53 protein-coding genes and 1 tRNA gene (2 of these 54 only partly in view) are annotated in these 57,671 nt (G+C 49.5%); 46 read left to right on the top strand and 8 right to left on the bottom strand.

All coding sequences use genetic code 11. The annotated features are described in order from the left end of the window. Both H9Q79_RS12445 and H9Q79_RS12440 read left to right on the top strand, forming a co-directional pair. A protein-coding gene (locus H9Q79_RS12445; protein ID WP_249328413.1) for an MFS transporter crosses the window boundary here: on the top strand, positions 1–185 show its end. 1,177 nt of this gene lie to the left of the window's left edge; 185 of the gene's 1,362 nt are visible here — the last part of the coding sequence; the start codon falls outside the window, past its left edge; its stop codon occupies positions 183–185. Between the two features lie 6 nt (positions 186–191). After that, the gene (locus H9Q79_RS12440; RefSeq protein WP_118643534.1) at positions 192–1,124 is read left to right on the top strand and encodes a LysR family transcriptional regulator; all 933 of its coding nucleotides are present in this window, start codon (positions 192–194) and stop codon (positions 1,122–1,124) included. On the opposite strand, the gene H9Q79_RS12435 is transcribed toward H9Q79_RS12440, so the two are convergent. After that, positions 1,121–2,656 carry a PucR family transcriptional regulator gene (locus H9Q79_RS12435; protein ID WP_118643536.1) on the bottom strand — a complete coding sequence of 512 codons (1,536 nt, stop codon included), beginning with the start codon at positions 2,654–2,656 and terminating at the stop codon, positions 1,121–1,123. The genes H9Q79_RS12440 and H9Q79_RS12435 overlap by 4 nt on opposite strands. A gap of 281 nt (positions 2,657–2,937) precedes the next feature. Here H9Q79_RS12435 and H9Q79_RS12430 point away from each other — a divergent pair, with 281 nt between their 5' ends. From H9Q79_RS12430 to spoVT, 4 genes are all read left to right on the top strand, one after another. Next, on the top strand, positions 2,938–4,482 hold the full coding sequence (locus tag H9Q79_RS12430; protein WP_334298980.1) for a Na+/H+ antiporter NhaC family protein: 1,545 nt from the start codon (positions 2,938–2,940) through the stop codon (positions 4,480–4,482). A gap of 24 nt (positions 4,483–4,506) precedes the next feature. Further along, a complete protein-coding gene (locus tag H9Q79_RS12425) occupies positions 4,507–6,555 on the top strand; it encodes a hydantoinase/oxoprolinase family protein (protein WP_249328411.1) in 2,049 nt (682 codons plus the stop codon). Between the two features lie 30 nt (positions 6,556–6,585). Continuing rightward, the gene (locus H9Q79_RS12420; RefSeq protein ID WP_249328410.1) at positions 6,586–8,127 is read left to right on the top strand and encodes an ASKHA domain-containing protein; all 1,542 of its coding nucleotides are present in this window, start codon (positions 6,586–6,588) and stop codon (positions 8,125–8,127) included. A gap of 175 nt (positions 8,128–8,302) precedes the next feature. Then, positions 8,303–8,851: a stage V sporulation protein T gene (gene spoVT, locus H9Q79_RS12415; RefSeq protein ID WP_118643548.1), complete on the top strand. Its 549-nt coding sequence runs from the start codon at positions 8,303–8,305 to the stop codon at positions 8,849–8,851. A gap of 111 nt (positions 8,852–8,962) precedes the next feature. Here spoVT and H9Q79_RS18660 read toward each other — a convergent pair whose 3' ends face one another. From H9Q79_RS18660 to H9Q79_RS12400, 4 genes are read right to left on the bottom strand one after another with little or no spacing between them, the layout of a single operon-like run. Next, positions 8,963–9,061, bottom strand: coding sequence for a hypothetical protein (locus tag H9Q79_RS18660; protein ID WP_408646478.1), 99 nt, complete (start codon positions 9,059–9,061; stop codon positions 8,963–8,965). Beyond that, complete coding sequence (locus tag H9Q79_RS12410) at positions 9,030–10,007, bottom strand: IS3 family transposase (protein ID WP_330597003.1); 978 nt, start codon at positions 10,005–10,007, stop codon at positions 9,030–9,032. Before H9Q79_RS12410 ends, H9Q79_RS18660 begins: the two co-directional genes overlap by 32 nt. Next, positions 9,898–10,182 carry a helix-turn-helix domain-containing protein gene (locus H9Q79_RS12405; protein ID WP_249328408.1) on the bottom strand — a complete coding sequence of 95 codons (285 nt, stop codon included), beginning with the start codon at positions 10,180–10,182 and terminating at the stop codon, positions 9,898–9,900. Before H9Q79_RS12405 ends, H9Q79_RS12410 begins: the two co-directional genes overlap by 110 nt. Positions 10,183–10,230: 48 nt before the next feature. Beyond that, positions 10,231–10,539, bottom strand: a complete 309-nt coding sequence (locus H9Q79_RS12400; RefSeq protein ID WP_249328407.1) for a transposase — start codon at positions 10,537–10,539, stop codon at positions 10,231–10,233. Between the two features lie 295 nt (positions 10,540–10,834). Here H9Q79_RS12400 and H9Q79_RS12395 point away from each other — a divergent pair, with 295 nt between their 5' ends. The 13 genes from H9Q79_RS12395 (at position 10,835) to H9Q79_RS12335 (ending at position 23,050) form a co-directional block, all read left to right on the top strand. Further along, complete coding sequence (locus tag H9Q79_RS12395) at positions 10,835–12,010, top strand: sugar ABC transporter substrate-binding protein (RefSeq protein ID WP_249328406.1); 1,176 nt, start codon at positions 10,835–10,837, stop codon at positions 12,008–12,010. 80 nt (positions 12,011–12,090) lie between these two features. Continuing rightward, entirely contained in the window at positions 12,091–13,680 is a 1,590-nt protein-coding gene (locus H9Q79_RS12390) for a sugar ABC transporter ATP-binding protein (protein ID WP_249328405.1), read from the top strand. After that, a complete protein-coding gene (locus tag H9Q79_RS12385) occupies positions 13,667–14,620 on the top strand; it encodes an ABC transporter permease (RefSeq protein WP_249328404.1) in 954 nt (317 codons plus the stop codon). Before H9Q79_RS12390 ends, H9Q79_RS12385 begins: the two co-directional genes overlap by 14 nt. A gap of 13 nt (positions 14,621–14,633) precedes the next feature. Next, entirely contained in the window at positions 14,634–15,614 is a 981-nt protein-coding gene (locus tag H9Q79_RS12380) for an ABC transporter permease (protein ID WP_249328403.1), read from the top strand. A gap of 19 nt (positions 15,615–15,633) precedes the next feature. Continuing rightward, on the top strand, positions 15,634–16,653 hold the full coding sequence (locus tag H9Q79_RS12375; protein WP_249328402.1) for a uroporphyrinogen decarboxylase family protein: 1,020 nt from the start codon (positions 15,634–15,636) through the stop codon (positions 16,651–16,653). A 40-nt stretch (positions 16,654–16,693) separates the two neighbouring features. After that, on the top strand, positions 16,694–17,497 hold the full coding sequence (locus tag H9Q79_RS12370) for an N-acyl homoserine lactonase family protein (protein WP_118648130.1): 804 nt from the start codon (positions 16,694–16,696) through the stop codon (positions 17,495–17,497). Continuing rightward, the gene (locus tag H9Q79_RS12365; protein WP_249328401.1) at positions 17,494–18,744 is read left to right on the top strand and encodes a Tm-1-like ATP-binding domain-containing protein; all 1,251 of its coding nucleotides are present in this window, start codon (positions 17,494–17,496) and stop codon (positions 18,742–18,744) included. Before H9Q79_RS12370 ends, H9Q79_RS12365 begins: the two co-directional genes overlap by 4 nt. Further along, positions 18,741–19,199, top strand: coding sequence for a ribose 5-phosphate isomerase B (rpiB, locus tag H9Q79_RS12360; RefSeq protein WP_118648126.1), 459 nt, complete (start codon positions 18,741–18,743; stop codon positions 19,197–19,199). The genes H9Q79_RS12365 and rpiB overlap by 4 nt, the downstream gene beginning before the upstream one ends. After that, positions 19,196–19,978, top strand: coding sequence for a triose-phosphate isomerase (locus tag H9Q79_RS12355; RefSeq protein ID WP_249328400.1), 783 nt, complete (start codon positions 19,196–19,198; stop codon positions 19,976–19,978). The genes rpiB and H9Q79_RS12355 overlap by 4 nt, the downstream gene beginning before the upstream one ends. Before the next feature lie 4 nt (positions 19,979–19,982). Continuing rightward, entirely contained in the window at positions 19,983–20,609 is a 627-nt protein-coding gene (locus H9Q79_RS12350; protein WP_249328399.1) for a class II aldolase/adducin family protein, read from the top strand. 38 nt (positions 20,610–20,647) lie between these two features. Beyond that, a complete protein-coding gene (locus tag H9Q79_RS12345) occupies positions 20,648–21,358 on the top strand; it encodes a GntR family transcriptional regulator (protein ID WP_249328398.1) in 711 nt (236 codons plus the stop codon). A 175-nt stretch (positions 21,359–21,533) separates the two neighbouring features. Beyond that, positions 21,534–22,808 (top strand): RuBisCO large subunit C-terminal-like domain-containing protein, encoded by a 1,275-nt coding sequence (locus H9Q79_RS12340; protein ID WP_249328397.1) that lies wholly within the window; start codon positions 21,534–21,536, stop codon positions 22,806–22,808. A 23-nt stretch (positions 22,809–22,831) separates the two neighbouring features. Beyond that, positions 22,832–23,050 carry an HPr family phosphocarrier protein gene (locus tag H9Q79_RS12335; protein WP_118648118.1) on the top strand — a complete coding sequence of 73 codons (219 nt, stop codon included), beginning with the start codon at positions 22,832–22,834 and terminating at the stop codon, positions 23,048–23,050. Here the strand turns inward: H9Q79_RS12335 and H9Q79_RS12330 are convergent, their stop codons facing one another. Together H9Q79_RS12330 and H9Q79_RS12325 are read right to left on the bottom strand one after the other, a co-directional pair. Next, complete coding sequence (locus tag H9Q79_RS12330; RefSeq protein ID WP_118648116.1) at positions 23,051–23,614, bottom strand: M15 family metallopeptidase; 564 nt, start codon at positions 23,612–23,614, stop codon at positions 23,051–23,053. 138 nt (positions 23,615–23,752) lie between these two features. After that, on the bottom strand, positions 23,753–25,222 hold the full coding sequence (locus H9Q79_RS12325; RefSeq protein ID WP_249328396.1) for a nicotinate phosphoribosyltransferase: 1,470 nt from the start codon (positions 25,220–25,222) through the stop codon (positions 23,753–23,755). A gap of 180 nt (positions 25,223–25,402) precedes the next feature. Here H9Q79_RS12325 and H9Q79_RS12320 point away from each other — a divergent pair, with 180 nt between their 5' ends. The 21 genes from H9Q79_RS12320 (at position 25,403) to H9Q79_RS12220 (ending at position 49,394) form a co-directional block, all read left to right on the top strand. Further along, positions 25,403–26,584 (top strand): cation diffusion facilitator family transporter, encoded by a 1,182-nt coding sequence (locus H9Q79_RS12320; protein WP_249328395.1) that lies wholly within the window; start codon positions 25,403–25,405, stop codon positions 26,582–26,584. 121 nt (positions 26,585–26,705) lie between these two features. Continuing rightward, positions 26,706–26,777: transfer RNA gene (locus H9Q79_RS12315), tRNA-Gln, on the top strand. An 83-nt stretch (positions 26,778–26,860) separates the two neighbouring features. Further along, positions 26,861–27,574, top strand: coding sequence for an acyl-[acyl-carrier-protein] thioesterase (locus H9Q79_RS12310; RefSeq protein ID WP_118648114.1), 714 nt, complete (start codon positions 26,861–26,863; stop codon positions 27,572–27,574). A gap of 13 nt (positions 27,575–27,587) precedes the next feature. Next, a complete protein-coding gene (locus H9Q79_RS12305) occupies positions 27,588–28,430 on the top strand; it encodes a CvfB family protein (protein ID WP_118648112.1) in 843 nt (280 codons plus the stop codon). A 169-nt stretch (positions 28,431–28,599) separates the two neighbouring features. Continuing rightward, the gene (locus H9Q79_RS12300; RefSeq protein ID WP_118648110.1) at positions 28,600–29,190 is read left to right on the top strand and encodes a class I SAM-dependent methyltransferase; all 591 of its coding nucleotides are present in this window, start codon (positions 28,600–28,602) and stop codon (positions 29,188–29,190) included. Further along, on the top strand, positions 29,187–32,669 hold the full coding sequence (locus H9Q79_RS12295; RefSeq protein WP_249328394.1) for a DNA polymerase III subunit alpha: 3,483 nt from the start codon (positions 29,187–29,189) through the stop codon (positions 32,667–32,669). Before H9Q79_RS12300 ends, H9Q79_RS12295 begins: the two co-directional genes overlap by 4 nt. Before the next feature lie 88 nt (positions 32,670–32,757). Then, a complete protein-coding gene (gene pfkA / locus H9Q79_RS12290; protein ID WP_249328393.1) occupies positions 32,758–33,750 on the top strand; it encodes a 6-phosphofructokinase in 993 nt (330 codons plus the stop codon). Between the two features lie 135 nt (positions 33,751–33,885). Continuing rightward, the gene (locus H9Q79_RS12285; protein WP_118648108.1) at positions 33,886–34,656 is read left to right on the top strand and encodes a TrmH family RNA methyltransferase; all 771 of its coding nucleotides are present in this window, start codon (positions 33,886–33,888) and stop codon (positions 34,654–34,656) included. 120 nt (positions 34,657–34,776) lie between these two features. Continuing rightward, complete coding sequence (locus H9Q79_RS12280; RefSeq protein ID WP_249328392.1) at positions 34,777–36,288, top strand: polysaccharide deacetylase; 1,512 nt, start codon at positions 34,777–34,779, stop codon at positions 36,286–36,288. A 233-nt stretch (positions 36,289–36,521) separates the two neighbouring features. Next, complete coding sequence (locus H9Q79_RS12275) at positions 36,522–37,541, top strand: SH3 domain-containing protein (RefSeq protein WP_249328391.1); 1,020 nt, start codon at positions 36,522–36,524, stop codon at positions 37,539–37,541. A gap of 187 nt (positions 37,542–37,728) precedes the next feature. Next, the gene (locus H9Q79_RS12270) at positions 37,729–38,163 is read left to right on the top strand and encodes an NfeD family protein (protein WP_118648221.1); all 435 of its coding nucleotides are present in this window, start codon (positions 37,729–37,731) and stop codon (positions 38,161–38,163) included. A 6-nt stretch (positions 38,164–38,169) separates the two neighbouring features. Continuing rightward, the gene (locus tag H9Q79_RS12265; RefSeq protein ID WP_249328390.1) at positions 38,170–39,126 is read left to right on the top strand and encodes an SPFH domain-containing protein; all 957 of its coding nucleotides are present in this window, start codon (positions 38,170–38,172) and stop codon (positions 39,124–39,126) included. 83 nt (positions 39,127–39,209) lie between these two features. Then, positions 39,210–40,202, top strand: coding sequence for an ornithine carbamoyltransferase (gene argF / locus H9Q79_RS12260; RefSeq protein WP_249328389.1), 993 nt, complete (start codon positions 39,210–39,212; stop codon positions 40,200–40,202). After that, a complete protein-coding gene (locus H9Q79_RS12255) occupies positions 40,199–41,002 on the top strand; it encodes a biotin--[acetyl-CoA-carboxylase] ligase (RefSeq protein ID WP_118648223.1) in 804 nt (267 codons plus the stop codon). Before argF ends, H9Q79_RS12255 begins: the two co-directional genes overlap by 4 nt. Positions 41,003–41,016: 14 nt before the next feature. Then, the gene (locus H9Q79_RS12250; RefSeq protein WP_118648225.1) at positions 41,017–41,349 is read left to right on the top strand and encodes a DUF6145 family protein; all 333 of its coding nucleotides are present in this window, start codon (positions 41,017–41,019) and stop codon (positions 41,347–41,349) included. A gap of 18 nt (positions 41,350–41,367) precedes the next feature. After that, complete coding sequence (gene dusB, locus H9Q79_RS12245) at positions 41,368–42,348, top strand: tRNA dihydrouridine synthase DusB (RefSeq protein ID WP_249328388.1); 981 nt, start codon at positions 41,368–41,370, stop codon at positions 42,346–42,348. A 145-nt stretch (positions 42,349–42,493) separates the two neighbouring features. After that, positions 42,494–42,976, top strand: a complete 483-nt coding sequence (gene greA, locus H9Q79_RS12240; RefSeq protein ID WP_118648227.1) for a transcription elongation factor GreA — start codon at positions 42,494–42,496, stop codon at positions 42,974–42,976. Between the two features lie 19 nt (positions 42,977–42,995). Beyond that, positions 42,996–44,945 (top strand): lysine--tRNA ligase, encoded by a 1,950-nt coding sequence (gene lysS, locus H9Q79_RS12235; RefSeq protein WP_118648229.1) that lies wholly within the window; start codon positions 42,996–42,998, stop codon positions 44,943–44,945. Between the two features lie 1,447 nt (positions 44,946–46,392). Then, positions 46,393–46,602, top strand: a complete 210-nt coding sequence (gene tnpB, locus H9Q79_RS18655; RefSeq protein ID WP_408646430.1) for an IS66 family insertion sequence element accessory protein TnpB — start codon at positions 46,393–46,395, stop codon at positions 46,600–46,602. A gap of 1,052 nt (positions 46,603–47,654) precedes the next feature. Next, positions 47,655–47,876: an IS66 family transposase gene (locus H9Q79_RS12230; protein ID WP_249328387.1), complete on the top strand. Its 222-nt coding sequence runs from the start codon at positions 47,655–47,657 to the stop codon at positions 47,874–47,876. Between the two features lie 1,344 nt (positions 47,877–49,220). Further along, positions 49,221–49,394 (top strand): hypothetical protein, encoded by a 174-nt coding sequence (locus H9Q79_RS12220; RefSeq protein ID WP_249328385.1) that lies wholly within the window; start codon positions 49,221–49,223, stop codon positions 49,392–49,394. 301 nt (positions 49,395–49,695) lie between these two features. Here the strand turns inward: H9Q79_RS12220 and H9Q79_RS12215 are convergent, their stop codons facing one another. Continuing rightward, positions 49,696–50,712 (bottom strand): LacI family DNA-binding transcriptional regulator, encoded by a 1,017-nt coding sequence (locus H9Q79_RS12215; RefSeq protein WP_249328384.1) that lies wholly within the window; start codon positions 50,710–50,712, stop codon positions 49,696–49,698. Between the two features lie 487 nt (positions 50,713–51,199). Here H9Q79_RS12215 and H9Q79_RS12210 point away from each other — a divergent pair, with 487 nt between their 5' ends. The 6 genes in view from H9Q79_RS12210 to H9Q79_RS12185 are tightly spaced (at most 22 nt apart) and all read left to right on the top strand, a layout consistent with a single transcriptional unit that may run on beyond the window. Then, the gene (locus H9Q79_RS12210) at positions 51,200–52,600 is read left to right on the top strand and encodes an L-fucose/L-arabinose isomerase family protein (RefSeq protein WP_249328383.1); all 1,401 of its coding nucleotides are present in this window, start codon (positions 51,200–51,202) and stop codon (positions 52,598–52,600) included. A gap of 6 nt (positions 52,601–52,606) precedes the next feature. Continuing rightward, on the top strand, positions 52,607–53,440 hold the full coding sequence (locus H9Q79_RS12205) for a transketolase (protein ID WP_118645022.1): 834 nt from the start codon (positions 52,607–52,609) through the stop codon (positions 53,438–53,440). Beyond that, the gene (locus H9Q79_RS12200; protein ID WP_118645025.1) at positions 53,433–54,371 is read left to right on the top strand and encodes a transketolase family protein; all 939 of its coding nucleotides are present in this window, start codon (positions 53,433–53,435) and stop codon (positions 54,369–54,371) included. Before H9Q79_RS12205 ends, H9Q79_RS12200 begins: the two co-directional genes overlap by 8 nt. Further along, on the top strand, positions 54,364–55,851 hold the full coding sequence (locus H9Q79_RS12195; RefSeq protein ID WP_249328382.1) for an FGGY-family carbohydrate kinase: 1,488 nt from the start codon (positions 54,364–54,366) through the stop codon (positions 55,849–55,851). Before H9Q79_RS12200 ends, H9Q79_RS12195 begins: the two co-directional genes overlap by 8 nt. Positions 55,852–55,873: 22 nt before the next feature. Continuing rightward, on the top strand, positions 55,874–57,373 hold the full coding sequence (locus H9Q79_RS12190; RefSeq protein ID WP_249329722.1) for a sugar ABC transporter ATP-binding protein: 1,500 nt from the start codon (positions 55,874–55,876) through the stop codon (positions 57,371–57,373). 17 nt (positions 57,374–57,390) lie between these two features. Continuing rightward, a protein-coding gene (locus H9Q79_RS12185; protein WP_249328381.1) for an ABC transporter permease crosses the window boundary here: on the top strand, positions 57,391–57,671 show its 5' end (the start). 670 nt of this gene lie beyond the right edge of the window; only the first 281 of its 951 coding nucleotides appear in the window; the start codon lies at positions 57,391–57,393; the stop codon falls past the right edge of the window.

Raw genomic sequence — 57,671 nt, 5'->3', positions numbered from 1 at the left:
CCCTGGATGCTTTCGGTTATGTGCCGAATGCTGTCCAGACTCCTGGAGTGCTGAATCTGATGAACATTCTGATGACCTTCGGACCTGCACTGATGACGCTTACGGCGGGGCTGTTCCTGATCCGGTATAAGCTGAATGACAAGCTTCATAAGGAAATTATGGGGGAATTGGGGAAGGCAGTGTGACAGCCTATGAGGCATGTAGACTTCTATGATTTTAATTTTTCACAGATACAAATGTTCCTGACGCTGGCGGATACGCTGAGTTACACCAAGACGGCTGAAATCTTTGGCGTAACTCAGCCCACCATCAGCCGGAATATCTATAAGCTTGAGGTTTCCCTGGGGCTGCAGCTGTTCATCCGAGATACGTCAAAGGTGATCCTGACGCCTGCGGGGAAGAGCCTCTATGAAGACATGGTAAAGCTCGTTCACGGGATCACAGCCGCCTTTCAGAAAGCAGGCACGATCCAGACCGGCAAAAAGGACGTGGTGATCGTGGCTGCGTCCAGCTTCTGGGACCCGACCGCATGGCTGTATCCCAGCATTGATTATTTCCATGAAAAACATCCGAATATCGACGTGGAGCTGATCTGTCCCAAGGCAAAGGAAGGCCAGTCTAAGCTGATGAACTATGAATGTGATGTGGTCCTGAACACAGAATACGAAGAAAAATTCTACGCGGACAAACCGGAAATGGTCAACCAGGTCATCATCCGGGCTCCCTTCGCCGTAACAATGCTGAAAAGCAACCCTCTGAGCAGCAGAAAAAGCGTCAGCCTGGAAGATATCAAGTCCCTGAAGCTCCTGATGCCTGGAGAGAACGTGGCGCCCTCTTTTGTGGACGCGGTGCTGTCCATGTACCGGAAGGCGGGGATCAAGCCCCTGGTGGATTCCTATGTCAACAGCGCCGATGAACTCTATTACCGGCTGAGGACCAACGAGGAGGTATATATCGCGGACAAATACAGCCGTGACCGCCTGGACAGCCGGATGGTGCTGGTGGACCTGGAGAATTCCAGGAACGATATTCTTCTCAAATATCGCAGAGACGACATGCCGGATGCGGGAAGCCTGCTGTTCGTAAACGCGATCAGGGAGTGGCTGGAAAAAAATCTTAATTAGCCGTTGAGCAGCATCTGGTCCAGAAGCAGCATGGATACTTGCAGGAACAGCCTGTTGTATGCTGTGGAGATATCGATGTGGAACAGCTGGTTGATCTTATTCAGGCGGTACATCAGGGTAGTCCGGTGGACGAAGAGACGGGAAGCGGTTACTACCGGCTGCATGTTGTTTTCCAGGTAGGTTTTAAGGGTCAGGTAGTATTCGGTGTTGTTCTCCTGGTCATACTGATACATCTTCAGAATCTCCGGGGAGCAGATCATCTCTGTGGGAAGTTCGCTGACCAGAAGCTCCAGCTGGTAGCGGTTGGAAATATCATTAAAATGATGAATCCAGCGTTCCGGGAAGTAGCGCTGGCCCAGGCTCAGAGCGATGCTGGCCTGCTTCTCCAGGAGCTGAAAGCTCAGGTGAAAGCCCTCATAAGATTTGCTGATACCTGCCTTTAGGTTGCTGTCACGGACCAGTTCTGTGTAAGAGTGGACCACGTCCCGAAGAGTATTCCGGTTCAGATCCAGATTGACGAACATGACGATCTGGTTGCTGTGCTCCACCACGCAGGACGCCGGCACCTGGTTTTCCAGACGGCGGCAGATGGAGGCGATCGTATGGTTCTGGACATCTATGGGATCGGCCAGAAATACAGAACAGAAATAGTGGTGATTGTTCTGCCAGCCGAAGGCGGCCATTGACTGTCGGATATATGAATCCTCTGTGACGTCGCCCTTCAGGATGCGCCCGATCAGCTGATTCAGGCTGTAGGTTTCCCCCTCCAGCCGACCGTACTGTTCATGGGACAGAATCGTCTGGATGTAAGGGGTCAGGTGCTGTAAAATCTGCAGGTCACGCCTGTGGAAGTCTTCCAGAGCTCCCATGATGACGATGCGTCCAATAAATTTCCCATGGTTAAACAGGTTCTGGTACAGGGATTTGGTACCGCTGACTGTTTCCGGAAAAAAGGCCGGTTTGGTCTGGGAAAAGGTGGACTTAAACTCCCTGTCCAGCTGAAAGGCATTGTAAGTCTCTTTGTTGCGGTCGCGGTCGATCAGATAGCCGATGTCCGGATTAGAATCTATAATGCTGGAATAGGAAATGATCTCAAAGGCAGGGTTATGCACCATAATAGGATTGGGTGTCACCTTCTGAGTGCAGTCCAGCAGCTCTGTGATCTGCCCGTTCCTGTTTAATATGGAAGAGAGCTCCTTGTCCCATTCATCATACAGTGTAAAAATCTGATGAAGGGCATTGGCCATACGGCTGAAGGAGGTCCCTTTTTTAAATGTCAGAACCAGGTCGCAGGCTCCGGCCCAGCCGCGCAGGGAGTCTCCGATGGTGACCAGGATACAGTGGGTCTGTACGGCCGAAGCCGGTTCCGGGATACACTGTTCTACCAGGTAAACAGACCCGTCTGAGGGGACGGTGGATTCCTCCCAGAAAACGGGCCGTGTGTAGGTCAGGGCTTTGGTGATCTTGCCAGCCGCCGAAAAGGTAAAATCATCTTTTAAATATTCTACAATTATTTCGCTGCTTAACTTCATGGATATTCCCGTGCTTTCCGTTAGATTTTGTGTCTTATTTTAATATACCGTATCGGCAGGCAGGCTGTCAAATATTCCTATTTTTTCCCTTTTTAAAATGTATTTTCCTGTTCATTATTGACAATAATGGTCGAATATTGTACGATTTAACATAAAGCGGCTGGCGGACGGCCATGCTGTGATTTTGAGGGAGGTTCTTATCCATGAAGAATAAGAAAAAAGGAATTGCCATAGCCATAGCTATGGCCTGCGTGGGCGTTTTTCTGATTGTTGCGGCCAACATGACGACTGCTGAAAGCGTCCAGTCATCTTTTTGGGCGCTTGTGCCGCCGATTATCGCCATTGCCCTGGCGCTGATCACGAAAGAGGTGTACAGTTCTCTGTTCATCGGCATATTGGTAGGTGCGCTTCTGTATTCCGGGTTTAACTTTGAGGGAACAATTACTCATGTATTCCAGGATGGAATCATCAGCGTACTGTCAGATAGCTGGAATGTGGGCATCCTGATCTTCCTGGTCATCCTGGGAACGATGGTGTCACTGATGAATAAGGCGGGAGGTTCGGCAGCCTTCGGGCGGTGGGCGTCCACGAAGATCAAGAGCAGAGTCGGCGCGCAGCTTGCCACAATTGCGCTGGGTGTCCTGATCTTTATTGATGATTATTTCAACTGTCTGACTGTGGGAAGCGTCATGCGCCCTGTTACGGACAAGCACCAGGTGTCGAGGGCGAAGCTGGCTTACCTGATTGATGCGACTGCCGCGCCGGTCTGCATCATCGCCCCCATTTCTTCCTGGGCGGCGGCAGTGTCAGGCTTTGTGGAGGGAGAGGACGGGCTTTCTCTGTTCATCAATGCCATCCCGTTTAATTTCTATGCGTTGCTGACAATCGTCATGATGGTAGGGTTGGTCCTCATGAAAGCTGATTTTGGCCCTATGGGCGTCCATGAGAGGAACGCCATGAAGGGAGATCTGTATACGACTCCAGACCGTCCCTATGAGGGAACAGGCTCAGAGCAGATAAGCAGCAAGGGAAAAGTTATAGATCTGTTGCTGCCGATCATAACATTAATTATCTGCTGTGTAATTGGCATGCTGTATACCGGCGGCTTTTTCTCAGGCGCAGGCTTTGTGGAAGCCTTTGCAGGAAGCGATGCCTCTGTGGGGCTGGTTCTTGGTTCGTTCTTCGCGCTGGTGATCACTCTGGTGTTCTACATGGTGCGCCGGGTTATGAGCTTTAATGACTGCATGGGATGTATACCTGAAGGCTTCAAGGCTATGGTTCCGGCCATTCTGATTCTGACCTTTGCGTGGAGCCTGAAAGCGATGACCGACAGCCTGGGCGCCGCGGAATATGTGGCTGGCGTTGTGAGAGCTTCGGCGGGCGGATTTATGAACTTCCTTCCGGCGATCATTTTCCTGATTGCCTGCGGGCTGGCATTTGCCACCGGAACGTCCTGGGGGACTTTCGGGATACTGATCCCCATCGTTGTTGCGGCATTCCAGCAGAGCAGCTATCAGATGATGATTATCTCCATCTCCGCCTGCATGGCAGGGGCTGTATGCGGCGACCATTGCTCACCTATTTCGGATACGACCATTATGGCGTCGGCAGGCGCGCAGTGCAACCATGTAAACCATGTGTCAACACAGCTGCCCTATGCAGTTCTGGTGGCGCTGATCTCTTTCGTCACATATATTGTTGCAGGGTTTACCAAGAGTGCCTTGATCTCTCTGCCGTTTGGGATTATACTGACGTTAGCAGTCCTGTTCCTGTTCCGGCTGCTGGCGAAGCATAAAATAAACCGGCCGGCGGAAGCGGGGAAATAAAATCTTATGAAATGAGACTTTAAAATGATTGGTATTGGAATTGATACAGGCGGTACTTATACGGATGCAGTCGTGTACGATATGGACAGGAAGAAGATCCTTTGCTCGGGAAAAGCCCTGACGACCAAATCTGAGCTTGAGAAAGGCATAACTGAAGCGCTGGATATGCTGGAGCCCGATTATGTGAAGAAAGCGGAGCTGCTGGCGCTGTCTACCACACTGGCTACTAATGCCTGTCTGGAGGACAAGGGGAGCCGGGCGAAGCTTTTAATGATCGGGATGAATCCCGAAGCGATGGGGAATCTGGAAGCTGTCTATGCCTCTTATGGATTTCATGATCTGAGCCAGCTCGTTTTCATTGACGGCAAGCCGGAGCACATCTTCCAGGAGCCTGAGGAGCCGGACTGGGAAGCTCTGAAACGCCGGATTCCGAAAGAATTCCGCAACTGTGCGGCTGCAGGCGTAGTTCAGATTTACCCCCAGGCGGACGGCGGGAAGCTGGAGAAGAAGGCAAAGGCCATATTAGAAGACCAGATAAAGATACCGGTGACCACGGCTTATGATATGTTTGATGAGCTGGACGTTCTGAAAAGAGGGGCGGGGACGCTTCTGAACGCCCGTCTGATACCGCTGATCGCGGAATTCCTGGCGGCTGTAAAGCATGTCATGAAAGACCGCGGCCTGGATATTCCAATTGCCATCATGCGAAGTGACGGTAGCCTGATGTCGGAAGGCATGGCTAAGGATTATCCGGTGGAAACTTTGTTGTCCGGACCGGCCGCCAGCGTGGTCGGCGGCAGCGTTATGGCGAAGACGTCAGACGCGGTAATTGTGGATATGGGAGGCACCACGACGGATGTTGCCCTGATACGCGGCCGTCAGCCTGTGACGGCGGAAAAAGGAATCTCTATTGGTAAGTGGAGAACGACAGTACATGGCCTGTATGTGGATACGTTCCTCCTGGGAGGGGACAGCGCCGTAAGGTTCAATGACAAGGGGATGTTTCTGGATCTGAGGAGGGTGATTCCGATCTCACTTCTGGCCCAAAGGCATCCGGAAGTGACAGTTAAGCTTCGGGGGCTGGCCGAACAGCACAGGAGCCATACGAGAATGCTCAGTGAATTTTATGTGCTTCAGAAGGATATTGGCCGCGGCGAAGGATATACCAGAGAAGAGCGCAGGATCTGTTCGGCTCTCAAAAAAGCCCCGCTGATGGCGGAAGAGCTGGCGGAGAGGCTGGGAACAGATATTTATGGCCTGCGCACAGAACGTCTGGAAGCGGAAGGCGTGCTGATGAGGAGCGGCCTGACTCCCACTGATATGATGGTGGTTAAGGGCGATTTCCCTGTCTATTCACCGGACGCGGCGCTGGCCGCCATAGAATTTCTGGCAGAGAATGTTCCTGAAGAAGCAGAAGAAATTCCGGAAAAGATATACCGTCTGGTTGAGAAAAAGCTTTACTGCAATATAGTGCGCATCTTATTAAAGCAGAAATATCCTGGGAAAGAGAAGGTAATCAATAAAAAGAGCGTTCAGGAATTGATTGAATGGTCTTATGAGGATGCTGTAAACGGCAAAAAAGGCGATTGGATTTCACTGCCTGTCAGATCGGAACTTCCGATCGTAGGGGTTGGAGCGCCTATCCATATTTTTCTGCCGAGAGTCGCAAGGCTGCTGGGCACGGAAGCGATTATCAATGAAAATGCGTCTGTCGCCAATGCCGTTGGCGCGATTGCCAGCCAGATCGTGACGAAGGTCCAGCTTCATGTAAAAGCGGAATATGACGGGGCGGAGCTGAAGGGCTACTCGGTTTATGAGGGAAGCGAGCAGCGGATGTTCGCAGAATATCCGGAAGCCGAGAAGCTGGCATTGAAACTGGCTGAGCAGCAGGTACTGGATAAATCCAGAAGACAGGGAGCATCCGGCAGCCCGCAGGTGAAGATATCAGTGAAGAAACTCAGGCTCACTGAGGATGAAAGTTCAGTATTTTTTGAAAGTATAGTGGAAGCAGTTGCAACAGATCAGTTTCAGATTTCTGCGGGCGGGAGCCGTTCTGCGGACGGGTGCTCATAAGGATTGATGAAAGGCAGAAAAGGTACGGGTATGAGATTCTGTGAGAAAATTTATCTTACTTTATTACCCCCGACAGAAGAAGATCCTAAGAGTGACCGTTTACGGCTCTTGGACGCGTTGGCGGCTCTTAAGTATTCGCCCGTGGAGATTCCGCTTCAGGTCCTTCAGCGACTCCATACATCATGTTTGGAGGGACATTACCAGATTACTGTGACTCTGGTATATCGTGAAAAGGATTGGGTGGCCACAGACGTTGAGCCTGGCGATACCCGGAGTTCCCATTATGGAATTGCTGTAGATTACGGGTCCACCACCATCGTGATGCAGCTGGTCGATCTGAATACAGGCAATGTGGTAGCACAGGACAGTGAAAAGAACGGACAGATTCAATACGGAACAGATATTTTGACGCGCATTACTTATGCGATGGAAGACTCTTCACATACAGAGGATCTGCACCGCGCAACAATAGAAACTTTCCGATTGCTGCTCCGGCGGATGGCACAGGAAACCGGGATTCCGGCAGAGAGCTGCCCGTTGATGATTATTTCCGGCAATACGACTATGATCCATTTTCTGTTACAGTTGGATGCCAGGACGGTATTTTTTGCCCCATATGCTCCGGTTACACTGGCTCCCGGATGGTTTTTCGGCAGCGAGCTGGAGCTTGGCTTTTCAGGGGTAGCCTATATCATTCCGGCGGCGTCTAATTATATCGGCGGCGATATAGTCAGCGGCCTTTTGAACCTGGATTTTTGCCGGGACGACGAAGTAAAATTATTCTTTGATATAGGTACAAACGGGGAACTGGTGATTGGCAGCCGCGAATGGCTGCTGGCCGGCGCCGGCGCCGCCGGGCCCGCTCTGGAGGGATATATCAGCCGTTATGGCGTCCGCGCCCAAAACGGCGCCATAGATACTGTGCATATCCAGGACGGAAAGCTTTCTTTCACAACGATTGGCAATCAGAAGCCTGTGGGGATCTGTGGTTCAGGCATTATTGATCTGCTGGCGCAGATGAGAATCCAGGGATGGATCAATATCGCCGGAACATTTAATCCAGATGCTTCTTCACGGATCACTTATCTGCCGGAAGAAGATCAGTATGCCGTTATCTATGCCGATGCCGGGGAATCGGCGCTGGGAGAACCGCTGTATTTTTCTCAGATGGATATCAGCCAGTATCTTGACACGAAAGCGGCCGCCCATACTATGATTGACTGCATTCTGGAATATGCAGGGTGCAGCGGATCAGAGATCGCCCGCTGTTATCTGTCGGGGGCTTTTGCGGCACATTCAAACCTGGAGTCTGCCATAACTATCGGGGTATTCCCCGATCTGCCCCGTGAGAGATACGTCTGCATTGCCAACGCTTCGTTGGATGGCGCCCGCGCCCTGCTGCTGGACCGCAGCCGTCTGAAAGACATCCGTTATTTTACAGAAACGCTGTATTGTGTACAGTTTGCTTCCATACCGGATTTTATAATCCGCATGCAGGCGGCAAAATTTATTCCGCATACGGATATGAAGAGGTATCCGTCCGTTATGAAAAGGCTTGGCAAAAATGAATAGATATATTTCGGAATAGATCAGATATCCTGTCCTGATTTGAACTGGAGGAACAGACAGAGATTCATTGTCATCTGTTTTCAGAAGGAAAATTTTTTCAATTAACAGAATAAGTCCCCTCTATTTTACAAATACTATAGGCATGAATGATAGGTTAGTTAAAATGGAGGGACTTTTTATGAAGGCAACAGGGATTGTACGTAGAATAGATGACCTGGGAAGGGTGGTGATTCCTAAGGAGATCCGGCGAACCATGCGGATACGGGAAGGTGAGCCCATGGAGATATTTACCGGGAGAGAGGGCGAAATCATATTGAAAAAATATTCGCCTATCGGGGAGCTGGGGGTATTCGCAAGGGAATATGCCCAGTCTCTGTCTCAAGTCAGCGGCCATCTGGTGTGTATTTCCGATCATGACCAGATCATAGCGGCCTGCGGGCCGGACCAGAAAGAATATCAGGGTAAAAATATCAGCACAGAGCTGGAACAAGCTATCACAGACCGGGAAAGCATCAGCGCGGGGAGGAATGAAAGAGGATTTATCCCGGTGGCAGAAGGTGACAAGCTGGAAAGTTCATCCCAGGTAGTCGTGCCCATCATCAGCGCAGGAGACGCCATTGGATCGGTGGTGCTGCTGGGGAAAACAACCGGGAATAAAATGGGAGAAGCGGAGCAAAAGCTGGCCATGGCGGCTTCACTGTTTCTCGGGAAGCAGATGGAGCAATAGAATATGGAATTATCATAAAAGGGCAGAGCCGCAAAGTGGTGTGCTACCCGTCAAGTAGACCATGAAAAAAATATAAATTTTTGTGTTGCCCGGTTTGTGCCGGGCAATATTTTACGCAGCTAATAACCGTTCATGAAATTCAAATGGTGTTAATACATCAAGGCACCTTTGCGGGCGGTCATTTATGTAATAGTCTATATATGCTGTTATCGCTTGTACAAGTTCCTTTCTGGTATGGATACTTCCTCCCATAATACATTTCACGTTTTAGAATCCCCCAGAATCCTTCCATAGGTCCATTATCCGTACAGTGCGCCACTCGGGACATGCTCTGTATCATTCCCGCGTCTATCAGCTTTTGGTAAAATACACGGGAGGTATATTGGAATCCCCGATCACTATGAATGATTGGATGAGCTCCCGGATTGTTCTTTACTGCCTGGTCGAATGTATCAAATACCAGTTGATTGTTATTGTGAGCACTTAACACATATGCAACTGGACGATGATCACATAAGTCCAGAATCACACTCAGGTATAGCTTATGGATATGGTCAAAGGAAGTGCCATACTTAAACTCTGTTACATCAGTTATCCATTTCTTGTTCAGACTATCTGCATGAAAGTCTCTGTTTAAAATATTTTCTGCTATAAAAGCTGGATTTTTCGATGGTCTGGTACAGCCGTCATAACGATATTTCAAGTTTGACCTTATCTGCTGCTTCCTGCATATACGTAGAATCCTCTTATCATTTACTTTGATGCCATGATCGTGACGGAGTTTGTCATTCAATCTCCGATATCCCATGTCAGGATGTTCTTGATGAATTGCTTCCAACCGGTCGGAAATCTGTTTGTTCAGCCGGTCATTTGCTGTTTCTATATGGTTCAGCCATTTGTAGTAAGCCGCTCTTGTAATGCCGACAAGTTTACATAAGGAGCGGCTCGGGTAATGGTGTTCTCCATGTTCCTCTTTAATCACCTGATAAATGTGTTTCTTCCTTTGCCGGCTCAGCCCCGCCTCCTTTCGATTTCTGCAAGTTTTTTTAGGAAGTCCGCCTCCATTGTGCGTGTTCTTTTTCTGCCCGCAAAATCCGGTTTTCTGCCCGCAGCTTTTCGAGTTCTGACATTTCCGCTTCTGGTTTTCGTTTTCCACGTCTGTCACGAAGAGCCTCCACTCCCTGCTTCTCGTATTTTATAGTATAATTACGTACCTGTTGGTAAGAAATCTCAAACTGTTCTGATGTCTTGGCATAATTATGGTTATGGGCGATGCAGTATTGCACGATTTCGACTCGTTCATCGAAGGTGGTTTTTCTTCCTTTGGTCATGATAGCATTCCCTCCTGTTCCGGAAGCTTTCAGCGTTTCATGTCCATTTTACTTCAAAACCCACTGTCTGATCGTATTTTCGGAAGGGATGTTATAGGTGACCGCCAGTTCCCTGTAAGATCCTTCTCCGTTTAGATATGTTTCAACAACATATTTTTTAAAGGAGGCTGGATAGGCTTGATTGTGCCCGGTTCTTATGAAAGCGGATTCACCGAATGTTTTGTACTTGTTAACCCATCTTCTAAAAACGGTTTTACCCACTCCAAGTTCGCTGGCGTGTGACAGATAGGATCCGCTTCCTGAAATGTAATCTTTTACAGCCCGCAGCTTCACTTCTGGTAATATTCCTCTGGGCATAATAAAACTCCCCTCCAGATAAACAGTTTTATTAATTCATCTGTCTGCCTAAAGGGGAGCATAGCAGAGGCGCTGCCCTTTTATTGATTGTTTTTACAAATGATTCTGTAATTATTAATTCTGCACAAAAATACCATGAAAAAATGTCAGCTATTGACAAAATGACAAAAAATGGATGAAAAACAATTGACAAATCAAAGCAATTAGATTATCGTATAAATATGATATTTGATATTGTATACAATATCAAATCGTGACACAGTAAACGCTACTATTTATCCAAGGAGGAGAAGGAATGAAGAAAAAAGTGGCATGTCTATTGGCAATTATGTTGTCAGCGTCAACATTGTTTGGCTGTGCATCGGAAAATGGGGGTTCTGATGCGAAATCTACGGGAACGTCTGCTGCATCAGGCGTATCATCCGCGTCATCATCATCCGGTGCATCGTCCGGGTCTGACAGTACAGAAGGTACATCTGCCAGTTCAAAGTCTGACAGCGCCGCGGCGGGACAGACTGGTACAGGCACTGAAGTTGAGCTTCCCACCACAGGAATCGGAACTCAGATCACGACGGAGCTGAAGGCCAAAGAAGGATACAAGATCGCCTGTATTGTGAAGAATTCCACGAATCCGTATATGGTTGGCTGCATTAACGGTGTAAAAAAGGCGGCTGAAGACATGGGGTTTGAAGCTATCACTATGGCGCCTTCCACAAATGATTCCGTGGAAGAGCAGGTAAAAATCATGGAAGACCTGATTGAAACGGGAGTGGACGGGTTCGTTCTGGTCCCCGTGGACAGCAATGGCATCATGCCGGGTGTGCGGAAGGCAGAAGAAGCCGGAATACCGGTGGTCTGCATTGGAACTCCCGCAGCCGAGGAAACATTTCTGAGAACAGGAGTTGACTATACGGAGACAGGACGGGTTATTGCCAAAAGAGTTGCGGAGCAATTAGAAGGCAAAGGTAAAGTCATCATTCTTGAGGGGCCTCCCGGAGCGCAGAATGCCATCGAACGTCTGAACGGTATCAATGAAGTGCTGGACCAGTATCCGGATATCGAAGTGGTTGCTTCCCAGACTGCCAACTTCAAGAGAACGGAAGGCATGAACGTAACTGAAAACCTGATCCAGAAATATAAGGATATCAGCGCGGTCATCGCCTGCAACGATGAGTCTGCGCTGGGAGCATACCAGGCGATTAAGGCAGCGGGTATGGAAAATGTCCTGATTGCAGGTTTTGACGGTAATCAGGATGGCAGCGCGGCGATTCAGAGCGGTGAATTATTTGCCTCTTACAATACAGACCCGTTTGGCTCCTGTTACGTTGCGAGCGCATATCTGGTCCGCTATTTGAACGATGGTACAGAGCCGGAGCAGTATTTCATTCCTTTCCCGTCTGAGCGCGACGACCCGGTTATTACCAGTGAAAACGTGGACAATTATATTGAAAATATTGCATGGTGGAAATGAGCTGAAGCTGTGCCGGGGCTGCCGCATGGAGTAAACAGCACATCCATGCGGCGGCGCCCTCCAAAAGGGCGGAGGATTTTATGGGAATTGTATTGGAAGCAAAAGGAATATCAAAATATTTTCCTGCCATGAAAGCGCTGGATCATATTGACTTTGACCTGCGGGCGGGAGAGGTGCACATCCTGCTGGGGGAGAACGGGGCCGGCAAGAGCACCCTGGCGAAGTGCCTTCTGGGAGCCTATGTCCCGGAAGAGGGGGAAATTTTCCTGAAGGGGGAAAAGCTTCATCTGAACTCGGCGAAGGACGCGCTGGAAAAGGGGATTGCGGCCGTCTATCAGGAGTTCACCCTGGTGCCCTATCTCACGGTTGCTCAGAACATCTTCCTGAACAGGGAGTTCAAGAATAAACTGGGTCTGATTGATCACAGGGCGATGGAACATAAAGCGAAGGAATATTTGCATACCCTGAACTGCGATTACATCAATGTGAAGTCTGTAGTTAAAAAACTGTCTGTGGCTGAGCAGCAGATGGTTGAGATCGCGAAAGCATTATCGTTTAATCCGAAAATAATTGTTTTTGATGAACCGACAGCAACACTCTCAGAGAGGGAGATTGATTCACTGTTCGTTCAAATACATAAATTAAAAGCAGAGGGGATCGGGATTATCTATGTGTCTCACCGGATGCAGGAATTCAGCCAGATCGGAGACAGGATCACCGTGCTTAGGGACGGCAGGAAGATTTCCACAGTGGATGTGGGTGAGAAAACAGATGAGGATCTGGTCAAAATGATGGTAGGCCGGGACGTGACCTCTGTGTATGTGCGCAACCAGAATCAGCCGGCAGAGGAAGTGCTGGAGACAGAAGACCTGTGCGACAGGTCCGGAAGGGTAAAGGGCGTCACGATCAGCGTTAGAAAGGGAGAGATTGTAGGCCTGGCCGGGCTGGTAGGTGCCGGAAGAACAGAGACGGCCCGACTGATCTTCGGCATTGACCCTGTTAAATCAGGGCGGTTAAAGGTAAAGGGACAGGAAATTAACGGCAGGAATACGCCGCTGCGCATGGTAAGGATGGGGATGGGCATGGTCTGCGAGGACAGGAAGCAGCAGGGACTGGCCCTGAAAGATTCCGTGGCATGGAACATCATGGCTGTCAGCCTGAAGCGCTATTTCCCAAAGGGGATCATCAACAACAAAAAAATGATAGAAATATGCAAAGATTACCGGAAAAGCCTGAGGATCGCCACTCCGAATGTCTACAAACAATGTAAATACTTAAGCGGCGGCAATCAGCAGAAGGTGGTGCTGGCAAAATGGCTGAGCAATCAGCCGGAGATCCTGATCTTTGACGAGCCTACCAGAGGGATTGATATCGGCGCGAAGATGGAGATTTACACGCTGATGGACAGACTGGCAGGAGAAGGAAAGGCCATCCTGCTGATTTCCTCCGAGCTTCCGGAAATCATCGGGATGAGCGACAGAATCTATGTGATGGCGGAAGGAAGCATCACGGCTGAATGCGTCCGCGGTGAAGAGAACTTTAACCAGGAATCCATCGGGGCCATGATGCTGGGAATATCCGCAGGCCGTCCTGCGGCCTGCGTTTCTGCGGACGGAGAGGATGCCGGCGCTGCCTTTCAGGAGTCAGGAGGCGTGAATGGAGAAAAATAATAAGAAATGGAAAGGGTTTCTGGGCAGTGTTCCGCCGATTGTCTGGATGATGATTATTATGCTGGTTCTGTTTTCAGCGGCGGCGGATAATTACCTGTCCGCGCAGAACCTGATGAATATTCTGCGGCAGTCGGTCCCGCTTCTGATTTTGGCTATCGGGCAGACGATGATTGTACTGACCGGTGGGACAGATCTTTCTTTGGGCGCCCAGGTGAGCTTTGTGACAGTCATGTGGATCCTGTTGGCCCAGGCGGGCATGAATATCTATCTGGCGGCGCCCGTAGCCGTGTGTTTTGCGTTGCTGATCGGAGTGGCCAACGGGCTTCTGGTGTCCAAGGGAAAGGTGCCGGCGTTCATCGCCACCTTCGGTATGCAGAATATCGTCAACAGCATCGCGCTGGTGCTGACGCTGGGATCGTCTATTTATTTTTCGCACCATGTGTTCCGGAACGTCTATGAAAGTGAGTTTCTCATGATTCCCACGCCGATCTGGATCGCTGTGGCGGTTTTCGCAGGCTCCTGGATTCTGCTGTACCGGACTCAGTTCGGAACCAACATCTTCGGCCTGGGCGGAAATGCGGAGGCCCTGAGCCTGGCAGGGGTAAATACTACGAAATACTATGTGAAAACCTATGCGTTTGCTGGCCTACTGGCCGGAATAGCAGGCCTGATCACCGCCTGCCGGGTAGAGTCAGGACAGCCTACCGTAGGTTCCGGCTGGGAGTTTGAGGCTGTGGCTGCGACGATCCTGGGCGGTACGTCACTGAACGAGGGCAGAGGCGGAATCGGCGGGACGGTACTGGGCGTGCTGTTCCTGAATATGCTGCGGAACGGGCTGAACATATCAGGCGTCTCTGCCATGTACCAGAACGCCATCATCGGAATCATCGTACTGGGCGCCATTGTCATGGATGCTCTGATGCGAAAAGGCCGCAGCTGAAGGAGGAATGAGCATGAAGGAACAATGGAACCGAATGAAAAGCAGCAAATCATTTTTCTGCCTTCTCAGCATTCTTTTTCTGGTGCTGGTTGCGTCCGTCATGAGTCCGAGCTTCCGGACGCTGGATAATTTTGCGACGATCATCCGTCAGTCCAGCACGCTGATTGTCCTGAGCACCGGCTTGACGGCGGTGCTGCTGACAGGCGGCATTGACCTGTCGGTGGGTTCTACCGCGGCTTTCGCCGGCTGCCTGTGCGCCCAGCTTCTGAAGATGGGGGTGCCGGCGGGTCTGATTTTCCCGGTAGGTCTGGGGGTTGGGCTTGTCATAGGGCTTCTGAACGGATTTCTCGTGGCGGTCATCAAGCTGCCTCCGTTTATCGCTACCTATGCCACAAACTGGGTGCTGAAAGGTTTATCCATCATTGTGATGAGCGGAGCGGTTATCTATGACCTTCCGGCCGGGTTCACGGTATTCGGCACGGGTTATGTGGGGAAAATTCCGATCATCGTAATCTTTGCTCTGGTAATTGTGGCAGCTGTGTATTTTTTCCTGCAGAAAACCACTCTGGGCAGGGATATCTATGCCTATGGCTCCAACAGAGAGGCGGCCAGATATTCCGCGGTCAATACCGGCAGGAGCGTGTATATGGCTTTTGGACTCTGCTCCATGACGGCGGCTGTAGGAGGGCTGCTAATGACAGCCAGGCTTAACGCAGCCGAGGCGGCCATGGGAGATGCATATGGGCTTCAGACTGTGGCGGCTGTGGTAATTGGCGGAACCTCCATGCTGGGAGGAGAAGGGGGTGTGCTGGGCACTCTTTTCGGAGGAATCTTGCTGACAATTATCGTAAATATCATGAATCTGCTGGGAACTTCGTCTCTGGCACAGCCCATGGTTGTGGGAGCCGTGATATTGCTGATGGTGCTGATGGATACCTTCAAGCAGTCGAGAGACGAAAAGTTCAAGAAAAAAGCAGTCGCGAAAACCCAGTAATACTGAGATGGAGGATAGTATGAATTCCAGAGAACGAATAATGGCGGTTCTGGCGGGAGAAAAGCCGGACATGACGCCGATCTTTCCCAAAATCGCTTTTGCAAATGTGCTGGCCTGTGAGGGGATGACGGTGAGAGAATACATGACAGATCCGAAGTGCATGGCTGCAGCCTGCGTCAGCGCCTATAGGAAATTCGGATGGGACGGCGTCGCCCTTCACACAGATATTTCCAGTGAGGGAAAAGCGTTGGGGACCATCTATGAACAGCCGGAAAACACACCGGGAATCCTGAAGGAATATCTTCTGAAGGATTTGAGCGAAACCGACAAGGTGAAGGTTCCAGACCCGTATACGACAGAATCCATGAGAACAGTCGTGGAGGCGGTGAGTCTGGTGAAAAAAGAAATAGGGGATGAGGCTTATATCCTGGGCTGGACCAACGGACCGCTGAACGTGGCGGGACAGGTCTATAACCTGGATGAGCTTCTGGTATCCCTGCTGGAGGAACCGGAGGAGGTTCACCGTCTGTTGGAAAAATGCACAGAAGTATCCTGTGCCTACGCGGCTGCGATGATCGAGGCGGGAGCAGATATGATCGCTTACGGTCATGCCACCGCTTCCCAGAATGTGATATCCAGAGACTGTTATCTGGAATTCGCCCTGCCTTATGAAAAACGGCTGGTGCAGTCAATCCATGAGCATGGGGCGAAGGCTCTGACCCATATCTGCGGAAATATAGAAAATATCGTGGATGCCATCGCTCAGAACGGTTCGGACGTGGTGGATTTCGACCATGTCTGCGATATAGACAGGCTGAGAGAAAGAATGCCGGATAAGATTTACAGGGGAAACATTGATCCCGCGCTGTTTGCCATGGGAACTGAAGGAGAAATACGGGAAGCTGTGAAGCGGCTGCTGGCTCAGAAGGGTGCGGAGGAAAAATTTTTCCTGGGTTCAGGATGTGAAATCAACCTGAATACCCCGGTGGGGAATCTGAAGGCTTTTACAGAAGCCGGAAGGAAATACGGTAAGAAATAAAATTTTATCAATATATGACCATACAGAAGGAGGAACTAATATGTCAATTACGGTCAGACCAATGAACACGGGCTTTGTGCCCACCAATCCTTTTCAGTACCATTATCATTTTTCATGTGCTCCCTATCTGAAGGATGTACCGAATGAGAAGATCCCGCTTCCTGTTTTCACGTTTTTGATTGAAGGGGCAGAGAAGCTTGTGCTTGTAGACACGGGAATGGCATGGACGGAGCGGGCTGATAAATATCACCATCCCGGTTCCTGGCAGGAAGAGGGACAGGACATAGAATCCCAGCTCAAGGCGGCAGGCTATACCCCCGCGGATGTGGATATCGTGCTGTTTACCCATCTGCACTGGGATCACATGTTCTACCTTGACAAATTTATCAACGCCCGTTTCATCTGCCACAAAAGGGAATGGGAATTTGCCAATCATCCTATTCCGCTGTACTACAAATCCTATGAACATCCGGCTCTCGGGGTGGAGGCGCCATTTGCCGGGAAAGATTTTGAGACTGTGGAGGGAGAAACGGAGATCCTGCCGGGCATCCGTGTATTTGAATCCTTCGGCCATTCGCCGGGCCATATGTCCGTAGAAGCGGACACTGAGGAAGGGTCCTATATCTGCGCGGGAGATTCCATTTTCGTCATGGGCAACCTGAATCCGATTCCGGAACTGCATTATAATATCTCTCCTCCGGGCAGATTCTACAATATTGTCGAATCCTGGAAAAGTATTGAATACCAGAAGGCCAGGGCGAAAGATTCTTCGTTCCTGCTGCTGAGCCATGACAAAGCGCTGCTGGACAGAATCAGGGAGACACCGGTACTGGGTAAAAAATGAAGAAAACAATTGTAATTGTATGCAGCTGTGACACAAAATACAGGGAGGCAGCCTTCATACGGGAACGGGTGGAGGCTGAAGGGCTGCAGGCACTGGTGGTGGATGTAGCCACCGGGCCAGGCCCTTCCTATGGATATGATATTCCCAGAGAAGAAGTTGCGGAGGCCGCCGGCACGCGGTGGGAAGAGTTGGAGGGTAAGACCAAGGGGGAAAAGATTGCTTTTATGAGAGGCGCGGTTACCCTGCTGGTTTCACGGCTCTACCGAGAGGGGCAACTGGATGGAATATTAGCTGTGGGAGGCCTGCAGAATACTGAGATGGCCACGGAAGCCATGCGGTCGCTGCCCATAGGGGTTCCTAAGGTCATGGCAACTACTGTCGCCTGTGGAAGGAAGAAATTTGAGGATGTGGTGGGAGAAAAGGATCTTGTGGTGATTCCTTCCATCTGTGATTTTACAGGGCTGAATATGGTGACGGAGCGGATAATCGCGAATGCCTGTTCCTGCTGTGCCGGGATGGTAAAGGCCGGAGCTTGCGCGCTGGAAAAAGGAGAAAAACCGGTAGTAGCCGTGACGCTCATGGGGATTACCAACACCGGAGCCTGTGCGGCTATAGATTATCTGGAAGAACATGGGGTACAGGCGATCGGCTTTCATTCCACGGGAGCGGGAGGGCCAATCATGGAGGATCTGGCCGGAGCAGGGTTTATAGACGGCATTCTGGATATGAGTCTGCATGAGATCACATCCGGGTACTTTGGAGGGGGCTTTTCTTACGGTCCCAGGTCGGAAATACGGCTGACCCAGGCTGTCAGGAACAGGGTTCCGCTGGTAGTCACTCCCGGGGGGCTGGATTTCGTAGACTTTGCACTGGGAGAATTCCCTGACCGTATGGATGAGAGAGTCTATATGATGCACAATCATAAGATGGCTCATATTAAAATCCTGCCGGACGAGGCGCGGAGCATAGCCAGAGAGGTAAAAGACCGGCTGGCGGCTGTGGATTATCCCGTGAGGCTCCTGCTTCCCACAGAGGGAATGAGAGGTAATACGGGGCCGGGAGAAGAATTGTATCAGCCGGAGGTGGACGCGGCCCTGCTGGGGGAATTAAAAATGTTAAAAAATCCCTGGGTGCAAATAAAAGAGATATCCGGAAACCTCAATACAGAAAGCTGGGGAAGGGAAGCGGCCCGGGAAATGCTTGAAGAACTGAAGGAGGCGAAAGCCCGAACGGAGGTGAACAGGTGAGAAAGATAGTGATCGGCTGCGACAATGCGGCCGTAGAGCTGAAGGATACACTGGTGGAATACATGCGGGAAAAAGGAATCAGCGTGGAGGATGTGGGCTGTGAAAGCAGTGAAGATCCTACTTATTATCCCTACATAGCCCGGAAGGTCTGCCAGAAAATCATAGACAGCGGTTATCAGAAACAGGGAGTTCTGATCTGCGGTACGGGGATCGGGATGGCGATGACCGCCAACAAATTCCGGGGAATCCGCGCGGCAGTCTGCCATGACATATTTTCAGCCGAACGGGCAAAGCTGAGCAATAACTCCAATGTAATATGCATGGGAGAGAGGGTTCTTGGAAAGGAACTGGCCAAACGGCTTCTGGATAAGTGGCTGGAGCTGGATTTCAAGGACGGAAGCTCCACTCCGAAGGTAGAGGCTATCATGGAAATAGAAGCGGAGAATCTGAGATGACAAAACGGGGCAAGATCTATCTGGGTACGAACACAAAGATGTATAAAACAATCGCAGAGACAGAGAAATATTTGAAGGAGCTGGAAGAACTGACCAGGGACATTCCGGAGGAAACGGCGGAGCTTTTTGTGATACCTTCCTATACCAGCCTGCCTGCGGCGCGGGAGCTGCTGAAGGGTTCGCATATCAGGCTGGGGGCGCAGAATATGTGCTGGGAGGAGCAGGGACAGTTTACCGGGGAAATTTCTCCTCTGATGCTGAAGGAGCTGGCGATAGATATTGTGGAGATCGGTCATTCTGAACGGCGTCATGTATTCCGGGAGACGGACGAAGAAGAGGGGAAAAAAGTCAGCGCCGCCCTGGAACATGGGTTTACCGCGCTCCTCTGCGTGGGAGAGACGCTGGAGCAAAGGAAGGCAGGGATCAGCGACGAGGTGCTGAGCATACAGCTTAAGATGGGGCTGCAGGGAGTTACGGAACACCGGCGGCTGTGGGTGGCGTACGAGCCTGTCTGGGCCATTGGGGTTAACGGGATACCCGCCGCTGAAGAATACGTCAATGAGAGACACCGGAGGATGAAGCGGGTGCTGGAGGAGCTTTTCGGCAGGGAAAAGGCATCCGTGATACCTGTTCTGTACGGCGGAAGCGTAAATCCAGGCAACGTGGTTCCGCTGATTTCCCAGCCCTGGGTGGATGGATTATTTATTGGCAGGAGTGCCTGGAAGGCAGAAAGCTTTAACAGATTGATACGTATGGTTTTGCAAAGCAGAACAGAGTAAATGGATGGAAAGTTGGAAAAAATACATGGTAAATTATGACAGAGAAATCGCAAAAGAACTTGCGGTAGCTGCTGGAAGGGCATATACTAGGGGTATACAGGCAGGCAGCGGCGGAAACGTGAGCGCCCGTATCCCGGGCGGGGATCTGATGCTGGTGAAGGCCAGCGGGGGAAGCCTCGGAGATTGTACGGCGGATGATTTCCTAATCACAGATTTTGAAGGCAATCTCGTAGAGGGAAAGGGAAAGCCCACAAGAGAAGCTTTGCTGCACGGATACATTTACCGGATCTGTCCCCGGGTGAATGCGGTGGTGCATGTACATGCGCCGTATTCTATCGGATGGAGCCAGACGGGGCGCGATCTGCCAAGTACCACATGGCACGCGAAGCTCAAGCTGTGTGCGGATATCCCGGTGCTGAATGTGCCGGCGGCGATGGTGAGGGAACAAGATCTGCCTATGGTGGACAGGCTTTTCCGGGAGAATTCGGAGCTACCGGCATTTATACTGGCCGATCACGGAATCGTGGCGGTTGGGAAGGATGCCTGCGGGGCGGAACATACGGCAGAATTAATTGAAGAGACTGCACGGGTCGCTTTGTTAAAAGCGGCAGTTTTGAAGCTTGGCCTGTAAATATGTAAAGAGTGGACATATCAAATATGCGTATTACAATGAGTAAAAATAATTCCAACGGACAGGTGGTGCAGCGCAATTTGCTCTCTAATTTGGTATTGGATCAGCTGATGGACTGGATTATGGACGGGAAGCTCCATATGGGGGAGAAGCTGAATCCTGACGAGCTGGCCGCCAAGCTGGGTGTGAGTAAGATGCCCATCAGAGAAGCGCTGAATACCCTGGAGAAAATGGGGCTTGCCGAAGCAATCCCGTATGTGGGGACGAGGCTGGTGAAGCTGACTCAGGAGGATGTGAGCGAGATTTATTTAATCAGGAAGGCTCTGGAACCTCTTGCGGCCAAACAGGCCTGCGCAGTGATTGAAGAAGAGACAGTTTCCAGGCTGGAGGAGATCCATGAGGAATATAAACAGGTAGTGAGGCAGGAAAAGGTCATGGCCAAACAGGTCTACCAGCTGAACCGGGAGTTTCATTTTACCATTTACGGCGCATGTGGGATGGAAAAGCTTTGCTCAATGATAGAATCTCTGTGGGATGTGCTGTCCTTTTTTAAGCTGATCTACGGACAGAAATTTATCAATGACGAGGATTCCAGAGAGAGGATGATACTGGAGCACGAAAGTTACCTGGAAGCCCTGAGGCGGAGAGAAGGAGAAACGCTGTTCCGGCTGTTGTCAGAGAACCTGGACAAACGGTCCAGAGACATCCCCTATGATTCGGAAGCATATTTTGATTCAGGCGATCACTAGTATCTGACAGGATACCGTGAGAACAGGATAAAAGCTGCTGCATGATATACAACATCTGATGTTGTTGCGTGCGGCGGCTTTTTTATCTCCTAGGAACCGGAAAGCGGTACAGCAGAATGAAAAGAGTCCCGGTCACTTATGGACGGAGGCTGGGGAGCTGAAGAAGGAGGAAACAGTGACGGATAAAAATATAAATGTATATGGGGAAGAGATCAGAAACAGAGAATTTATAACGGCGGTCTATCATCTGGAGCTGCCGGAGGGGCAGGATATAGTGAAAAAGGCCGCCCGGCTGGCAGTCGGACAGACGGTAGGCACATGGGTACCTATCCCGGGAATCACAGAGGATATCAGGGAAAAGTATATGGGAAAAGTTGTGCGCATCTTTGACGTTCCGTCACTGGACCTTTTCACTCAGGCTGTGGAAGGCAGACGGCAGTATCTGGTGGAGATCGCTTATCCCTCGGCCAATATTCCTGAGGATTTCCCCATGCTTCTCACGGCGCTGCTGGGAAATGACGCTTCTACGTCGGCTCAGGTAAAGCTCCTGGACATCGAATTTCCGGAAAGCTTCATCCGGAAATTTTCTGGTCCCGGGTATGGGACAGAAGGAATAAGAAAGCTCATGGAGGTGAAACGAAGGCCACTGCTGCTGAATATGATTAAACCCTGCACCGGCCTTAGCCCGGAGGAGGGCGCGAAGGTTTTCTATCAGGTGGCCCTCGGAGGTGTGGATTTTATAAAAGATGATGAGCTGCTGGGTAATGTGGCCTACAGCAGGCCCTGGGACAGGGTTGCCCGGTACCGGAAGGCGGCGGCGGCAGCATATGAAAAAACAGGTAAAAAAGTGGTTTACATCGTGAATGTGACAGATGGGGCCGCCACGATTGAAGATACTGTGCAGAGAGTTCTGGAAGAAGGAGCGGAGATGATCATGATGAATTATCCCTCGGTAGGCTACAGTCTGTTTCGGAAAATTGCCTCAGAGGTGCCAGTGCCGGTGCTGGCGCACAATGCCGGAGCCGGTATGTTTTACGAAGGAAGTTCCAGCGGCATGAGTTCTCCGCTGGCGGCCGGCAAGCTGATACGGATGGCCGGCGCCGACATGGTCATGGTTAACACGCCCTATGGCGGTTATCCTCTGGAGCATTCCAAATATTTGCAGATCCTTCAGAAGCTGCAGCTTCCTTATTATGGACTGAAAAGCTCCCTTCCCGTCATCGGAGGAGGAGTACATCCGGGGATGGTGAAAAAATATGTGGAGGAGGCAGGGTTTGATCTGATCTTAGCAGCCGGAGGATCCATCATCGGCCATCCCATGGGTCCAAAAGCCGGAGGGCGGGCTATGGGCGCGGCTATCGCCGCAGCGGTAATGAAGATACCTCTTCGAGAGGCCGCAAAGGAGTCAAAAGAATTGAAAGCTGCCCTGGAGCTTTGGGGTGAAGGCTGAGAGCCTGAGAAAGGAGAAAGTGAATGATACGGTATATTAAACTGAACACATCTAATGATCTGAGGGATTTCATGCACCTGGCCTGTGCTTCCCCGATGGATATCGGAGTACACACCATGGATAACCAGATTGCTGACGGTAAATCCGTGCTGGGCCTGATGGCAATTGACTATTCTAATCCGGTGAAGGTAGTTTCAGAGGATGAAGAATTTATGAAACAGCTGGACCGTTTTGCTGTATAGTCAGATTTTATGATAATCCTCCAGCGTCAGGCCGGTGAGCGCCAGGTACAGGGCCAGGGATTTGCTGACATAGCGGATATGCCAGGGCTCCCAGGCATATCCCGTCACGGCTTCCTTTCCCTTCGGATAACGGATGATAAAGCCGAACATAGGGGCATAGGCCTTTAGCCATCTGCCCTCGTCGGTGTCAGCGAAGCTCTCTTCCAGTTCCATATGTACGGCCGGGCAGGAGAGGTCCAGGGCCAGGCCGCTCTGATGCTCGCTGGTGCCGGGCAGGGCCAGATAACGGGCGGCGTGTTCCGCCCCGGCTTCCCGCACGCGGGCCTCATAAAGTTCTTTTTGACGGGCGTAGGAGCGGTAACCGGAGATCCCAACCAGGTGGCAGCCGAAAGACTTTCCATATTCCACAAGCCTTTTGGCGGAAGCCGCGGCTCTGGCATTGAGAAGCCGTTTCTCTTCGTCTCCGGAAGCCAGGAACGGGAAATCACAGGGAACCAGATCTTCAGGCACGAAATCCTGTGGCAGCGGATAATCTCTGTTCACCAGCCGGCTGAAATATTCCATAAAAAATCCCCCTCTCCTGATCCTGTAAGTCTTAGCGCCCGCCTGCAGCTATCTGCGCCCGGAAAATGTTACGTCCACATACAGTATATGAGAGGGGAATCCCCGATATGCTTCATTTACAATTGATTTTTATTCCTTTCATTCATGTCTCATAGCCTTCCGGCTCATGTCCTCCAGAAGCTTCGTCTTCATCTGGTAAAGCCTGTCTGAGAGATCTACATAGACCTCCTGGGGATTCACGAGACGTCTGGATTCGTCCCAGAGTGTGGCTTTTTCCTTCGTACAGATTTCACGGATCTCCATAACAGAGGGTGAATTGTAGACACAGCCGCCCCGGAGGAAGACAGGAACCAGAAGCTCACGCAGGGTATAGGTGCCGCCCTTCAGCTTCGTTTTCTTCCAGGTGGATATGGGATCGAAGAGGATCATATCCTTTGATTCGTCAAATACCTCATCGGCCAGGCAGATCAGATCTGCCCGTATCTTACCGCTTTTCCTGTCGTAGATCCGGTAGATCGTCTTATTGCCCGGATTTGTCACCTTCTCTGTGTTCTCAGACAGCTTAATCTTGGGTATAAATTCACTGTCGCCCTTATTGCGTATGGCTGCCATCTTGTAGACGCCGCCAAAGGCAGGCCAGTCGCCGGAGGTGATCAGGTTCGTACCGACACCCCAGGAATTGATTTTGGCTCCCTGGACCTTAAGGCTGTCAATCAGATATTCGTCCAGATCACTGGAGGCAGATATGATGGCATCTCCAAAACCGGCTGCCTCCAGCATCTCATATGCCTTTTTGGATAGATAAGCCAGGTCTCCGGAGTCAATGCGGATTCCGTATCCTGTCAAATTCATGCCGGCGTCACGCATCTCTTTGAATACCCGGATCGCATTGGGTATACCTGACTTCAGCACGTCATAGGTATCAACCAGCAGGATGCAGGCGTTGGGATAGAGGTGGGCATACGTCTTGAAAGCTGTATATTCATCGGGAAAACTCATGATCCAGCTGTGAGCATGGGTTCCGCTTACCGGCACGTTAAACATCTGGCCGGTCAGTACGTTGGATGTACCGATACAGCCGCCGATCATGGCCGCGCGGGCGCCGTAAATACCGGCGTCCGGTCCCTGGGCTCTTCTGAGGCCGAATTCCATGATTCCGTCCCCGCGGGCGGCGTATACAACTCTGGAAGCCTTCGTGGCGATCAGAGACTGGTGGTTAATCATATTCAGAATTGCCGTCTCCAGGAGCTGGGCTTCCATGACGGGGGCAATGACCTTGATGATCGGCTCCCGGGGAAAGACAACCGTGCCCTCGGGAATAGCATAAATATCGCCGGTGAAATGAAATCCTCTCAGATATTCCAGAAAATCATCCTCAAACAGATGAAGGCTCCTGAGATAATCAATATCGTCAGGGGAAAAATGCAGATCCCGCACGTATTCTATGACCTGCTCCAGCCCCACTGAGATGGCGTAGGCGCCTCCGCAGGGATTCTTCCGGTAAAAAGCGTCAAAGACAACGATCTGATCCGTTGGATTCTTAAAATAGCCCTGCATCATGGTCAGTTCATAAAGATCCGTCAGCAGGGTCAGGTTCTGTGCTCTCATAATCTCCTCCGTGTGCAGCCCTTGCAGTGTTGCCGGCTGTACTGTATTTTTAGTGACAGTATATCACCATTTTAAGGAAAATACAATTAAGAGGAACGGAAAGAAAACAGTTGACGTTCAACGGAAAACTGTTAGAATAGAAATAATCCCAGGCGGGTCTGCCTGACAGAAGGTGTAAGAATGATTAATTTTTTAGTGAAAAGGTTTGTGAAAAATTATGAGAATACAGAAGATACAGAGGTGCGTACTTCCTATGGGGTGTTGTCAAGCCTGGTAGGGATTGTTTGCAATGTGCTGCTGTTCGCGGGGAAATTCCTGATCGGGCTGCTCATGAAATCAATGGCCGTCACCGCGGATGCTTTTAATAATCTCTCTGACGCAGCTTCCTCTGTCATCAGCTTTGTGGGCGTCAAGATGGCCAGTAAGCCGGCGGACAGGGACCATCCCTTCGGGCACGGGAGGATGGAGTATATATCAGCCCTGATCGTATCGTTTCTGGTCATTGAAGTGGGCATCACATTCTTTAAAAGCTCCGTTGAGAAGATCCGGAATCCGGAGGATATTGCATTTAGCTGGGTGCCGTTTCTGATCCTGGTTTTATCGGTTGGAGTGAAGCTGTGGATGTCTGTCTTTAACCGGAAGCTGGGCAAGAGGATCGATTCCAAGGTTATGCTGGCGGCAGCTGCGGACTCTATGGGGGATGTGATCACTACCAGCGCGACGATCGTTTCTATTATTATCTCAGGATTTACGGGGATTAATATAGATGGCGCCGCCGGGATTGCCGTGTCGCTGATTGTTGTCTGGTCAGGCATCAGCATTGCCAGGGATACTCTGGAGCCTCTGATCGGGCAGGGTACAGACCCGAAGCTTTACGAGAATATCAAGACTCTGGTGGAATCCTATGACGGGATTGTGGGCACTCATGACCTGATCGTTCACAATTATGGGCCCAACCGCAGTATGGCTTCGATCCATGCAGAGGTGCCAAGGGATGTGGATATTGAGGTCTCCCATGAGATTATCGACCGCGTAGAACGGGAGGTCACGAAAAAGCTGGGAATTTTTCTGGTGATCCATATGGATCCGGTGGAGCTTCATGATGCCAGGGTACTGGCAATTAAAAGCAAAGTATCGAATATCCTGCATGCTCTGGATGGCCAGCTAAGCTTTCACGATTTCCGGGTGGTGTTCGGACAGGAGCAGATCAACCTGATTTTTGACCTGGTGGTGCCTTATTCCTATACGGAGCAGGAGGAGGACAGACTGGTGCAGCAGGTGACAGCCCTGATGCAGGAAGTGGATTCCCGTTACCAGTGTGTCATTACAGTGGACAGAAGCTATCTGGCGGAGGAGAAATGACCCATATCATGGCTATCCGGAGATGGTGCAGTACAGGGGACTGTAAAAACCGTAAAAAAATGCAAAAAAGGTCTTGAAATTTCAAAAGACTTCAGGTATAATACATCGTGTTGTACGAGATTGGGCTATCGCCAAATGGTAAGGCAACGGACTCTGACTCCGTCATTTCCTGGTTCGAATCCAGGTAGCCCAGTAGCAAAAAAAGGCTGTTGCAGACAATGCAATGGCTTTTTTAATTTATACCGCAGGGTATTCCGAAATATTTAGGAGGGCAGAATGAAGTATTCTTTTTCGGGCAGAATCCGTTATAGTGAGATTGATGAGTATGGCAGGCTGACACTTTACAGTCTGATTAATTATTTTCAGGATTGCAGCAATTTCCATGCTGAGGATGTAAACGTGGGTCTGAAATGGATGGAGGAACACCGTCTGGCATGGATCCTGGCAGCCTGGCAGATTCATATTGATGCTTATCCGGCAATGGGTGCTCCGGTGGAGACAAGCACCTGGGCGTATGGCTTCAGGAGCTGCATGGGATACAGAAATTATTCCATGGAGACACCTGGCGGCGGGATGGTTGCAAGAGCAAACTCTGAATGGGTGCTCATGGATATGGATAAGGGCGGTCCGGCACGGGTTCCGGAAGAGCTGGCAGATGCCTATGGACTCGAACCCGGCCTGAAGCTGAAGGATGATTTTGGTTCCAGAAAGATCAGGCTCCCGGAAGGAGGGAAGGAACTGCCATCCTTCCAGATCCAGGAATACCAACTGGATACGAACCATCATGTGAACAACGGGCAGTATGTACGTATGGCACTTTCCTGCCTTCCGCGAAGCTTCCGCACGAGACGGCTGAGGGCTGAATATAAGATGCAGGCTCATCTGGGGGACTGGATGTTTCCAAAGCTGTCCGAATGTGACGGCGGTTATCTGGTCACGTTAAATGATAAAAACAGCAACCCCTATTTTATTGGGGAATTAAGAGAATAAGGACGGAGAAGACATGTTAGAATTGGGAAAAAGGCAGTTACTGAGGGTAGTGAAAAAGGTGGAATTTGGCGTATATCTGGCTGAATCGGCAGAGGAATCAGAAAAGGAGCGCGTACTTCTGCCAGGCAGGCAGGTTCCGGAGGGAGCAGAGGAAGGCACGGAAATTGAAGTATTTCTGTATAAAGATTCCAAAGACCGCCTGATCGCCACGGTCCGCGAACCGAAACTGCATCTGGGAGAAGTGGCTCTGCTGCAGGTGTTGGAAGTGGGTAAAATCGGAGCGTTCCTGGACTGGGGACTGGAAAAGGATCTGCTGCTGCCCTTCCGCGAGCAGACTGGAAAGGTGAAACCAGGTGACAGTGTGCTGGCTGCCCTTTATATTGACAAGAGCCAGAGGCTTTGCGCCACCATGAAGGTGTATCATTATTTGAAGACCCAATCCCCATATGTGATCGGTGATTCAGTAGAAGGAAGGATCTATGAGATCAGCGGTAATTTCGGCGTATTTGTTGCGGTGGATGACCGGTATTCAGCGTTGATTCCCAAAAAGGACGCCCAGGGGAGCTACGAAGTGGGACAGAAGCTGAAGCTCCGTGTTGCGGCGGTTCGGGAGGACGGCAAACTGACCGTTACCGCAAAGCAAAAAGCCTATTTGCAGATAGATGAAGATGCGGAGAAAATCCTGGAAGCGGCGGCGGCCGGCGGCGGAGAGCTTCCATTTGATGATAAAGCCTCGCCGCAGGTCATCGATCAGGAGTTAGGCTTGTCAAAGGCGGCATTTAAGAGAGCGGTTGGCCATCTTTTAAAAGAACGTAAAATTATCCAGGAAGGCGGCAGAATTAAAAGGCTGCTGTAGAAGCTTCTTCCTGTAGGATAGCAGGCTGATATGTTTAAATGAAGAAATAGCGGTAACCGTCTTGATTTCACCGGAATGGTTATGATATACTTAATCCAATATTGCCGGTTGCGTATCTGCATACCAGGCAATGAATGAAAGCCGAGGAGGACGAGGAGGAACCCAATCAGTGGATTCGCTTGACTATTATGAACGGTATGCCATACCGTATTACGAGCAAACCATAGACCTGGATATGACCGGGGTTATGCAGCCGTTTATTGAACTGATGCCGGAGGGTGCGGAGGTTTTGGATCTGGGCTGCGGGTCCGGAAGGGATACTGTCACTCTGCAGGAGCAGGGGTATCTGGTAACGCCTATGGACGGGGCGAAGAGGATGTGCGAGCTGGCGGAGATTTATACCGACGGAGACGTACTGCATCTGACCTTTGAAGAGATGGATTTTGACGAGGTATTTGACGGGATTTGGGCCTGCGCGTCTCTGCTGCATGTGCCCTCGGATGAGATGCCGGATATTATGAAGAAGGTTCTTGCGGCGCTGAAACCGGGCGGAATCCTTTATTTTTCTGTATATGAGGGAGACCGTGACGGCATGTACGGAGGACGGTATTACTGTGATTATACGAAGTCAGGAATCCGGAGGCTTATGTCCCAGTTTGACAACGCTGAGATTCTGGATATCTGGACCACGGACGATGTCCGGCAGGATATTTCAGACAGACAGTGGCTGAATGTGTTAGTGAAGAAGGAAGAAGAATGAGTTTTACACATCTGCATGTACATACAGAATACAGTCTGTTGGACGGTTCCAACAAAATTAAAGAATATGTTGCCCGGGTGAAAGAACTCGGTATGAACAGTGCAGCCATCACAGACCATGGGGTTATGTATGGTTGCATTGATTTTTATAGGGCGGCGAAGGAGGCGGGGATTAATCCGGTCATCGGCTGTGAGGTATATGTGGCCCCCGGCTCCCGTTTTGACCGGGAGGCCGGAAGCGGGGACGACCGGTATTATCATCTGGTGCTGCTGGCGGAGAATAACCGGGGCTATGCCAATCTCATGAAGATTGTGTCAAAAGGCTTCGTAGAGGGCTTTTATTATAAGCCGAGGGTGGATTTGGAGGTGCTGGAGCAGTACCACGAGGGCATTATCGCCCTGTCCGCCTGTCTGGCCGGCGAAGTGGCCAGGAGCCTGGCGAGGAATATGTATGAGGAGGCGAAGAAGGCGGCCCTCCGGTATGAGCGGATTTTTGGAAAAGGGAATTTCTTTCTGGAGCTGCAGGACCACGGAATTCCGGAGCAGCAGATGGTCAATCCGCAGCTTCTGCGGCTGAGCCAGGAGACAGGCATAGAGCTGGTGGCCACCAACGACGTCCACTATACTTATGCGGAGGACGCAGGCGCCCACGATATCCTGCTGTGTATACAGACCGGCAAGAAGCTTGCGGATGAGAACCGGATGCGCTATGAGGGGGGGCAATACTATGTAAAATCCCCGGAGGAGATGGCGCAGCTGTTCCCCTATGCCCTGCAGGCCCTGGAGAACACCCAGAAGATAGCCGACCGCTGTCATGTGGAGATTGAATTCGGGGTGACTAAGCTGCCCAAGTATGATGTCCCGGATGGGTATTCTTCCTGGGAGTATCTGGTGAAGCTCTGCCGGGAGGGCCTGGAACGGTGTTACCAGCCTGTGACGGATGAACTGCAGGAGCGTCTGGATTATGAGTTGAACACGATCAGAACCATGGGTTATGTGGATTATTTTCTGATTGTATGGGATTTTATAAAATTTGCAAGAGACCATGATATTATCGTAGGCCCCGGCCGGGGAAGCGCCGCGGGCAGCCTGGTTTCATATACTCTGGGGATTACGCTGCTGGACCCCATGAAATACAATCTGCTGTTTGAACGGTTTCTGAATCCGGAGCGGGTATCCATGCCTGATATCGACGTGGATTTCTGCTTTGAAAGGCGGCAGGAGGTTATTGACTATGTGGTGCGCAAGTACGGCAAGGATCGGGTGGTGCAGATCGTCACCTTCGGTACGCTGGCAGCCAGGGGCGTGATCCGGGATGTGGGAAGAGTGTTGGATATGCCCTACGCCCAGGTGGATGTCATTGCCAAAATGGTACCCAATGAGCTGAATATCACGATTGACAAGGCTCTTAAGATGAATGGAGAGCTGAAGAAGCTCTATGAGGGAGATGAGCAGATTCACCATCTGATTGATATGGCAAAGCGCCTGGAGGGCCTGCCAAGGCATACTTCCATGCATGCGGCCGGCGTGGTGATCTCGCAGAAGTCTGTGGATGAATACGTTCCTCTGTCCCGGGCGTCCGATGGGACGATCACCACACAGTTCACGATGACAACTTTGGAGGAGTTGGGGCTTCTGAAGATGGATTTCCTGGGTCTGCGAACCCTGACGGTGATTCAAAATGCCCAGAAGCTGGCTGAGAAAAGCTGCGGTCATGAAATCGACATGATGAATATAGACTTTAACGATCCCCAGGTCCTGCAGATGATCGGTACCGGTAAGTGCGAGGGAGTTTTCCAGCTGGAATCCGGCGGAATGAAAAGTTTTATGAAGGAGCTGAAGCCTCAGAACCTGGAGGATATCATCGCAGGAATTTCCCTGTATCGGCCCGGTCCTATGGATTTCATCCCCCAGTATATCAAGGGAAAGAATCATCCGGAGGCTGTGCACTATGACTGTCCGCAGCTGAAGCCCATTCTGGAGCCAACCTACGGCTGTATCGTCTATCAGGAGCAGGTTATGCAGATTGTGCGGGACCTGGCCGGATATACGCTGGGCCGGAGCGACCTGGTGCGCCGGGCCATGTCCAAGAAGAAAGCCGCAGTCATGGAAAAAGAGCGTCAGAATTTCGTCTACGGCAGCCCGGAGGAGGGAGTGCCCGGATGTATTTCCAGGGGAATAGACGAAAAGACTGCCAATAAAATATATGATGATATGATCGATTTTGCGAAATACGCGTTTAATAAGTCCCACGCGGCAGCCTACGCGATTGTCTCATACCAGACCGCCTGGCTGAAATATTATTATCCTGTGGAATTTATGGCTGCTCTCATGACCTCCTGCATTGAAAATCCAGGCAAGGTTTCTGAATATATATTGAACTGCCGCCAGATGGGGATTCAGATCCTGCCCCCGGATATCAACCGGAGCGAGGGAGTCTTTTCGGTGGAAGGCGGAAGTATCCGCTATGCCCTTTCAGCGATTAAGGGGATCGGCAAGCCTGTGATGGAGGCCATCGCGGCAGAACGGACAGAAAACGGCCCCTTTGACAGCCTGCGGGACTTCTGCGAGCGACTCAGCGGCAAAGAAGTGAACAAGCGCACGCTGGAAAACTTCATCAAATCCGGCGCATTTGACAGCCTGGGAGGCACGAGAAAACAGTTTATGCAGGTATATGCCCAGGTGCTTGACAGGGTCAGCCAGGAGAAGAAGAATTCTCTGACAGGCCAGATGAGCCTTTTTGAACTGATGCCGGAAGACAACCGGGACGCCTTTGACATCCAGCTTCCGAATGTGGGGGAATTTGGAAAAGAAGAAAAACTCGCATTTGAAAAAGAAGTGATCGGAATTTATATCAGCGGTCATCCGCTGGAGGAATATGCTGAAAAGTGGAAAAAGAATATCTCCGTGGTGACCACAGACTTCCTTCCCGATGAGGAATCAGGTTATCCGAAAGTAATGGACGGGGCAAAAGAAATAATTGGCGGCATGATTACGGATAAAACCGTAAAGTATACAAAGAATAATAAGACCATGGCATTTCTTACGGTTGAAGATCTGGTAGGGACTGTGGAAGTCATAGTGTTTCCCAAGGATTATGAGCGGAACGCAGAGCTTATATCCGAGGACGCGAAAGTTTTTATAGAGGGAAGAGTATCGGTTGAAGAGGAAAAGGCCAGCAAGCTGATCCTGGAACGGATCTATCCCTTTGACGATACCCGGCGGGAACTCTGGATACAATTTCCAGACCGGCAGGCATATGAACAGGAGGTTGCCGGCCTGTACGAGCTTCTCAGGGAGTCGGACGGGAAAGACAGCGTCGTCCTGTATATCCGGTCGGAAAAAGCCATGAAGCGCCTGACGGGCAGCAGAAGCGTGGATGCCGGGCCAGAGTTATTGGATATTCTGGCTGAACATTACGGCACTGGAAACGTGAAACTTGTAGAAAAGGGCATTGAAAAACGCGGAAAAATGCATTAGAATGAGAATGGATTTTGGTTAGAGTGAGAGATTGACATGAAGGATCCGCGGAATAAAGGGAAACATGTCAGAGTATGGAGGAGTACAGATGGCGACAACAAGCAAGGTTAAGACAATCGGCGTTCTGACCAGCGGAGGCGACGCTCCGGGGATGAATGCGGCAATCCGTGCGGCGGTCCGCCGGGGACTGGGGCAGGGAGTTCAGATGAAAGGCATCCTGAAGGGCTATGACGGTCTGATGAATGAAGAGATCATCGACCTGAGCGCCAAGGATGTATCGGATACAATCGAACGCGGAGGAACAATTCTCTATACAGCCCGATGTGCGGAGATGCGCACGGAAGAGGGCCAGAAAAAGGCAGTGGAGACCTGCCGTAAATTTGGTATTGATGGCCTTGTGGTCATCGGAGGAGACGGGTCGTTCGCCGGAGCTCAGAAGCTGGCCAGTCTGGGAGTGAATACTGTGGGCGTGCCGGGTACCATAGACTTGGATATCGCCTGTACGGAATATACCATTGGTTTTGATACGGCTGTCAACACAGCGATGGAGGCCATCGACAAGGTGCGGGACACCTCCACCTCTCATGAGCGATGCAGCATCATAGAGGTCATGGGCAGGAACGCCGGCTATATCGCCCTCTGGTGTGGCATCGCCAACGGCGCCGAGGATATTCTGCTTCCGGAGAAATATGACTATGACGAGCAGAAGATCATCAATAACATCATAGAGAACCGGAAAAGAGGCAAAAAGCATCATATCATCATCAACGCGGAGGGAATCGGCCATTCCCAGGCCATGGCCAAGCGGATCGAAGCCGCAACGGGTATCGAGACCCGCGCCACCATCCTCGGTCACATGCAGCGAGGCGGAAGCCCCACCTGCAAAGACAGGGTATATGCGTCGATCATGGGGGCCTACGCGGTAGATCTGCTGATCGCGGGCAAGAATAAGAGGATCGTAGGCTATAAAAACGGAGAATACGTAGATTTCGATATTAATGAAGCCCTGGCAATGCAGAAGACCATTCCAGAATATCAGTTTGAAATAGCAAAGGCATTGTCTTATAATTACGTAAAATAGATTGGTTCACGGGGGATGGGTTCCCGGACGGACATGCCGCGAAGCGGCCCAGAGGGGCAGAGGCCCGCGGGTTTCTGCGCAAAGTGTCCGTCCGGGAACCCATCCCCCTCATCGAAATAACATACAGGAGTTTTTATGATAACGAGCAGCAGTAATGCGCAGGTTAAACAGATTCTTCAATTGAATACAAAAGCCAGGCTTCGCCGTGAGCTGGGATTATTTACGGCAGAAGGAGTGAAGCTATTCCGGGAGGCGCCGCCTGAGCTGAGGGAAAAGGTGTATGTGGCATCTTCGTTTGAAAACGAGAATAGAGCTCTGTTGGAAGGGATATCCTATGAGATAGTGGATGACCGTGTTTTTGGGCGTATGTGTGATACCCAGACTCCGCAGGGAATTCTGACAGTCCTGAGGATGCCTTCTTATGAGAGGGAGGATCTGCTCAGGACAGATCACCCGCTGCTTCTGGTGCTGGAAGACTTGCAGGACCCCGGAAATGTGGGAACGATTCTGCGTACTGCAGAGGGAGCCGGTGTGACAGGTGTGATTCTCAGCAGGAAGTGTGTGGATTTATTCCACCCGAAGACGATCCGTTCGACGATGGGGTCTATCTTCAGAGTGCCTTTTATCTATGAAGATCAGCCGGAAGATGCGGTTAATTGGCTGAAAGCATCGGGTATCCGCACCTTTGCGGCCCATCTGCGCGGGAATCATTTTTACAGCGAGGAAGATTATACCGGCGGCAGCGCTTTTTTAATAGGCAATGAAGCCAAAGGGCTCAGTGAAGAGCTGGCGGAAAGCTGTGACTGCCTGATCCGGATACCGATGGAGGGACAGGTGGAATCTCTGAACGCCGCAGTGGCGGCGGCGGTGCTGATGTACATGGCGCATATGCAGCGGCACTCCTAATCATTGCGAAACCCTTACCAACCCTTGAAGAAATCTTTAATTTTATAAATATGCTCGACATTTGTAGAGACATGAGATAAAATATATTATATTGTTTGTTTTACTTCAGGAGGGTATAAAATGAGTTCAAAGAAACCAATGAGCCGCAGAGAGATGAAACGGCGAAAAAGACGGAATGCTTTGATTCTGAAATCTGTTCTGTTGTGCGTTCTGGTAGTTGTGCTTATAGTGGCGATCTGGGTGTTGACCGGAGGACCGGATAAGCTTAAGAAGAAAGGATCAGGCAGCACGTCAGATTCAGTCAGCACTTCTTCCGGGGAGCAGGGGAGCAGTTCCGGCAGCAGTTCGTCCAGTTCGTCTTCAACGCCTTCGGGCGGGGTTGTGGCAGGGGGTAAAGAGGACCTGATGAATCAGGCCAGCATGCTGGCAACACAGTATGATTATGACGGGGCGATTGAACTTCTGAACAGCATTGAAGGGGCTGATCAGGATGCGGATATTATCACGATGGTTGCAGATTTTGAGACGAAGAGAAGCAATTTGGTCGCGACTCCGCCTGAGAAAGTGACACATATATTCTTCCACTCTCTGGTGGTGGACCCTGAGAGAGGATTCTCACTGACGGACAGTGAGAGCTGGAATAATGCCACGGCCGGGTTCTGCCAGTGGATGACCACAGTAGATGAATTTAATGCGATTATTCAGCAGATGTATGACAGGGGTTATGTGCTCGTGGATCTGGACGATATGGTGGATAAGACCACCGATGAGAACGGAACGGTTCACGTCACGGCGAAAAACATCATGCTTCCCCAGGGGAAGATACCGTTTGTGATGTCCCTGGATGATCTGAGCTATTATCACAGCTATGACGGGCGGGGGACTGCCACCCGGATGATCATCGGCGAAGATGGCAAGCCAACCTGTGAATATGTCCAGGCAGACGGAACAACAGTGACTGGTTCTTATGACTGCGTTCCTCTTCTGGATGATTTTCTGGAGGTTCATCCGGATTTCTCCTACAAGGGCGCCAAGGGGACCATTGCCTTAACTGGATATAATGGAATACTGGGTTACCGCACGGATTACTGCTATCGGGACAGAGTAGATCTGGGCGCGGATCAGGAAGCCTGGCTGAACGCCCATCCGGAGTTTAACTGGGATGAAGAATGTGCAAAAGCAAAAGAAGTGGCTGAGTGCCTGAAGGCCGACGGCTGGAAGTTCGCAAGCCACACCTGGGGCCACATTCGGATAGGGGATGCAGATATGGAATGGCTGCAGACGGATACTCAGAAGTGGCTGGATTATGTGGCGCCGCTGATCGGCGGAAGTGACAGGATCATCTTTGCTCATGGGCAGGATCTGGCCGCCTGGAATGAGGAATATGCGTCAACAGAAAAGTTCCAGTATCTGAAAAGCAAAGGGTTTGATATTTACTGCAACGTGGATTCCACTCAATATTTTGTGCAGATAGGAGATCTCTTCCTGAGAATGGGCAGAAGGAATCTGGATGGATACCGTCTGTGGGAGGCGGTTTACGGAGGCAACGATAAGGTCAGCGACCTGATCGACGCAGCGTCAGTGATTGATCCGAAGCGCCCGACAGATGCGTCCCTGTATAATCTGGGATAAATAATAATGATGGTGAGAACCGGACCTGTTTCATACAGGCCCGGTTTTTTGCGCAAAATGGAACTAATTGTCATCATCTTAAGGTTGACAAAAAAACGTAAAAATGTTAGAATCTGTTCGTAACAATTTGTAACAAGTATGTAATAATTTAAAGACAACAAAGAGCGGCCATGTACAGTGCAGCCCGTTGGGAATGTGCTGTGTACGGCAGCGACAAGAATCAGGAGGTAATTATGAAACGTAAAACAACAGGTGCCTTTGCGGTATTGGGAAGTGCTCTGGCACTGACAGTCGTCATGACGGCTCCGGTCCATGCAGAAACAGTTACGAATGAGGAGAGTGTCCGTGTGATAGATACAGCCGCCTGGCAGAACATGGCCGCGGCGAATGTAACCAGTTATGCCAACATCAGAGAAGGCGCATCGATTGACAGCGGAAGGATCGGCGTGCTGCTCCCGGGATGCAGCGCGGAAGTTCTTGGAACAGAGGGCGACTGGACAAAAGTCCGTTCAGGCAGCGTAGAAGGATATATCCGTTCGGATCTGCTGGTCTTTGGTGAAGAGGCTAGAGTTCATTATAGAAATGTACATGGCTTTTCCGGTACCGTAACGGCGGACGCGCTGAACGTCCGGTCGGCCCCGTCGCTGGAAGGAAGCGTCCTGGGTTCCGAGGCAGGCGGTGAAGAGGTGAAGATCACCGGAGAAGAAAATGAATGGCTCCAGATAGAATACCAGGGAAACGACGCTTACATGGCGGCCGAATACATCGAAACAAAGGATCTGGAACATACTGCCCTGACCCTTGAGGAATACGAGCAAATGCGCGCAGCGGAAGAAGCGGCCCAGGCAGCGGCTGCACAAGCCGCACAGAGTGCTGAAGCACAGGCTGCCGCCACATCAGAAGCCCAGCCGGTATCAGCCGGGTCGGCAGAACTGGATCTGCTGGCAGCGATCATCCACTGCGAAGCCGGAGGAGAAAGCCGCACGGGAAAGGTGGCAGTCGGAGCGGTAGTATTAAACCGCGTGAACAGTGGATCTTTCCCCAACTCCATCAGTGAGGTTATCTATCAGAGCGGGCAGTTCACCCCGGCGTCCTCTGGAATCCTGGCCAGAACCCTGGCCCAGGGTGCAGACGCCGACTGCTACGAAGCAGCCAGAGCAGCTCTGAACGGTGAAAATCCTGTGGGAGGCTGCCTGTATTTCAACAGCGGTTCCGGACAGGGGATACAAATAGGAAACCAGCATTTCTATTAAAAATAATATAAAAAAACAGAGGCCCGGAGGCGGAGACGCCGAAGGGCTTTGTTTTTGCTTCTAAATGCCGGGTATCCACACACCCTTCTCCACCAAACAACCGCAATAGCACGCTTGTGTTTTTGGGAAAAATATAGTATGATTAATCCGTAACTTTTATTGGATTTCCAATACGGAGGGATAGGATATGAATCCAATCATATGGCTGGTCATTCTGATCGTATTGCTGGTGATTGAGGTAATTACGCTGGGCCTTTCGACGATCTGGTTTGCGGGCGGAGCGCTGGCGGCGTTTATTGCTGCTCTCCTGGGGGCGAATGTTGCAGTCCAGGTGGTGCTGTTCTTGGCAGTTTCTATCATTTTGCTGATTTTTACCAGGCCGGTTGTCATGAGGATGTTGAATAAACATAAGACAGCTACCAACGCGGAGAGCCTGATCGGTGAGCAGGCGATTGTCACCCAGACCATTAATAATCTGATGGGGCGGGGCGAGGTCTTTATCAACGGGCTGGAATGGATGGCCAGAAGCCAGCAGGATAACGATACAATAGAAAAAGACACAGTTGTGCGTATTTTGAGGATAGACGGGGTAAAATTGATTGTAGAAAGGAAAGAGAGGTAGGGAATTATGGGAGAAGTGAACTGGCCAGTTGTGATACTGATTATTTTTTTGCTGCTGCTTTTGATCATTGTTGCGTCCTGCATCAAGATCGTTCCGCAGGCGCAGGGCTTTGTTATCGAGCAATTCGGAGCTTATAAGGTGACCTGGGGGACCGGGCTTCATTTTAAGGTTCCTTTTGTAGAGAGAGTCGCCAGACGCGTGAATCTGAAGGAACAGGTGGTGGATTTTCCGCCCCAGCCGGTTATTACGAAGGACAATGTTACGATGAGGATTGATACGGTTGTATTTTTCCAGATTACAGATCCCCGGCTGTTCTGCTACGGCGTGGAGAATCCTATCATGGCCATTGAGAATTTGACGGCCACTACGCTGCGTAACATCATCGGCGACATGGAACTGGACGAGACGCTGACGTCACGTGAGATCATCAATACCAAGATGCGGGCGGCGCTGGATATCGCCACAGACCCGTGGGGCATTAAAGTCAATAGAGTTGAGCTGAAGAATATTATGCCTCCGGCGGCCATCCAGGAAGCCATGGAGAAGCAAATGAAGGCTGAACGTGAGAGGCGGGAATCTATTTTGATCGCAGAAGGCGAGAAGAAGTCAACGATTCTGGTAGCAGAAGGCAAGAAGGAATCGGTGATTCTGGATGCACAAGCTGAGAAGCAGGCGGCGATTCTCCGGGCTGAGGCTGAGAAGGAGAAGATGATCCGTGAGGCAGAAGGTGAGGCGGAGGCTATTCTGAAGGTGCAGCAGGCGAATGCGGACGGTATCCGGATGCTGAAGGAAGCAGGCGCTGATGAATCGGTACTGACGCTGAAGAGTTTGGAAGCCCTGGGACAGCTGGCGAACGGAACGGCGACCAAGATTGTGGTTCCGTCCGATCTGCAGGGCATTGCCAGCCTTGCCACATCTCTGACGGAGATTGTGAAGACCAAGGACGCAGCCGCAGGCAAATAGAATAACGGGATAAAAAGCCGGAGGTTATGCGCCCGCAGGGTGTATGGCCTCCGGCATAAAAGATTAAAAAGAGGAGAAATAGAATGAACTTAAAAGGCCGTAATTTTTTAACTTTGAAGGACTTTACACCGGAGGAAATTACATATCTTCTGGATCTGGCAGCGGAGCTGAAGGACAAGAAGAAAAGAGGGGTGCCGGTGGACACGCTGAGGGGCAAGAATGTCGCTCTGATCTTTGAAAAAACCAGCACCAGGACCCGCTGCGCTTTTGAAGTCGCGGCTCATGACCTGGGGATGGGCACCACCTATCTGGACCCGTCAGGCTCCCAGATCGGGAAGAAGGAGAGCATCGAGGATACGGCGCGGGTTCTCGGAAGAATGTTTGAAGGAATTGAGTACCGGGGCTTTGGCCAGGAGATCGTGGAAGAGCTGGCGAAATATGCCGGGGTTCCTGTGTGGAACGGGCTGACGAATGAGTATCACCCCACGCAGATGCTTGCGGATCTGCTGACGGTGAAGGAGGAGTTTGGCCGCCTGGAGGGCATCCGTCTGGTTTATATGGGAGACGCCCGCTATAATATGGGTAACTCACTGATGATTGCCTGCTCAAAGCTGGGAATGCATTTTGTGGCCTGCGCTCCGGAAAAATACTTCCCCAGCCAGGAGCTGGTGGCTCAGTGTGAGAAATATGCGGAGCAGAGCGGCGGAACCATCACGCTGACGGAAAACGTAGTGGCGGGAACCAGGGATGCGGACGTCATCTATACAGACGTGTGGGTGTCCATGGGCGAACCGGATGAGGTGTGGGAAGAGAGAATTCAGGATCTGACCCCCTATAAAGTCACCGCAAAGGTGATGGAAAATGCCAGGCCCGAAGCGATTTTCCTCCATTGCCTGCCCGCTTTTCATGATCTGAAGACAAAGATCGGAAAAGAAATGCATGAGCGTTTCAGCATTACTGATATGGAAGTAACCGATGAAGTGTTCGAATCCTCTCAGTCCAGGGTGTTTGATGAGGCTGAAAACCGGATGCACACGATAAAGGCTGTTATGGCCGCTACGTTAGGGGCTGTATGAACGGAAAGCTGTTAAACACAGAGGAGATCAGGAGCCGGTTGACCGATGAGGGAACCGGCTGCCGCCTTTTTTACTGTGAGGAAGTGGATTCCACCAATGACTGGGCGAAGCGGGAGGGCCGGAAGGGTGTGTCCGGAGGAGCCATATACCTGGCGGAGCGGCAGACAGCCGGGAAAGGGCGCAGAGGCAGGGCCTGGAACACAGCAGCCGGTACATCTGTATCCATGAGCCTGCTGCTCCGGCCTGATCTGCCCGCCGACAGGATATCGATGCTGACGCTGGTCATGGGTATGGCTGCGGCTGACGGCATACGCCGGGCCTGTGGTCTGGATACACAGATTAAATGGCCTAATGATGTGATCATCGGAGGCAAAAAGCTCTGCGGGATATTGACGGAGATGAGTTCAGGCACAGATTATGTGGTCATCGGGATTGGAACGAATGTGAATGTTCCGGCATTTCCAGGGGAACTTGCAGGAACGGCCACCTCTCTGCTGCTGGAACTGGGAAGGTCTGTCAGCCGGGAGGTTGTGACAGCGGAGATCCTTAACTTCTTCTGGAAATATTATAAAATATTTATGGACACGGGAGATCTCTCCGGACTTTCCCGAAGATATCAGGAAATTCTGGCGAACCGGGGGCGCTCCGTGCGGGTCCTGGACCCTGCCGGGTCCTTCTGCGGGACGGCGCTGGGGATCAATGACCGGGGGGAGCTGCTGGTAAAACGTAAAGATAACGGTGAGACAGAGGCTGTCTACGCCGGAGAGGTTTCGGTCAGGGGAATCTATGGTTATGTATAGGAGTGTGAAAGCATATGGTACTTTGCGGAGCGAATGCGTACGAGAAGAAGTATTATTTTAATCCGGAGTTTTCCAGCCTTCCGGAGCAGATTCAGGATGAACTGCATATTATGTGCGTCCTGTTCACAGAAGAGATTGGCGGTATATTTACGGTGGAATACAGCGAAGAGGGAGATCTGGAACTGAAGACAGAGGCCCTGGAAGCGGATGCCATGTATGATGATATCGGCGGGCCGCTACGGATTAAGCAGCTGCAGGAAGAAAAGAGGGAGCTTTTCCGGTCTCTGGAGCTGTTCTACCAGGTGTTTTTCCTGGGATTGGATGTGGAAGGCCTGGAAAATGACTGAAACGGGAGGTGCGGGCGCATGCGTACGTTGAAGATCGGTGGAGTGACCATTGACAATCCCTTGATACTGGCTCCAATGGCAGGGGTAACTGACCTGCCGTTTCGCCTGCTCTGCAAAGAGCAGGGGGCGGGGCTGCTGTGCATGGAAATGGTGAGTGCAAAGGCCATCTTATATAAAAACAGGAATACAGAAGAGCTGTTGACCATTGATCCCAGAGAAAACCCGGTCTCCCTGCAGTTGTTCGGCAGTGAGCCGGAGATTCTGTCAGAGGCCGTTCAGTGGATTGAGGACCGCCCCTTTGATATTCTGGATTTTAACATGGGCTGTCCGGTCCCGAAGGTAGTAAATAACGGAGAAGGATCTGCCCTGATGAAGGCTCCAAGGCTGGTGGGAGAGATCATTTCAGCACTGGTAAAGGCAGTCAGAAAGCCTGTAACGGTGAAGATCCGCCGTGGCTTTGACGAGGAGCATGTAAATGCGGTGGAAATCGCCAAAATCGCGGAACAGGCGGGAGCGTCGGCGATATCCGTTCACGGAAGAACCAGGGAACAGTATTACTCCGGGAAGGCTGACTGGGAGATCATACGCCGGGTGAAAGAGGCGGTGTCAATACCCGTGATCGGCAACGGGGATGTGGATTGCCCGGAGAAGGCGAAGGCCATGTTGGAGGAGACCGGGTGTGACGGCATCATGATCGGCCGGGGAGCACAGGGCAATCCCTGGATCTTTTCCCGGATTCTTCATTATATGAAAACAGGAGAGACACTTCCGGCCCCGTCCAAAGAGCAGGTCTGTGAGATGATTCTCCGCCACGCCCGCATGCTGTTGGATTATAAGGGGGAGTATACGGGAATACGAGAGATGAGAAAGCATGTGGCCTGGTATACGGCAGGATTTCCGCACTCGGCAAAGCTCAGAAGCAGAGTCAACGAGGTTCAGAGCATGGAGGAGCTGGAACGTATATTGGAAGAGCTGGAGGGGACTTTTCAGAACAGATAAAAAGAAGGTAAACAGGAGAATAAAAATTTAACAAATTACATAGTGTATTACAGCTTGACAATTAGGGACGAATCAATTATAATACCGTAATTGTTAAGATAGGCGGGAATATACCTTCTTATAGGAAAGGACGGCGGAAAGCAAGATGGAAGAAAAGAAAAATATATTAACTTATGCAGGTCTGCAAAGGCTGGAAGAAGAGCTTCACGACCTGAAAGTCAATAAAAGAAAAGAAGTCGCAGAGAAAATTAAAGAAGCCAGAGAGCAGGGCGACCTGTCTGAGAACGCTGAGTATGATGCTGCGAAGGACGAGCAGAGAGATATCGAAGCGCGTATCGAGGAACTGGAAAAGATTTTGAAGAATGCAGAAGTAGTCGTAGAAGACGAAGCTGATACAGATAAAATTAACATTGGATGTAAGGTCGGCGTATTTGATATGGAGTATGAAGAGGAGATGGAGTTTTCCATCGTCGGTTCCACAGAGGCCAACAGCCTGAAGGGCAAGATCTCCAATGAATCCCCGGTGGGACGCGCGCTGATCGGCGCCAGGGTGGGAGATATCGTGAACGTTGAGTCCCCCGCCGGAGCCATGGAGTATAAAGTGCTGACTATCGAAAGAAATATCTGATCGATTGAGGGAGGAAAAAATGGCAGAACAGCAGAAGCAGCAAAAACAGGCGCAGGAACAGGATATTAACCAGTTGTTGAAGGTGCGCCGGGAAAAGCTGAAAGAATTGCAGGACAGCGGGAATGACCCTTTCCAGATCACGAAATATGATGTGACCTGCCACAGCCAGGATATAAAGGATCATTTCGACACCATGGAAGACCAGGAGGTTTCTGTTGCCGGGCGTATGATGAGCAAGCGTGTCATGGGCAAGGCGTCTTTTTGTAATGTGCAGGATTTAAAGGGAAGCATCCAGTGCTATGTGGCCCGTGATAATGTGGGAGAAGAGCCATACAAGGGCTTTAAGAAGCTGGATATCGGAGATATCATCGGGATTAAGGGCACTGTGTTTAAGACAAAGACAGGGGAAATCTCAATCCATGTGACCAGCGTTGTGCTGCTGAGCAAAAGTCTGCAGATTCTGCCGGAGAAATTTCATGGCCTGACCAATACAGACCTGCGCTACCGTCAGAGATACGTGGATCTGATCATGAATACAGAGGTGAAGGATACCTTTATCAAGCGTTCCAGGATCATCAGCAGCATTCGGAAATATCTGGACGGACAGGGATTCATGGAGGTAGAGACGCCCATGCTGGTGTCCAATGCGGGAGGTGCGGCAGCGCGTCCTTTTGAGACTCATTTTAATGCTTTAGATGAGGATTTTAAGCTGAGAATCTCCCTGGAGCTATACCTGAAGCGTCTGATCGTAGGCGGCATGGAACGCGTATACGAGATCGGGCGGGTGTTCCGGAATGAGGGACTGGATACCAGGCACAATCCTGAATTTACCCTGATGGAGCTGTATCAGGCGTACACGGATTATAACGGGATGATGGATCTGACGGAGAACCTGTACCGCCATGTGGCGCAGGAGGTTCTGGGGACCATGAAGATTATATATAACGGCGTTGAGATGGATCTGGGGAAACCATTCGAGAGAATCACGATGGTGGACGCGGTGAAGAAGTATGTAGGGGTGGATTTCAACGAAATTCATACTCTGGAGGAAGCCAGGGCTGCCGCGAGGGAGCACCATGTGGAATTCGAGGAGAGGCATAAAAAGGGAGATATCCTGAACCTGTTCTTTGAGGAATTTGTGGAAGAGCATCTGGTGCAGCCTACCTTCGTGATGGATCATCCAATCGAGATTTCACCGCTCACGAAGAAAAAACCGGATAACCCGGAATATGTGGAGAGGTTCGAGTTTTTCATGAATGGCTGGGAGATGGCGAATGCGTATTCTGAGCTGAATGACCCAATTGACCAGAGAGAGCGGTTTAAAGCACAGGAAGAACAGCTGGCTCAGGGAGACGAGGAAGCGAATACGACGGATGAAGATTTCCTGAATGCGCTGGAGATTGGGATGCCGCCGACAGGGGGAATCGGATTTGGAATCGACAGGATGTGTATGCTGCTGACGGACGCAGCGGCGATCAGGGATGTGTTGCTGTTCCCGACGATGAAGTCACTCGGTGGTACAGAGATGTCTAAAAAGGCAGAAAAAGCAGCTCCCGTTGTAGCTGAAACAGTAGGGGCCCTGGTTGAAAAAACTGATTTCTCCAATGTGAAAATCGAACCGCTTTTCGAAGAATTCGTCGACTTTGATACTTTTGCAAAGTCTGATTTCAGAGCTGTAAAGGTAAAAGAATGCGAGGCTGTTAAGAAGAGCAAAAAGCTTCTGAAATTTGTTTTAGATGACGGTTCAGGCACAGATAGAGTGATTTTAAGCGGTATTCACGAGTATTACGAGCCTGAAGAACTGGTTGGAAAGACTTGTATTGCAATTACAAACCTGCCTCCGAGACCGATGATGGGTATGGATTCTTGTGGAATGCTTATCTCTGCGATTCATGAAGTGGATGGGTGTGAAGGACTGAATCTGCTGATGGTGGATGACCGGATTCCGGCGGGTGCGAAGCTGTACTAAGCGGTTTTGGGAATGGGCATTTGGGAGGTAAAAAATGTACCATTGTACTAATTTTGTACCAACTGGAACGAGAAATATGTAGGGTTGTATAGAGATATAAGAAAAGCTCATGGAATGATTATGTTCCATGAGCTTTTTTACCACATAAATTCAAGATTTTTACTGATAATATGAATGAGACTCCCGATTTTTTCAATAATAGCGTCACTCCACAGAGTGATTGTATAGATTCTTCAAAGGATAACCCTGCTATTTCGTTTTTTCTTAAAAAGATGAGGAACTCTTGACAGGATTATTCCTTATCTCCCCTAAAAGATAGTTATATAAAAACTATACGTATCGTCCTCTAACAGTTTCTTGGTCCACGATCGATTCATGTGAAAAGCAGCTTAAGTATCATTGTATTTTGCAAGCGGAGTAGAAGCTATGGTTGTGCGGGAGTCTTTACAAGGGTTTCCGGGCATTATCTTTTTTGAGAAGTTAAAAACAATGGAAGGGATTTGAGGGATGAAGAATGGAGGCATAGAAAGAATGCTTGGTGAGGCTTTTTTGCCACAGTTCGGCTGGATCGTTATGATGTATGCTCTGGGGGCAGGAAAGAATACACGTGCAGTTCAATGATGAAGCAGAGACGCTGGTAACGGTTGTCTATTATCGGGCTACAAATCAACATATTTCTTATGTGGATGTGCTTCCTTGCTAAGATACAGAAGAGGAAATTGCTTGTCTGAAAAAAATGGTGAAAGGGGAGCAAATGGCGGATCAATTGTATAAAAAATTAATTTAAATATGAGAAATTTTATCTCAGCTGATTGCCATCAGCAAAGCTAACTTATTTGCGCGAAGAAAAGAACTTAAACAGAAAAAGCAGGTAGCAGCTAATTTGAGAGTAAACGTTGGGGAATATTCGAAAGAAGTAAAACAAAGACTCAAGTAAAAGGATAAAAGAAGTTGATATATTTGAGTCAGAAGGCTTTTAAGAAGCGAACAAGTTTGGAATACTTCAAAGAGATCATAAATGCTCCATAATCCGTGGGCTGACTTGCAACTGATTTATGCGATGATGATTTCATCAAATCCACTTAAAAACCCCGGGAACTTTGGTTGTAGTTTTTTTAGTTTTGGAAGGAGATCTCAAGTATGAATAAAGTAATGCAGGTTCGTGTGGTAAGCTGGATCACAATGATTAAACAGCGTAGCAATAGAGGCCTGACCATCAAATAATGGTATGCTGCCAGCAGAATCCGTGAGTCAATGTATTATTATTGTCTAAACCGACTGAGGAAAATGGCGCTTGATGTTTTAAAACAGCAAATCCCATTAAAAACAATAATCCTGTTTCCGGAACATTTGCTAAGATACCAGTTGATTCTGCTGTTCCGACCCCGAATGTAGCGATTCGCATCCGCCACGGTGACACAGTTGTGGAAGTAAGCAGTGATACTCCGTGTTATCTGAGATTAACGACTTTCAGGTCATCTATATCCACTGCGGAAAATGTGATCTCTGCAGGGGGATTGATGGTCTGGCGACTTTAGTAAAGGAAGAGGTCCATCTAGATCTTTTTAAAAAGATGTCGTGTTTCTCTTTTTGCGGATGCCACACCGATCGGTTCAAAGGCTTGGCTTGGAGGGGGATGGATTCTGTATGCTTTTAAGAGGATCGAAGCTGGACATCTTCGATGGCCGAGAAGTCAGGAAGAAGCTGCTAGAATCTCGCCGGAATAACTCCATCTTCTATTGGCTGGGATGATAATACTGGAACATTTTTCCGTCCGGGAATGCAACTGTATAGAGATTGGTTGTTCTGCTATGCAGAACTGACTTTTTCTGATATTTCATCCCTTAGAAAAACGGAGGAGAGGGATACAGCGGTGGCACTTAAAGAACTTGCTTGACAAACAAACATTGGTCAAACTGCTTGTGGAAGCCACCGAATTCAACTAGAAACTTTCAGAGGCTGCTGAACAGCTATAGAAAAGAGCGAACCTTTTGACAGAGGAAGTTGTAAAACTTCATCAACATCGGTTCGGCCATTCTTCGGAAAATGGACTGATCAATATTGAAGCTAGTTGCATACAGCTTTGCTTCGCTTTCAATGAGGCAGAGATAAGCGAGTATCTGAATCCTGCATTACCCGAAGCGAAAATGGAAGATATCTTCCCGAAACCGTATATACATGGAAAATAGAAAACAGGGAAATGTCAGGAAGAGATCAAAGATATTACTGCGACTGTGGTTACCTATACCTTAGTCGAGTAAAAAGTGCTTGCTGCATTTCCGGATGGCCGGTTTAAAAAATTTCTAAACAAAGTATATAAACGTCTGAAGTCCCATCCGGCAAGCATTGAAGTGATCGAACATCACGTGGAAGTATACGTAAGTGCGGATAGCGGGGATTTTGCACGAGCGAAACGCCCAGCCGACCTGTTTCGGAAAAGTGTGGCTACGGCATCCTTCGGGGTCGGTATTCACAACCTAAAGTATGTGAATGCGTAAACGATCGAGCGTCTCTCCGAAGAGTTTAAGCGCAGCAAAGAATTTCTTCCAACAAAGACTCTGTGCCGCTGGGCGATTATGGGTATGGAATGGTACCTGAGCCGCATATACAACTGTATAAAGAAGATTTACCTGATTATCATGTGGTGTACGCGGATTGAACGGTGATAGAAGTACGCAAAGATGGCCGTCCGAAAGTACTGAGAGTAGGATGTGGGTTTATTGTTCCGATGAACTGGAGTCCAAACCAGTCATCCTTTGCGAATACCAGAAGACCCGGAAAAAGAAACATGCCCAAGAGTTTGTGAAAGACTTTAGCGGGACTTGTGTGGCGAATGGTTACCAGGTATACAATTCTTTTGCAGATGAACGGGAGGAACTGACAATAGCCGGATGCTGGTCGCATGCCGGCGAGGATTTGCTGATGTGGTAAAAGCTGCCGGAAAAAAGGATTTGAATATTAGGGAATCCGATGCCTATAAAAGCATTCAACTTATGCAGAATATAAGCCGGTATGAAGAGAAGTTTGCCAGAATGGAACCAGCCAAGCGTCTGGAAGCGTGTATACATTATGTAATTCCATTGGTAGCTGCTTTTTTTCATGTCTGAAATAAAAGGAAGGTAGCGTTGCCCAAAACCAGCGACTGGAAAGGTGATAGCTATTGTCTAAACCAGGGATTATTTCTGAGCGTCTTATTAGATGATAGCTATGTACCAATGCTACAGAACGCAGCATCTGTCCATTTACTTTCGGAAGGAATAACTGGTTTCAGATTGACACAATCAGTAGAGTGAAAGCCAGTGCAATCTCATATAGCTTTGCTAAAACAGCGAAAACAAACAAGTTTAAGCCGTATGAGTATTTCCGCTATTTGTTAGAAGAACTGCCAAAACACGGAGAATGGGAATAACTTTCTGGTGTCGAGCAATTGCTTCCATGGTCAAAAACACTGCCGGAATGCTGCTGTCAGAAAAGGTATCCCAAATTGAGCGAATTTGTTTCTATCTTCCATCTGCAAAGGGCAGCATTAGTTTTGGACAGGTACCAGCTATGGAGCATTTACAACTAATGAAATTGGTCAATCAGAAAAATCAGATAGAAGAATATTGAAATTGATTAAATAATAGCTAAAATCAAATGTATTGTATAAAATATTTTGCCAATACCAGAATAAGGAACGAGCCTAATTTAGGAAAAGTCATGAAGATTAGAAGCTTCGCGAGTTGTCAAGCGTGCAATATTGTTAAGAATTTATCTAATGTAAGTGAATCAAATGCGGAAAAGCTTTCGTTTTTTTGAAGATCTTGTAAGATATAATGGATTTTAAGGGGGAATATATGTATATATTTATGATTAAAAAGTTATAAGCAATACATCTATCTTTGATATTATTAATTGTAAAGCGTTTTTTTGTTTGGTAAAAAAGAGTTATTATATTTTCCGAAAATAACCAAAAGTGACAAAAAAGAAATTGAAGTTGACAGTTTTTGCTATTGTATAATAGACTGCACTATAATATTATAAATAGAAAATAAGAAGTTCGTGATCCTTAATATTAGTTTAAATTAATCTTACACCACGTCAATATATAAGGATTGATTCTACAGTAAAAATCTAGTTTGATTACTTGAAAAATTCCCCAATATTATTTGTTAGAACATTAAAATTATTGATTGTTATTTAGTTAAAGCTTTAAGTTCGTGAATTTGACTATAATTAATTTAACTCAGCTATAAACAATAAACTATTAGAAAAAATGTTTAAAATGAGAGGAAAATGATTATGTTTAAGGTACCCATTCAAGCGCATGAAGATGGATATAACGTGGGGCATTTAAATTGTTATGATTTATCAATTGCAGTAGCGGCAGGTGCCTTTCGTTCGGAATTTTACGATTGGTTTTGTTTAACTGGCATTATGCAAAGGCATAAGGGTAAAACAGTGTATTAACACGATGATATTTAGTCAAATATTCGTAAGAAAATAAATTATATAATGTGTTGTACAGAATAGACGATTCTTTTACAATTTCGGATACTGATATATCATCTTTTAAAACTGGCTTTACAGCTACGAGTTTGAATTGTTTATCATAACTTTTTCTTGGCATAAAGTAGACTACTTTTTATTGTTTTCTCTTAACTTAGTGTCTGCTTTAGTATACCATGCCCGCTATTTCATTAAGAGCATACTCCTCATATATCTTTTCATCTCACCCTACCTGTTCCTCTGCGCACCAGACGTCATGCCGTCAGCGTCTCGCCACACTTTTCCGTTCAATCAGCGTTGTGGAAACTTCCATTTTTATATGATCCGATGTATTTCCATGAATCTGCTGATCCAGCATGGTGACTGCGCGCTGGCCGAACATCTGCTTTGGAACATGCATGGAAGTCAGGGGAGGATCGATCATGTCGCAGAAGGGCATGTCATCAAAGCCGATGATAGAAATCTGCTCTGGGATTTTGTACCCATATTCTTTTAAGGCTTTCATGCAGGCGGAGGCGATGATGTCGTTATCGGCGAAGAAAGCGGTAGGAAGCTCCGGCGCGGTGTCCAGATAGGCGCGCATATCAGCGTAGGCGGTCTCGCTGGTGGAGCCGACATTTACAACGACGGAACGCAGCTCTCCGTTACTGGAGTGCTTCTGGATGGAGGCCTGAAAGCCGTCGGAACGCTCTTCAAAATTTTTTATTGTGATCTTGCTGGACAGGTGACCGATATAGGTATGTCCTCTGTGGATCAGATGGGAGGTGGCGTTGTAAGCGCTCTGCACGTTGTTGATGGTTATGCAGTCGGAGCGGTCGGCGTCCACATAGCTGTCCAGAATGACGAGGGGGAGGCCGGTCTGCTTAAAGGGGATCAGGTCTTCGGGGTCCATTTCTGTGGCGAGCAGGATCAAACCGGTGGGATGGCGGTTTAAGATCGCCGACATCTGGTCCTCAAAATTTTCCTGCCCATAAAAATAAGACACATGAAGCATATAGCCCAGCCGCTTGCTTTCGGCGTCAATGCCCTGCAGCAGGCTGGCGAAAAAAGCAGTATCACTCACCACGTTGCCGTGCTTGGAAAAAATAATATACTGAATGGCAGATGGATATTCGTACACCCGTTTTCTTTGAACGTGCGAATATCCATATTTTTGTGCCGCCTGAAGCACCATAGTCCGGGTTTCCTCGCTGATTCCTTTTTTATTATTGTAGACCATGGAGATGGTAGAACGTGAAACCCCCAGTTTTTCTGCCAGCTCTTTTGCTGTAATAGTCATATATGTTTTCCTCCGCGTCACAGACTGTATACCCTTCGGGTATACCATAATTCATGCCCCTGATGGGGCGGGGGAACAGCTTGCGCTGCTCCGCAATGTATACCCACAGGGCATACCGTAATTCATGCCCCCTGCGGGGCGGTGAAACAGCTTGCGCTGTTTCACAAAGTATAGATATTGAAGTGTGCGCCGGCATGCAGCGTCGTTTCCTTAAGGCAATTATATAGTAAATTTAATTTGAATTCAATGGCTATTTAAATTTAGCTATGAAAAAATTGGCAGAACGCCATGATAAACGAAAAAATGCACAAAAAATATGAGCTATAATTATGATATAAGACGAAAATAACAACTGGAAATAATTATTTTTTAAAAATGATAGGAATTTAGTAATTTAGTAAATAAAATATAGTTAAATTTAATAGATAAATACAAAATAAAACAGCGCTAAATTGAAAAGCATATGACAATGGAATGGAGGTTTGAGATGTCAAATGTGGTATTGGGCTATGCGCCGACAAGGAGAAGTATTTTCAGCGCGTCGGATGCCCTGAAATACAGAAGCCTGATTGCGGATCGTTTAAGAGAACTGACAATTGATTTTGTGGATATCGATGATATCAATCCGGAGGGGCTGCTCTATGACGACAGGGACGTAAAAAAAATTGCGGAGAAGTTCAAGGCGGCGGGAGTGGAGGGCCTTTTTCTGCCCCACTGCAATTTCGGCACGGAATATGTGTGCGCAAGACTGGCCAGAGAGCTGAAGGTTCCGGTGCTGCTCTGGGGGCCGCTGGATGAGAGGCCTGATGAAAACGGAGTACGTCTCAGAGATACCCAGTGCGGCCTCTTTGCTACCGGAAAAGTTCTCAGAAGATTTCAGGTTCCCTTTACATATATGACCAACTGCCGGTTAAACGATCCGGTATTCGAAAGGGGACTCAGGGATTTTCTGGCGGTGTGCAACGTGGTGAAAACGTTCCGCCGCATGCGAATTCTGCAGATTTCCACAAGGCCGTTTGATTTCTGGACAACCATGTGCAATGAAGGAGAACTTCTGGAAAAATTTAATATTCAGTTAGCTCCGGTTCCCATGACTGAACTGGTAGAAACGGTAAAAGCGGCAAAAGTGGAGAAAACTAAGGCTGCAGGCATGGTCGCCTATATCCGCAGGAACATGAAAGTGAAAATTGAGGACCGAGAAGTGGAAAATGTGGCCGCGTTAGCCGTTGCGATGGAAGAGCTGGTGAAAAAGTATGGCTGTCAGGCTGCGGCAATTCAGTGCTGGAATGCCCTGCAGACAGAACTGGGCATCATGCCCTGCGCGGCAAATGCCATTTTAAATGAAAAGGGCATTCCGGTAGTCTGTGAAACAGATGTCCATGGAGCGATTACAGCCCTTCTGGTGGAAGCGGCCGGAATGGGTGAGACAAGAAGCTTTTTTGCGGACTGGACGATCCGGCATCCGGATATCGAAAATGGCGAGCTGCTTCAGCATTGCGGGCCATGGCCCCTGTCGGTGGCAAAGGAGACACCGGAACTTACGTATCCGCTGGCTTTCGACCATCCGGGCAGCCTCACGGCGGAAGCGCGCCATGGAGAGATTACCCTCTGCAGGTTCGATGGGGACAACGGGGAATATTCTATGCTTTTGGGAAATGCAAAAGGTGTAAACGGCCCCAGGGGAATGGGCACCTATCTCTGGATAGAGGTGAAAAATATTAAGCGTCTGGAAGCCAAAATCGTGGAAGGGCCGTACATTCATCACTGCGTGGGAATTCACAAGGATGTTGTTCCTGTTTTATATGAAGCATGCAAATACATCGGTGTGAAGCCGGATTTTTATGATCCGATTGAAGAAGATGTTAAGGCGTATTTAAGAGGGGAATGAAAAGACATGAAGAATTTAAAGGCGCTCGCTTATAAGCTGCGGGAAGATGTCATCGATATGATTGTGGAAGGAAAAGCCGGACATATCGGCGGAGACATGAGTGTTATGGAGATTCTTACAGAGCTTTACTTTGATCAGATGAACATCGGTCCGGACAACATGGAAGCTCCTGACCGTGACCGTTTCATTCTGAGCAAGGGCCATTCGGTGGAGGCCTATTACGCGGTGCTGGCTGAGAAGGGTTTCCTGGATATTAAAGACGTAATTGCCAGGTTCAGCAGATTTGGATCCCGGTATATCGGACATCCTAATAACAAATTGCCGGGGATTGAAATGAATTCAGGCTCGCTGGGGCATGGCCTTCCTGTCTGTGTGGGCATGGCTCTGGCAGCCAGGACGGATGGAAGAAACTACAGAGTATACACGGTTATGGGCGATGGCGAGCTGGCGGAGGGTTCTGTCTGGGAGGGAGCCATGGCGGCCGGACACTATGGGCTGGATAATCTGTGCGCGGTGGTGGACCGAAATCGTCTGCAGATTTCCGGAAATACGGAGGATGTGATGGGACAGGAGGACCTCCGGGAACGCTTCCGTTCTTTCAGATGGCATGTAATTGATGTGGCTGACGGAAATGATATTGATCAGCTGAAAGCGGCGTTTGAAGAGGCAAAGCGGATAAAAGGGCGGCCGACGGTGCTGATTGCCAATACAGTGAAGGGAAAGGGCTCTCCGGTCATGGAAAATAAGGCTGACTGGCATCATAGAGTTCCGTCGCATGAGGAATTAAAACAGATCAGAAAGGATCTGGAGGAGAGAAAGGAGGAGGCGCTTCGTGACTAAGACGGCTAATAAACAGGTGATCTGCAAGGTACTGCTGGACGCGGGAAAGAAGGATGAGAACGTTATGGCCCTGTGCAGCGATTCCAGGGGAAGCGCATCGTTTACGGAATTTGCCAGGGAGCTTCCGGGACAGTTTATTGAGACGGGGATTGCCGAACAAAATCTGGTGAGTATTTGTGCGGGTCTGGCAAACTGTGGGAAAAAGCCCTATGCCGTGTCCCCTGCCTGTTTTCTTTCGACGAGAAGCTATGAACAGTGCAAAATCGATGTGGCGTACTCAGATACCAATGTAAAACTGATCGGGATCAGCGGCGGCGTCAGCTACGGGGCTTTGGGAATGAGTCATCATTCGGCTCAGGATATTGCGGCAATGGCTGCGGTGCCTAATATGCGGGTTTATCTTCCGAGCGACAGGCTGCAGACGGAATGTCTTATGAAGGCTCTCCTGAGGGATGAGAAGCCGGCTTATATCCGGGTCGGGCGAAATGCAGTGGAAGATGTGTATGAAGAGGGATGCGTACCTTTTGAAATGGATAAAGCCACTGTCGTTGCTCCGGGGACAGATATAGCGATTATTGCGTGCGGAGAAATGGTAAAGCCTGCGGCAGATGCGGCAATACTTCTGAGGGGAAAGGGAATTTCTGCTGCGGTTCTGGATATGTACTGCATAAAGCCTTTGGATAAGGAAGGGATCATAAAGACGGCAGAACACGCGAAAGCGGTGGTCACCGTAGAAGAGCACGCGCCGTTTGGAGGGCTTGGTTCCATGGTCAGCCAGGTAATCTCAGAAAACTGTCCGAAAAGGGTCAGAAACCTCTCACTGCCCGATGCTCCGGTTATTACTGGCACATCGGGGGAAGTTTTTGATTATTATGGTTTGAATGCCGAAAATATTGCAAAAGTTGCGGAAGAGCTGTTAAAAGATGAATAAGTACATATTAGCGGTGGATCAGAGCACGCAGGGCACCAAAGGACTGATATTTGATCGGAAGGGCAGGCTTCTTGCCCGGGCGGATCGCCCGCACAGGCAGATTGTCAACGAGAAAGGGTGGGTAGAGCACGATCCGGAAGAAATTTTGAAAAATACGGTCGTCGTTTGCCGGGAAGTTATTGAAAAAACGGGAATTGACGCGGATGAAATTGAAGCTCTGGGCATTTCAAATCAGAGAGAGACGTCGCTGGCATGGAACAGAGAAACGGGCGAACCCATATATAACGCGATTGTCTGGCAGTGTGCCAGAGCCGGGGAGATCTGTGAAGCCCACAGAAAGGAAGCGGAAGATATACGGAAAAAAACCGGGATTCATTTATCGCCCTATTTTCCTGCTTCAAAGCTCCAGTGGCTGATGCGGAACGTGCCGGAAGTCGAAAAACTGGCAAAAAAGGGAAAGCTGGCGATGGGGACGATAGACAGCTGGCTGGTATACCGTTTATCCTGCGAGAGGAATTTCAAAACAGACTATTCCAACGCGTCCCGGACCCAGTTGTTTCACATTGGAGATCTGTGCTGGGATCAGGAGCTGCTGCGCAGTTTTGAAATACCGGAGCAGGCTCTGGCAGAGGTTTCTATGTCAGATTCCTGTTTTGGAACGACAGATCTCAATGGAGTGCTGAGAAAAAAGATACCGATTTTAGGAGTGCTGGGAGACAGTCATGGAGCGCTGTTTGGACAAAACTGCCGGAGCAGAGGGCAGCTGAAGGCGACTTACGGAACGGGTTCATCGGTAATGATGAACCTGGGAGAACGGCCGGTATACAGTGATTCGGGAATTGTAACCAGCCTGGCATGGGGGAAAAATCACAAGGTAGAGTATGTTCTGGAGGGTAATCTGAATTATACAGGAGCTGTGATCAGCTGGCTCATGAATGATGTCGGACTGATCACCCGGCCGGAGGAGGCGGAAGCCTTCGCGCGCGGCGCGAATCTGAATGATAGAACTTATTTTGTGCCTGCATTTACAGGGCTGGGCGCCCCTTATTGGGATTCCGGGGCCACAGGCCTTCTGACAGGGATTACCAGGACTACAGGAAAAAATGAAATAGTGAAGGCCTGTCTGGAGAGCATAGCTTATCAGATTACAGATCTGGTCTGTCTGATGAGGCGGGAATCCGGGTATGATATCCGGGAAATGAAGGCGGATGGCGGTCCTACAGTAAACGCTTACCTCATGCAGTTCCAGAGCGATATGGCCCGCGCCGATGTGAGAATACCGGGCCTGCAGGAGCTGTCGGGCATGGGGGCTGCTTATCTGGCAGGCATCTCTTCCGGGCTCTATGATGAGAAACAGATTTTTGAGCATGTTTCCTACAGCACGTATCATCCGGCGCTGGCTGGTGATAAAGCTTCAACGCTTTATCAGGGGTGGCAGCAGGCGGTAGGGCAGGTGTTAGCCCACGGAAATTGTAAATAAAAAGCAGGAAAGGGTGGCTTTGGTGGAGAATCAGGTATTATTACAAATTCAGCATGTATCGAAAAGCTTTGGACTGACCCGCGCCCTGAGAGACGTCTCCTTTGATGTGCGAAAGGGAGAGGTACGGGGGTTCATCGGAGAAAATGGTTCGGGAAAAAGTACGCTGTCCAATATTATTGCCGGGGTGTATGAGAAGGATAAAGGAAAAATCATTCTGGACGGGAAAGAATGGAAGGCGGCGACGGTCGTGGAAGCGGAAGAGCAGGGAATCGCTTTAATTGTACAGGAAATAGGAACAATTGAAGAAATTTCTGTGGCCTCCAATATTTTTCTGGGCAATGAAAGGCGTTTTGGAAGCAGGGGAATTATCAATTACCGAAAGATGAACCAGGAGGCGAAAAAAGCGCTGGAGCTCATCGGCGCTTCCGACATTTCTCCGGAAAAACCAATCGGGGAATATAATCTGGAGGAACGCAAAATTATAGAGATCGCGAAGGCCATTTATACACATCCCAAGCTGTTAATTGTGGATGAAACAGCAAACGCGCTGTCCTCTCATGGGCGTGAAATTCTTTATTCGGTCATTCGGGACGTCAGGAATTACGGCGGGACGGTACTGTTCATCACTCATGATCTGGAAGAACTGGTCAGAGTCTGTGACAGCGTAACAATTCTGCGTGACGGTGTATATATTGATACCTGTTACGGAAATGAAATGATAATCAATGAGCTGAAGGTTAAAATGGTAGGGCGTGAAATGAGCGGGCATTATTACCGGACGGAGGAAGAGGGCTCCATGGGTGAGAAAGTAGTAATGAGCGTAAAGAACGTATTTACCAGCGCGTTGAAGGATGTCAGTCTGGAGCTTCACGAAGGTGAAATCCTGGGCCTGGGAGGACTGTCAGACTGCGGCATGCATGAACTGGGCCGTCTGCTGTTCGGGCTGGATCAGCCCTATTCCGGAACGCTGACCTGCAACGGAAGGACGGAACGGCTGAAAAATCCTGTACAGGCCATTCGGCGCAACATCGGTTATGTATCTAAAAACCGTGATTCGGAAGCGATTATCCTGCGGGACAGTGTGAGAAACAATATCTGTCTGTGCAGCCTGGATAAAATCTCGAAATTTGGATTTGCCGCGCCAAAGACGGAAAACAGTTTTGTGGATAGGTGGATTGAAAGGCTGAAGGTGAAGGTAAATAACCGGTCGGAATATGTGGCCTCTCTGAGCGGTGGAAACAAGCAGAAGGTGGTTCTTGCAAAATGGCTGGGGCGTGGTTCTAATATCCTGATTTTTGACTGTCCCACCCGCGGCATAGATATCGGGGTCAAAGAAGCTATTTATACGCTGATGAGCGAATTGAAAGCTCAGGGTCACGCGATACTTCTGATATCTGAGGAGCTGCCGGAGCTGATCGGCATGTCTGACCGGATTCTGATCATGAAGGACGGCAGGATTGTCTGCGAAAAAATGCGAAGCCCTGAAATTACAGAGCCTTTGTTGATTAAGGAAATGATCTGAGGAAGGAAGATAAAGATATGAAAAAGAACAATGGAAAAGGAATGGAACTGTTTATTAATATCTTTCCCTTCATCAGCCTGGCGGTTGTATTTGTGGGCTTTGTGGTTTTGAGCGGCGGCCGCACGTTGACGCTTGCTAATTGCCGTAAGATTTTTGAACAGTCGTTTTCATTACTTTTAGTGGGCGGAGCTGCGGTATTTCTTCTGGCGCAGAATTGTCTGGATATGTCTGTCGGAGCCGCTATAGGCATGGCTGGCGCTGTGGCCGCGCTGGTATCTAAAACAAGTATCCCGCTGGC

This window comes from Wansuia hejianensis, assembly GCF_014337215.1.
Lineage (GTDB): Bacteria > Bacillota > Clostridia > Lachnospirales > Lachnospiraceae > Scatomonas > Scatomonas hejianensis.
Note: the sequence above shows the minus strand (reverse complement) of the source record. Positions and strands in the feature narration are given on the sequence as shown.

Bases quoted from the DNA above. Each gene is read 5' to 3' on its own strand.
- H9Q79_RS12440 (WP_118643534.1), top strand. From the start codon at position 192: ATGAGGCATGTAGACTTCTATGATTTTAATTTTTCACAGATACAAATG.
- H9Q79_RS12435 (WP_118643536.1), bottom strand. From the start codon at position 2,656: ATGAAGTTAAGCAGCGAAATAATTGTAGAATATTTAAAAGATGATTTT.
- H9Q79_RS12430 (WP_334298980.1), top strand. From the start codon at position 2,938: ATGACGACTGCTGAAAGCGTCCAGTCATCTTTTTGGGCGCTTGTGCCG.
- H9Q79_RS12425 (WP_249328411.1), top strand. From the start codon at position 4,507: ATGATTGGTATTGGAATTGATACAGGCGGTACTTATACGGATGCAGTC.
- H9Q79_RS12420 (WP_249328410.1), top strand. From the start codon at position 6,586: ATGAGATTCTGTGAGAAAATTTATCTTACTTTATTACCCCCGACAGAA.
- spoVT (WP_118643548.1), top strand. From the start codon at position 8,303: ATGAAGGCAACAGGGATTGTACGTAGAATAGATGACCTGGGAAGGGTG.
- H9Q79_RS12405 (WP_249328408.1), bottom strand. From the start codon at position 10,182: ATGACCAAAGGAAGAAAAACCACCTTCGATGAACGAGTCGAAATCGTG.
- H9Q79_RS12400 (WP_249328407.1), bottom strand. From the start codon at position 10,539: ATGCCCAGAGGAATATTACCAGAAGTGAAGCTGCGGGCTGTAAAAGAT.
- H9Q79_RS12395 (WP_249328406.1), top strand. From the start codon at position 10,835: ATGAAGAAAAAAGTGGCATGTCTATTGGCAATTATGTTGTCAGCGTCA.
- H9Q79_RS12390 (WP_249328405.1), top strand. From the start codon at position 12,091: ATGGGAATTGTATTGGAAGCAAAAGGAATATCAAAATATTTTCCTGCC.
- H9Q79_RS12385 (WP_249328404.1), top strand. From the start codon at position 13,667: ATGGAGAAAAATAATAAGAAATGGAAAGGGTTTCTGGGCAGTGTTCCG.
- H9Q79_RS12380 (WP_249328403.1), top strand. From the start codon at position 14,634: ATGAAGGAACAATGGAACCGAATGAAAAGCAGCAAATCATTTTTCTGC.
- H9Q79_RS12375 (WP_249328402.1), top strand. From the start codon at position 15,634: ATGAATTCCAGAGAACGAATAATGGCGGTTCTGGCGGGAGAAAAGCCG.
- H9Q79_RS12370 (WP_118648130.1), top strand. From the start codon at position 16,694: ATGTCAATTACGGTCAGACCAATGAACACGGGCTTTGTGCCCACCAAT.
- H9Q79_RS12365 (WP_249328401.1), top strand. From the start codon at position 17,494: ATGAAGAAAACAATTGTAATTGTATGCAGCTGTGACACAAAATACAGG.
- H9Q79_RS12355 (WP_249328400.1), top strand. From the start codon at position 19,196: ATGACAAAACGGGGCAAGATCTATCTGGGTACGAACACAAAGATGTAT.
- H9Q79_RS12350 (WP_249328399.1), top strand. From the start codon at position 19,983: ATGGAAAGTTGGAAAAAATACATGGTAAATTATGACAGAGAAATCGCA.
- H9Q79_RS12345 (WP_249328398.1), top strand. From the start codon at position 20,648: ATGAGTAAAAATAATTCCAACGGACAGGTGGTGCAGCGCAATTTGCTC.
- H9Q79_RS12335 (WP_118648118.1), top strand. From the start codon at position 22,832: ATGATACGGTATATTAAACTGAACACATCTAATGATCTGAGGGATTTC.
- H9Q79_RS12330 (WP_118648116.1), bottom strand. From the start codon at position 23,614: ATGGAATATTTCAGCCGGCTGGTGAACAGAGATTATCCGCTGCCACAG.
- H9Q79_RS12325 (WP_249328396.1), bottom strand. From the start codon at position 25,222: ATGAGAGCACAGAACCTGACCCTGCTGACGGATCTTTATGAACTGACC.
- H9Q79_RS12320 (WP_249328395.1), top strand. From the start codon at position 25,403: ATGATTAATTTTTTAGTGAAAAGGTTTGTGAAAAATTATGAGAATACA.
- H9Q79_RS12310 (WP_118648114.1), top strand. From the start codon at position 26,861: ATGAAGTATTCTTTTTCGGGCAGAATCCGTTATAGTGAGATTGATGAG.
- H9Q79_RS12305 (WP_118648112.1), top strand. From the start codon at position 27,588: ATGTTAGAATTGGGAAAAAGGCAGTTACTGAGGGTAGTGAAAAAGGTG.
- H9Q79_RS12295 (WP_249328394.1), top strand. From the start codon at position 29,187: ATGAGTTTTACACATCTGCATGTACATACAGAATACAGTCTGTTGGAC.
- pfkA (WP_249328393.1), top strand. From the start codon at position 32,758: ATGGCGACAACAAGCAAGGTTAAGACAATCGGCGTTCTGACCAGCGGA.
- H9Q79_RS12285 (WP_118648108.1), top strand. From the start codon at position 33,886: ATGATAACGAGCAGCAGTAATGCGCAGGTTAAACAGATTCTTCAATTG.
- H9Q79_RS12280 (WP_249328392.1), top strand. From the start codon at position 34,777: ATGAGTTCAAAGAAACCAATGAGCCGCAGAGAGATGAAACGGCGAAAA.
- H9Q79_RS12275 (WP_249328391.1), top strand. From the start codon at position 36,522: ATGAAACGTAAAACAACAGGTGCCTTTGCGGTATTGGGAAGTGCTCTG.
- H9Q79_RS12270 (WP_118648221.1), top strand. From the start codon at position 37,729: ATGAATCCAATCATATGGCTGGTCATTCTGATCGTATTGCTGGTGATT.
- H9Q79_RS12265 (WP_249328390.1), top strand. From the start codon at position 38,170: ATGGGAGAAGTGAACTGGCCAGTTGTGATACTGATTATTTTTTTGCTG.
- argF (WP_249328389.1), top strand. From the start codon at position 39,210: ATGAACTTAAAAGGCCGTAATTTTTTAACTTTGAAGGACTTTACACCG.
- H9Q79_RS12255 (WP_118648223.1), top strand. From the start codon at position 40,199: ATGAACGGAAAGCTGTTAAACACAGAGGAGATCAGGAGCCGGTTGACC.
- H9Q79_RS12250 (WP_118648225.1), top strand. From the start codon at position 41,017: ATGGTACTTTGCGGAGCGAATGCGTACGAGAAGAAGTATTATTTTAAT.
- dusB (WP_249328388.1), top strand. From the start codon at position 41,368: ATGCGTACGTTGAAGATCGGTGGAGTGACCATTGACAATCCCTTGATA.
- greA (WP_118648227.1), top strand. From the start codon at position 42,494: ATGGAAGAAAAGAAAAATATATTAACTTATGCAGGTCTGCAAAGGCTG.
- lysS (WP_118648229.1), top strand. From the start codon at position 42,996: ATGGCAGAACAGCAGAAGCAGCAAAAACAGGCGCAGGAACAGGATATT.
- H9Q79_RS12230 (WP_249328387.1), top strand. From the start codon at position 47,655: ATGTGGGTTTATTGTTCCGATGAACTGGAGTCCAAACCAGTCATCCTT.
- H9Q79_RS12220 (WP_249328385.1), top strand. From the start codon at position 49,221: ATGATTATGTTTAAGGTACCCATTCAAGCGCATGAAGATGGATATAAC.
- H9Q79_RS12215 (WP_249328384.1), bottom strand. From the start codon at position 50,712: ATGACTATTACAGCAAAAGAGCTGGCAGAAAAACTGGGGGTTTCACGT.
- H9Q79_RS12210 (WP_249328383.1), top strand. From the start codon at position 51,200: ATGTCAAATGTGGTATTGGGCTATGCGCCGACAAGGAGAAGTATTTTC.
- H9Q79_RS12205 (WP_118645022.1), top strand. From the start codon at position 52,607: ATGAAGAATTTAAAGGCGCTCGCTTATAAGCTGCGGGAAGATGTCATC.
- H9Q79_RS12195 (WP_249328382.1), top strand. From the start codon at position 54,364: ATGAATAAGTACATATTAGCGGTGGATCAGAGCACGCAGGGCACCAAA.